Genomic DNA, 54,204 nt, shown 5'->3' with positions numbered 1-54,204 from the left:
ATGACCTTGGTCTTGTGCGCGGCGTCCACCAGCTCCCAGTCCATCTGCATCTGCGTGGCCAGGGGCGTGAAGGCCTCGCGCAGCGTGCCCAGGGCCTGGTCCGACTCGAACTCGATGCGCATGAAGAAGCGCGCGTGGTCCGGGTCGCCGTACTGGGCCGAGCTCAAGATGTTGCTCTGCGTCTGCAGCAGGATGCCGGTGACGGCGTGGACGATGCCGGCGCGGTCGGGGCAGCTGAGCTTGAGGATGTAGCGGTGGTTCATACGGGGTGCAGCGTTCCGTGGTCCAGTCGCCAGCGCTGCTGGCAGCGGGCGGCCAAATCGATGTCGTGGGTGACGAGCACGAAGGCGGTGCCCTGCTCGCGGGCGGCGTCCAGCATCAGCTTGAACACGCCGTCGGCGGTGTCGCGGTCGAGGTTACCGGTCGGCTCATCGGCCAGCACGCAGGCCGGCTTCGTCACCAGCGCACGGGCCATGGCCACGCGCTGGCGCTCGCCGCCGCTGAGCTCGGCCGGACGGTGCTCGACGCGCTCGGCCAGGCCCACGCGGGCCAGCATGGCGCGCGCCTGTTCACGCGCCGGCGCCAAGGCCAGGCGGCGGATGCGCAGCGGCATGGCCACGTTGTCCAGCGCCGAGAACTCGGGCAGCAGGTGGTGGAACTGGTAGACGAAGCCGAGGTGCTGGTTGCGCCAGGCGCCCAGGGCGCTGGCGCTGAACTCGGTCAGTGCACGGCCCATCAGCTGCACGCGGCCACCGCTGGGCTGCTCCAGCCCGCCCAGCAGGTGCAGCAGGGTACTCTTGCCCGAACCGCTGGCGCCGACGATGGCGACCGTCTCGCCCGCCCGCACCGTCAGGTCCAGGCCCTTGAGCACGCTGACGTCGAGCGGGCCTTCGTGGAAGCGCTGGGTCAGGCCCTGCGCGCTCAGAACCACATCACTCATAGCGCAAAGCCTGGGCCGGTTGAACCCGCGCAGCGCGCCAGCTCGGGTAGAGGGTGGCCAGCAGCGCCAGGCCGAGGGAGATAAAGGCGATCGGCAGGATGTCCCCGCGCTGCGGGTCGCTCGGCATCTGGCTGATCAGGTAGATGTTGGCGGGCAGGAACTTGGCGCCCAGCAGGCCCTCGATGGCCGGCACGATGACGTCGACATTGAAGGCAATCAGCAGGCCCAAGGCGACGCCGCTGAGGGTGCCCACCACGCCGGCGAACGCGCCCTGCACGATGAAGATGGCCTGGATGCTGCGCGGGCTGGCGCCCAGGGTGCGCAGGATGGCGATGTCGCTCTGCTTGTCCGTCACCACCATCACCAGGGTGCTGACGAGGTTGAAGGCGGCCACCGCGACGATGAGCGTGAGGATGATGCCCATCATGCGTTTCTCGACCTGCACGGCGGCAAACCAGGTGGGGTTGGCGCGGGTCCAGTCGCGCACGCGCCAGTCCGCACCCAAAGTCGGCTGCAATTGGTCGGCCACCGCGCGGGCGGCATGCAGGTCGTGCAGGCGCAGTTGCAGGCCGCTGGCGCCGCCGGTGCGGAAGAGCTTGGCGGCGTCGTCCAGATGCATCATCACCAGGCCGGCGTCGTACTCGTAATGCCCGGCCTGGAAGACGCCGGCCACCTTGAAGCTGCGCAGGCGCGGCGTCACGCCGGCCGGGGTCACGCTACCGCCGGGCGCCATCACGGTGATCGCATCGCCCACCTGCACGCCGAGCTGGCGCGCCAGCTCCTGGCCGATCAGCATCTTCCACTGGCCGGGTTGCAGCTCGTTCAGCACCGCCGGGGCCAGCTTGCCGGCCATCGGCGTGACCTTGGGCTCGTGCTCGGGTAGCACGCCGCGCACCATCACGCCGCGCATGTCCTCGCCACGCGCCAGCAGGGCCTGGCTGCTCACAAACGGCGCCACGCCAGCCACCTGGGGCAGGCCCTGGGCCTGCTGGGCCAGCGGCTGCCAGTCCTCCACGCCCTGGCCGTCCCAGCGCGTCAGTTCCAGGTGGGCGATGGCGCTGAGCATGGCGTCGCGCACCTCGCGCTGGAAGCCGTTCATCACCGAAAGCACGACGATGAGTGCAGCCACGCCCAGGGCGATGCCGACCATCGAGACACCGGAGATGAAGGAAATGAAGGCGTTGCGCCGGCCGCCCTTGCCGGCGCGCAGGTAGCGCCAGCCGACTTGCAGCTCGTAAGGAAGGTTCATGGATTTGGGCCCGCAGGGGGCGCGATGCTACCGGGCGCCCCCGGCGCGCGGCCCCTGCAAGCTGGGGAGCGCGCCCGGTGTGGCGCGCCGGGCTTCAGTGCCCGTGGCCGCCAGGGCCGCCCTGCCCGCCCAGCGCGCGCACCGGCACCTGCAACTGCAGGGTTTCGGCCGGCTTGCCCGGCCGCTCGATCTGCAGCGTCAGCGGCAGGGTGTCGCCGGCCTTCAGCGGCTGCTTCAGGCCCATCAGCATCAGGTGGTAGCCACCGGGCTTGAGCGTCACCGCCTGCCCAGCCGGCAGCTCCAGCGCCGGGACCTCGCGCATCTTCATCACGCCGTCGTCCATGCGCATCTCATGGATCTCCACCCGCGCCGCCGCCGGGGTGCTGCCCCCCACGAGCTTGGCGCCATCGGGCGAGCGCAACTGCACGAACACGCCGGTGGCCTTCTGGGCCGCCACCGTGCCGCGGGCCCAGGCCTCGCTGGCCGTTGTCTGGGCCTGGGCCAGGCCAGGGAGGAGCAGCGCAAGCGCCAAGGCGCCGGGCTTCCAAAACTTCATCTCGATCTCCAACAAGGGCTTCGGGGGGCGGATTGTTCCGCGCGCCGCGCACCCGCCATCCGGGGGGCCGGGCGCCGCTGCTGCGCCGGATCTGCGCATACTACGGAAACATTTAGATACGCTGGGAGGCCCAGATGTCGATCTGGTTGGACGAGCTCGAACGCGCAGCCCAGGTGCACGCCGAACAGAACCTGCAGGACCGGCGCGCACTGCGCATGGCCATGCATCGGGCCTTGGACGAGGTGCAGGCCGGGCGCGACGCCGATTGCGTGCTGATCATGCTCGACTTCCTGCCGCGCCCCCAGGGTGCCGACGCCACGGCGCGGCCGCCCGACCCCAGCGAAGGCCAGGCCATGCTGCGCGAGGAGTTGCTGCGCCAACCCTACGAAGCCTTTGAACTGCGCCGCGGCCAGGCCTGCGTGCTGGTGCCCGGTGCACCGGACGCCGAAGCGCTGCAGCGCGTGGTGATGCGCCTGAACCGGCGTCTGCAGCAGCTGAGCCAGCGGCGCTACAAGCTGCTGTTCGGTCTCTCGCGTGCCAGCGAGGCGCGCAATGGCGGCGCGGCCTGGCTGGCGCTGGCCGACTTGCGCCTGCAGGTCTGCATGGCGCGCGCCGGCCTGGCACCGCCCCTGCCCACGGGGCCACGACCGGGCGCCTTCGAGCGGCGGCGCACCGGCAAGCGCTGAAGCCCTCAGGCGCTCAGTGCGCCGCCTCCCAGCTGGCGCCAAACCCCACTTCGGCCAGCAGCGGCACCTTGAGCTGGGCCACGCCGGCCATGAGCGCCGGCACTTGGCTGGCCACCCAGTCGCGCTCGCTCTCGGGTAGCTCGAACACCAGTTCGTCGTGCACCTGCATGACGATCAGGGTCTGCTTGCCTTCGCGGTCGATGGCGGCTTGTACGGCCAGCATGGCGAGCTTGATCAGATCCGCCGCCGTGCCCTGCATGGGCGCGTTGATGGCCTGACGCTGCGCGGCGGCCTTACGGGGGCCATTGCCGCCTTTGATCTCGGGCAGCCAAAGGCGCCGGCCGAACACGGTCTCCACATAGCCCTTGGCCTCGGCAGAGGCACGGGTCTCGTCCATGTAGCGGCGCACGCCCTGGAAGCGCGCGAAATAGAGATCGATGTAGTCCTTGGCGGCCTTGGGCTCGATGCCCAGTTGGGCCGCCAGGCCATAGGCGCCCATGCCGTAGATGAGGCCGAAGTTGATCGCCTTGGCGGCGCGGCGCTGCTCGGTGCTGACCGCCTCCAGCGAGGTGCCGAACACTTCCGCGGCCGTGGCCTTGTGGATGTCGGCGCCGCTGGCGAAGGCGGCCAGCATGGCGGGGTCTTCGCTGAGGTGGGCCATGATGCGCAGCTCGATCTGCGAGTAGTCGGCGCTGGCGATCAGGCCGCCCGGCGGGGCCACGAAGGCCTCGCGAATGCGCCGCCCTTCCGCCGTGCGCACGGGGATGTTCTGCAGGTTCGGATCGTTGCTGGCCAGCCGGCCCGTCACCGCCACGGCCTGGGCGTAATGGGTGTGCACGCGGCCGGTGTGGGGGTTCACCATCAGCGGCAGTTTGTCGGTGTAGGTGCTCTTGAGCTTGGCCAGGCCGCGGTGTTCCAGGATCTTGGCCGGCAGCGGGAAGTCGGCGGCCAGCTCGGTCAGCACCTCCTCGTCGGTGCTGGGCGCGCCGGTGGCGGTCTTCTTCTTCACCGGCAGGCCGAGCTTGCCGAACAGGATCTCGCCAATCTGCTTGGGGCTGCCGATGTTGAAGGGCTGGCCGGCCAGCTCGTACAACGATTGCTCCAGCTGCAGCAGGCGCTGGCCCAGCTCATGGCTCTGCGCCTGCAGCATGGCGGCGTCGATCCGCACGCCGTTGCGCTCCACGCGCAGCAGCTGGGCCGAGGTGGGCATCTCGATCTGCTCGTACACATAGCGCAGGCCGGGCTCGGCCAGGATGCGCGGCAGAAGGCGCTGGTGCACGCCCAGGCACATCTCGCTGTCCTCGCAGCTGTATTCGGCGGCGCGCGCCACGTCCACCTGGGCGAAGGGAATCTGCTTGGCGCCCTTGCCGCACAGGTCCTCGTAGCTCAGGCCCTTGCGGCCCAACTCGCGGTCGGCCAGGGCCTCCAGGCTGTGGCTCTTGTGGGCCTCCAGCACATAGCTCTGCAGCATCGTGTCGTGCGCATAGCCTCGGATGGCAATCCCATGGTTGGCGAACACATGGGCGTCGTACTTCACGTGCTGGCCCAGCTTGGCGCGCGTGCCGTCCTCCAGCCAGGGCTGCAGGCGCGCCAGCACCTCGTCCAGCGGCAGCTGCTCGGGGTGATCCAGGCCCGCATGGCGCAGCGGGATGTAGCAGGCTTCCCAGGGCGCGACGCTGAAGCTCAGGCCGACGATGCGGGCGTCCAGATTGCTGAGTGAATCGGTTTCGGTGTCCAGGGCCACCAACTCGGCGGCCTGGAGCTTCTGCAGCCAGGCGTCGAAACGCGCCCAGGTGTTGACGGTTTCGTAGTGCTTGTCCTGCGCCGGCGGCGGGGGCTCGGCCCGCACCGGCTCGGCCTGGGTCTGCGGCGCCACGCCCTGGCCTTCGAGTTCGCGCTTCCAGGTCTTGAAGCCATGCTGGGTGTAAAAGGCCAGCAGCCCTTCACGGTCCACCGGCTTGAAGGCCAAGCCCTCCACCGAGGGCCAGGGCTGCAGGTAGGCGGCGAGATCGCAATCGGTCTTCACCGTCACCAGCTTGCGGCCGGTGGGCAGCCAGTCCAGCGCCTTGCGCAGGTTCTCGCCGGCCACGCCCTTGATGCTGGTGGCCGCGGCCACCACGCCATCGAGCGAGCCATGCTCGGCAATCCACTTGGCGGCGGTCTTGGGGCCGACCTTGTCCACGCCCGGCACGTTGTCCACCGCGTCGCCCATCAGGGTCAGGTAGTCGACGATGCGGTTCGGCGGCACGCCGAACTTGGCCAGCACGCCCGCCTCGTCCAGGCGCTCGTTGCTCATCGTGTTGAGCAGGCTGACGGCGGGCGTCACGAGCTGGGCCAGGTCCTTGTCGCCGGTGCTGATGACCACCTGATGCCCGCTGGCCTCGGCCACGCGCGCCAGGGTGCCGATGGCGTCGTCCGCCTCGATGCCGGGCACGGTCAGCACCGGCCAGCCGAGCAGCTGCACCACCTGGTGGATCAGCGGGATCTGGGCGCGCAGGTCGTCCGGCATGGGTGCGCGTTGGGCCTTGTACTCGGGGTACCAGTCGTCGCGGAAGGTCGGGCCGGAGGCATCGAACACGCAGGCGGCATGGGCGCCGGGGTAGCGGTCACGCAGCTGTTTGAGCATGGCCACCATGCCGTGCACGGCGCCGGTGGCCTGGCCGTCCGGGCCGCGCAGGTCCGGCATGGCGTGGTAGGCGCGGTAGAGGTAGCTGCTGCCGTCGACGAGCAGCACGAGGGGGGTCTCGGCGTTCATGCGCGGCATTGTCAGCGGGCCAAGAAAAAGCGGCCCCGCGGGGCCGCTTTCAAGGGGTGGAGCGAGGCTCAGGCCTTGCGGCGCTGGGCAAAGCCAAGACCCATCAGACCCAGACCGGCGAGAGCCAGCGTGCCGGGCAGGGGCACATCGTTGGTGCCCGAGAAGGAACCCGCCTGGATGAACACGGCCGAGTCATAGATGTTGTCGCCACGATCAAAAATCTTGAACTCGAAGCTGTTGGTACCCGTCAGGCCGGTGCCAGAAGCGGTCAGCACGGTGGTCAGGCCGTCGTACTGGATGTCCAGGTTGAGGCTGGTGCAGCCGGCCGGGCCATTGGCGCGGTTGTTGCGGTAATGGGCGGTGTTGCTCAGGCAGTTGACGTTGTCAATCGACACCTCCTGGCCCGACCCCGGCAGCAGCGCGATGTTCGTGCCGTTCAGCAGCAGCTGGAAGGCATCGTTCACACCGGCATTGACGTATTCGTTGTATTCCTCGGAAGCGAACACATAGCGGAAGAACACATTGCCGGTGCTGGAGCTGAAGTCGAACTTCAGGCTGACCGTGTCATTGCCGGCCGCACCGCCCGGCGCGCCACCGTTCTGGCCGCAGTTGTTGGAGGTGTTGGACTGGCCGGCGCAGTCCACCGTGCCGGTGGTCAGCAGGATGCCCTTGTCAAAGCCCACGGTGCCGGCACCGCTGCTGAACAGGCCGGCGGCGTTGTTCAGGCCCGTGCCGTTGGTGATCAGCTGCGCATTGCTGATGGTGATGCCAGCGCCACCGATGGCATTGGCCAGGGCGTTGGCATCGGTCGAAGCCGTGACCACCGGGACGGCCTGGGCCAGACCGGCGATCGAGAGGGCGATGGCGCCGAGACAGAGTTGCAAGCTTTTCATGGGTTGGATCTGCAGTGGGTGGGTGAAAGACCGCCCGTCGGCGGACGGACGTCCTTTGCAATCCGCGTGCCAATCACATGCGCGCCGCGCCAAGCCCTTGATTCACATGGAGTGCACTTTCCCGGCCACGTAACTTTGTGCATCAGAGTCAAGTTGGGCGACATTTCATTCGCGGCTCCCGCAGGGCGGCTCCGCCTTGCCGCAGATGGCGCTTCTTAGAATCGCCCGACCATGTCCAAAGCCCTGTGCTGTGCGGCTCTGCTGCTGGCCGTGCAGCCCCTGCTGCAGGCCGCCGAGTCCCCTCCCCGCCCCCCTGATCTGAGCCAGGCCGCGGCGCCGCCGACGGCGGCCCCTGCGCCCACTCCGGTGACCGCTGAACCGCAACGGCGCCGTCTGGCGCGCGAGGAGAGCAGCCAGTTGCGCGTGCGCGAGGACGAGCTGACCCGCACCGAAGAGCATCTGGACGCGCGCGGCCGCGTGCTGCGCATCGTGGTGCACCCCAAGAACGGTGCGCCTTCCTACGAGATGGCGCCGCCGCGCCCTCAAGATGAACACGCCCAGATCGGCCCGCGCCGCTGGAAGCTGCTGGATTTCTGATGGCCGTCTACACCCCCGTCCCCGAGCATGAGGTGCAAGCCCTGCTGAGCCGCCTGAACCTGGGCGAGCTGCAGCAGCTCAGCGGCATCAGCGCCGGTATCGAGAACAGCAACTTCTTCGTCGATTGCACCGCCGGCCGCTATGTGCTGACGGTGTTCGAGCGCCTCACGCCCGCCCAGCTGCCCTTCTACCTGGGGCTGATGCAGCATCTGGCGGCCAAGGGCCTGCCGGTGCCCGCGCCGCAGGCCGATGCGCAGGGCCAGATCCTCTTTGAACTTCAGGGCAAGCCGGCCGCGGTGGTGAGCTGCCTGCGCGGCAGCCACCAGCTCTCGCCCAATGTCTTCCATTGCGAGCAGCTCGGCCATTGCCTGGCGCGCCTGCATCTCGCGGTGGCGGATTTCCCGCTCTTCCAGCCCAATCTGCGCGGCCTGCCCTGGTGGCAGCAAGTGGCCCCCACGCTGCTGGACCAGCTGCCGGCCGACACCGCGGCCCTGCTGCGCGGCGAGCTGCACTTCCAGCTGGAGCTGGCCGGCTCCGCCGCCTTCCAGGAGCTGCCGCGCGGCGCCATCCATGCCGATCTGTTCCGCGACAACGCCATGTTCGAAGGTCTGCCCGGGCGCGAGCAGCTGTGCGGCGTGTTCGATTTCTATTTCGCCGGCGTGGACAGCTTCCTGTTCGACCTGGCCGTGTGCCTGAACGACTGGTGCATCGACCTGGCCAGCGGCCGTCTGATTGAGGAACGCGCCACAGCCCTCGTGGCCGCCTACGAAGCCGAGCGGCCGCTTTCCGCCGCCGAGCACCGCCTGCTACCGGCCCTGCTGCGTGCGGCGGCCTTGCGCTTCTGGCTGAGTCGGTTGGACGATTGGTACCGCCCGCGCGACGCACAGCTGCTGAAGCCCCACGACCCCACGCATTTCGAGCGCGTGCTGCGCGAGCGCCGCCTCAACCCCTGGCATGCGATGAAGGACGCCTCTTGAGCCCCGCCAAGCCCCTGGGCCTGCGCCTGACCCTGCACAGCGTGCCCCCGAAGCAGGGCCTGCGCTGGATCGCACTGGGCTGGCAGGTGTTCCGCCGCGCCCCGCTGGCACTCAGCAGCACCCTGGCGATGTTCCTGGTGGCGGCCATGGTGCTCAGCCTGCTGGGCACCGTCGGCGCCCTGCTGGGCCTGGCCGCGCTGCCGCTGCTGTCGCTGGCCTACATGCTGTGTACCCACCAGGTGCTGCAGAAGCGCCCGGTGAGCTGGCAGGTCTTCAGCCAGCCCTTCCGGCTGACCCCCGCACGCAGCCGCGCCCAGTTGGCACTGGCCCTGACGTACGTGGTGGCCACGGTGGCGGTGATCGCGGCCGCCGCTGCCATCGACGGCGGGCGCTTCGAGGAACTACAGCGCCTGATGGCCGAGGCCGGGCAGAGCGAAGAGGCGCGCAAGGCCGCCGAAGAGGCCCTGACGGCTGCGCTGACGGACTCCAGCCTGCTCTGGGCCACCCTGGTGCGCATGGGTGGCTTGCTGCTGGTTTCGATTCCCTTCTGGTACGCCCCCGCCCTGGTGCATTGGGGCGGCCAAGGCGCCCTGCAGGCGCTGTTTTCCAGCACCCTGGGCTTGTGGCGCAACCGCAGCGCCTTCGTGCTGAACGGCCTGGGCTGGCTGGGCATCCTGATGGCCAGCTCGCTGCTGCTGGCCGTGCTCACCACTCTGCTGGGCGGCCCGGGCCTGCTGGCGCTGCTGGTCATGCCGGTGACGCTGCTGATGCTGTCGGTGTTTTATTGCGGGCTGTACTTCATGTTCGTGGACAGCTTCCGCTTCGTGGCCGACGAGGGCAGCAGCGAGCCCACGCCCCCGCAACAGCCGGACTGATGCGCAGCCGCTGCGCGCGCTGCCTGCGTGCGCGCTGCCTGTGCGCGCTGCTGCCCGAGGCGCCACTGGCGCACCAGGTGGAGCTCGTCATCCTGCAGCACCCGCTGGAACAGCACGAGGTCAAGGGCACGGCGCGCCTGCTTGCCCTGGCCCTGGCGCGTTGCGAGCTGCGGGTGGGTGAGCAGTTCAGCCAGCCGCCCAACCCCGAGGGTCGCACCGAGGCCCTGCTGTACCCGGGCGAGCCGGCCGCCGCGCCGCCGGGCACCGCCCCGCAACACCTGCGGCTCTATGTGCTGGACGGCACCTGGCGCAAGAGCCGCCTGCTGCTGCATCGCCACCCCTGGCTGGCCGCCCTGCCGCGCGTGAACTTGGCGGCTGCAGCACCCAGTGCCTACACGGTGCGCAAGGCGCATGCGGCGCACCAGCTCTCCACGCTGGAGGCCTGCGCGGCGGCGCTGCAGCAGCTCGAGGGCCTGGACCCGGCACCGCTCCTGCAGCTGCAGGCCCGCCTGCTCAGCGCGCTGCAGGCCGCCCGGCCTGCGCCCACAGTTCCGCCGCCTGGTGGATCAGGTGGAACACCGGGGTCTTGAGCCAGAGATAGCCCTCCACCTGCTCGGGGAACAGCGCCGCGGCACGGCGCTTGAGCGCCTCGTACTGCGCCGCTGCATCGGGCCGGGCGCGCAGGTAGTCGCGCATCAGCAGGGCAAAGCGGTGGTTGGCCGCGCCGATCTCGCGCACATGCAGGTGCACCCGCCGCTCGCCCTCGGGCTCGCGGAAGTAGAGCTTGCGCAGCGCCAGCGCGGCGGGGCCTTCATCCCAGGCCCAGTCGAGCCCCTGGCGCCAGCCTGCCGCCCAGAGCCGCTGGCGCCAGGGCAGATCGCCCTCCAGGCTGTGCACACCGAGTTGCAGGTCGATCACATCCTTGGCCGCCAGGCCCGGCACGGCGGTGGAGCCGACCGACTCGATCTCGAACCCCGCTTCGGGCAGCAGCGCGCGCAGGCGGGCCTGCCACTGCGCGTGCTCGGCGGGCCAGCCGGGCAGCGGACCGACGATCTCGATACGCCGGCTGCGCGGAAAGTCCGGCGACGCCATGGCTCAGATCGGCGTGAGCTTGGCCACCGAGAGTGCCAGCCACTTGGCGCCATGGCGGCCGAACTGGATGTGGGCGCGGGCATCGGGGCCGGTGCCTTCGAGCGTCAGCACCACGCCCTCGCCGAACTTGTTGTGGAACACCGCCTGGCCCACGCGCAGGCCGGAATCGTGTTCGGCCTTCTTGGGCACCGGCGCGGCCACGGCCTGCTGCCAAGCAGCCGGTTTAGGCGCAGGCCAGCCGCCCCCGCCCGCGCGGGCTTCGCGGTGCCCCGCCCCCACCACGCCGGAAAGCCCCGCGCCGCGCTGCCAGGCATTGGCGTAATCGCGCTCGAAGCCCGAACCAAAACCGCCCTGCTTGGGGCTGAGCCACTTCAGGCTCTCCTCGGGCAGCTCGGCCAGGAAGCGGCTGCGCACGTGGTAGCGGGTCTGACCATGCAGCATGCGGCTTTGCGCCAGGCTCAAGTGCAGGCGCTTGCGCGCGCGGGTGATGGCCACGTACATCAGACGGCGCTCTTCTTCCAGGCCGTCGAAGTCCTGCAGCGCGCGCTCGTTCGGGAACAGGCCTTCTTCCAGGCCGGTGAGGAAGACGGCGTCGAACTCCAGGCCCTTGGCGGCGTGGATGGTCATCAGCTGCAGCGCGTCCTGGCCGGCCTGGGCCTGGTTGTCGCCGGCCTCCAGGCTGGCGTGGGTCAGGAAGGCGGCCAGCGGGCTCATGATCTCGCCGGTGTCGGCGTCGGGCGTCAGGCCCGGCCCCTGGCCGAGCTCGTCAACCGGCAGCGCCACGGCATCCTTGCCGAAGCCCTCCTGCGTGACGAAGCTCTCGGCCGCGGTGATCAGTTCGTCCAGGTTCTCCAGGCGCTCGGCGCCGTCCTTGTCGCTGCGGTAATGCGCCGCCAGGCCCGAGCCCTCGACCACGTGCTCGACGATGGCGCGCAGGGTCTGCCCCTCGGTGGCGCGGCGCAGGCCCTCAATCAGCTCGACGAACTTCTGCAGGCTCGCTCCCGCGCGGCCCTGCAGGGCCGAGACCGACTGCCACAGGCTGCGCCCGGTGGCCTTGGCGGCGTCCTGCAGCTGCTCCACCGTGCGCGCGCCGATGGCCCGGGCCGGGAAGTTGACGACGCGCAGGAAGCTGGTGTCGTCGTTGACGTTCTCCAGCAGGCGCAAATAGGCCAGCGCGTGCTTGATCTCCGCGCGCTCGAAGAAGCGCAGGCCGCCGTACACGCGGTAGGGAATGCCGGCATTGAAGAGCGCCGATTCGATGACGCGGCTTTGCGCGTTGCTGCGGTAGAGCACGGCGATCTCGCTGCGCGCCAGGCCGCCGCGGTGCAGGCTCTGGGCTTCTTCCAGCACCCAGCGCGCCTCGTCGAAATCGCTCGGGGCCTCGAACACGCGCAGGGGCTCGCCCTGGCCCTGGTCGGTGCGCAGGGTCTTGCCCAGGCGACGCTCGTTGTGGCTGATCAGGTGGTTGGCGGCGTCCAGGATGTGGCCGCAGGAGCGGTAGTTCTGCTCCAGCTTGATGAGCTGGTTGATGCGGTACTCGCGCTCGAAGGCATGCATATTGCCCACCTGCGCGCCGCGAAAGGCGTAGATGCTCTGGTCGTCGTCGCCCACCGCGAACACGGCGCCGCCGCCCGGGGGCGCGAACAATTTCAGCCAGGCGTACTGCAGCTTGTTGGTGTCCTGGAACTCATCCACCAGCACATGGCGGAAGCGCTGCTGGTAATGCTGGCGCAGCGCGGGGTCGTCGCGCATCAGCTCGTAAACGCGCAGCATCAGCTCGGCGAAATCGACCACGCCCTCGCGCTGGCATTGCGCCTCGTACTGGGCGTAGACCTCGACGATCTTGCGTTCCTGCTCGTCGCGCGGGATCACGTCCTTGGGCCGGGCCGCCTCTTCCTTCCAGTGGGCGATGGTGTGCGCCACCGCCTTCGGCACAAAGCGCTCTTCGTCCAGGTTCATGGCCTTGATGACGCGTTTGACGGCGGCCACGGTGTCGCTCGCATCCAGGATCTGGAAGCCCTGCGGCAGGCCGGCGGCTTTCCAGTGCGCGCGCAGGAAGCGGTGGCACAGGCCGTGGAAGGTGCCGATCCACATGCCGCGCACGTTGTAGGGCAGCATCGCGGCCAGGCGCGTCTGCATTTCCTTGGCGGCCTTGTTGGTGAAGGTCACGGCCATCACGCCACCCGGGCCGACCTGCCCCTGGCTGAGCAGCCAGGCGATGCGCGTGGTCAGCACCCGCGTCTTGCCGGACCCCGCCCCGGCCAGGATCAGCGCCGGCTCGTCCCCCAGGGTGACGGCGGCCAGTTGCTCGGGGTTCAGGTGCTGCAGCAGGGTCGAATTCATGAGGGGGCGGATTGTCGGTGCGATCCCGACCTAGAATCGCGCCCTTGCCTCCGAGGAGCGTTGCAACCCGTCAATGACGGGCCAGGCTCGGAGGCCAGGGGTGCTGAGATCCCCTGCGGCAACGGCGCTCACCCGCTGAATCGACGTGGGTGAGCCTTGTCCACCCATCCCATTCGGCGGTCCTTCCAGCTTTTCAGGAGCCCCGCCATGCTGTCCCCCACCGATTACAAGATTGCCGACCTGTCGCTCGCCGACTGGGGTCGCAAGGAAATCGCCATTGCCGAAGGCGAAATGCCCGCGCTGATGGCGATCCGCAAGGAACTGGCTGCCACGCAGCCGCTGAAGGGCGCGCGCGTCACCGGCAGCCTGCACATGACGATCCAGACCGCCGTGCTGGTCGAGACCCTGCAGGCTCTTGGCGCGCAAGTGCGCTGGGCCAGCTGCAACATCTTCAGCACACAGGACCACGCCGCCGCGGCGCTGGTGGCCAAGGGCACGCCGGTGTTCGCCTACAAGGGCGAAACGTTGGAGGACTACTGGGACTACACCCACCGCATCTTCGAATTCGGCGCTGCCAACACCGCGGGTGAAGGTCCGAACATGATCCTGGACGACGGCGGCGACGCGACCCTGCTGCTGCATCTGGGCCAGAAGGCCGAGAAGGATCAGTCGGTGCTGGCCAACCCGGGCAGCGAAGAAGAGCGCATCCTCTTCGCCGCCATCAAGGCCAAGCTGGCCGTGGACCCGAGCTGGTACACGCGCAAGTCGGCCGAGATCATCGGCGTGACCGAAGAGACCACCACGGGCGTGCACCGCCTGAACGAGATGAGCGCAAAGGGCACGCTGCTGTTCCGCGCCATCAACGTCAACGACTCCGTCACCAAGAGCAAGTTCGACAACCTGTACGGCTGCCGTGAATCGCTGGTGGACGGCATCAAGCGCGCCACCGACGTGATGGTGGCCGGCAAGATCGCCGTCGTCGCCGGTTATGGCGATGTGGGCAAGGGCTCGGCGCAGGCGCTGCGCGCGCTGTCGGCCCAGGTGTGGGTGACCGAGATCGACCCCATCTGCGCGCTGCAGGCCGCCATGGAAGGCTACCGCGTGGTGACGATGGACTGGGCGGCCGACAAGGCCGACATCTTCGTCACCGCCACCGGCAACAAGGACGTCATCACGCGCGCCCACATGCAGAAGATGAAGAACAACGCCATCGTCTGCAACATCGGCCACTTCGACAACGAGATCGACGTCGCCGGTCTGGAAGGCTGCACCTGGGAAGAGATCAAGCCTCAGGTCGACCATGTGATCTTCCCGGACGGCCACCGCATCATCATGCTGGCCAAGGGCCGCCTGGTGAACCTGGGCTGCGGCACCGGCCACCCCAGCTACGTGATGAGCAGCTCCTTCGCCAACCAGACCCTGGCCCAGGTGGAGCTGTACGCGCACAAGGACCAGTACGCCGTCGGCAAGGTCTATGTGCTGCCCAAGCATCTGGACGAGAAGGTGGCGCGCCTGCAGCTCACCACCTTGAACGCCGAGCTGACGCAGCTGACCGAGGCGCAGGCCGCGTACATCGGCGTCGACAAGGCAGGCCCCTACAAGGCCGACACCTACCGCTACTGATGAAGCTGACCAGCCGCGCCGACCAACTGCTGGTGCAACGCGGCCTGGCGCCGAGCCGCTCGGCCGCGCAGCGGCTGATCGCGGCCGGCGCGGTGCGCTGGCTGGGGCCGCAGGGCTGGCAGGCGCCCAAGAAGGCCGGCGATGAGCTGCCGCTGCGTTGCGAGCTGAAAGTCGAGGACGACGCCGAGACCCGCTGGGTCTCGCGCGGCGGGCTCAAGCTCGAAGGCGCGCTGGACCACGCCGGGCTGAGCGTGGGCGGCACCGCGCTGGACCTGGGCCAGAGCACTGGCGGCTTCAGCGAGGTGCTGCTGGCGCGTGGCGCCGAGCGCGTGGTCGGCATCGAGGTCGGCCATGGCCAACTCCATCCCAAGCTGCAGGGCGACGCCCGCATCGTCACGCTCGAAGGCCTGAATGCGCGCAGCCTGTGCGCCGAAGACCTGGGTGAGCACCTGCCCGCCGAGGGCTTCGACTGGGTGGTGGGCGACCTCAGCTTCATCTCGCTCACGCTCGTGCTGCCCCAGCTGCCGGCGCTGCTGAAGCCCGGCGCGCGGCTGCTGCTGCTGGTCAAGCCGCAGTTCGAGCTGCAGCCGGCCGACATCGGCAAGGGCGGGCTGGTGAAGAGCGAAGCCAGCTACCCCAAGGTCGAGACCAAACTGCGCGAGGCGGCCGCTGCGGCCGGCTTCGTTGTTGATGACTACTTCGCCAGCCCGATTGCGGGCGGCGATGGCAACCGCGAGTTCTTCCTGCTCGCCACCCGCCCATGAAGACCCCCGTCAGTTTCGAGTTCTTCCCGCCCAACACCCCGGTGGGCCACGACAAGCTGCTGAACCAGGTGGTGCCGGCGCTGGCCGCGCTCCAGCCAGAGTACTTCAGCGTCACCTATGGCGCCGGCGGCGCCACGCGCGACAAGACCCTGGCCACGGTGAAGGCGATCGCCGCCGCCGGCCACCAGGCCGCGCCGCACCTGAGCTGCATCGGCGCCACGCGCGAGTCGCTGCGCGAGATCCTGGCCGAGTACCGCAGCCAGGGCATCCGCCGCGTCGTCGCGCTGCGCGGTGATTTGCCCAGCGGCACCGCCGGTCTGGGCGAGTTCCGCTATGCCGAAGAGCTGGTGCGCTTCATCCGCGAGACCGAGGGGCCGGACTGGCAGATCGAAGTGGCCGCCTACCCCGAGACGCACCCGCAGTGCCGCTACGCCGCCAAGGACCTGCAGCACTTCGCGACCAAGATGAAGGCCGGCGCCAACGCCGCCATCACGCAGTTCTTCTTCAACCCCGAGGCCTACTTCCACTTCGTGGACGAGGCACGCAAGCTCGGTGTGGAGCAGCCCATCGTGCCGGGCATCATGCCCTTCCACAACTACCACCGCATCGCGCAATTCGCGCAGCGCGACGGCATCGACATCCCGCGTTGGGTGGCGCTGAAGATGGAAGGTTTCATGGACGACGCCGCCTCGATCCGCGCCTTTGGGCTGGACGTGGTGACGCGCCTGTGCGAGCGCCTGATCGAGGGCGGCGCACCCGGCATTCACTTCTACTGCCTGAACCAGAGCGAGCTGGTGCTGGAGATCGGCCGCCGCCTGGGCCTGGCGCCGCGCTGAGCGCGTGGTGACGGCGTAAAGAAGCGCAAATCCGAGCCCCTGCCGTCGCCAGGGTTCCAGGCGCCCGGGGACACTGCGCCGCCATGCGCCTCACGCCCTTCCTCCTGTTCGGCCTGGCCCTGTGCGCCCAGGCCCAGACCAACACCCAGACACCCCCACCGCCGGCCGCGCCGGCTTCCGCCCCCGCCGCGCGGCTGGACAAGGTGGAGGTCAGCGGCCAGGCCAGCGACGAGGCCAAGCGCCGCGCCAGCACGGCCAGCAAGATCGTCATCAGCCGCGAAGACCTGCTGCGCTTTGGCGACGGCAATCTCGTCGACCTGATGCGCCGCCTGCCCGGCGTCACCCCCGGCGGGCGGCCGGGGCGCGGCGGCGAGATCCGCATGCGCGGCATGGGTGGCGGCTTCACGCAGATCCTGGTGGACGGCGAGCGCATGCCGCCCGGCTTCACGCTCGACCAGGTGCCGCCCGAGCAGGTCGAGCGCATCGAGATCCAGCGCGCCCCCACGGCCGAGACCGGCGCGCGCGCGGTGGCCGGCACCATCAACGTGATCCTGCGCGAGCCGCTGGCGCGCAAGCTCAACGAGGCCCGCCTGAGCCTGGGCTTCGACCACGGCGAGCTGCAGCCCAATGTGGCGCTGACGCACAACGACAGCACGGCCGGCGGCCTGAACTACTCGGTCACCTCGGTGCTGAACCGCCAGCGCCGCGCCGACGACATCAACAGCCGCACCCGCATCGAGCCCGACGCCGGCCTGGTGCAGGAACGCAGCCAGCGCGGCCGCAGCCTGGACCAGCGCGACAGCCTGAACCTGAACGGCCGCCTGCAGTGGCGCCTGGGCGAGGGCGAGACCCTGCAGCTGATGCCCTTTGCGGTGCTGGCGCAAGGCGAGAACCACAGCCAGTTCGCCCAGGGCGGCGAGCCGCGCTACACCCAGGTGGCGACGCAGAGCGAGGGGCGGTTCCGCATGCTGCGCGCCGGTGCGAACTACCAGAAGCGCCTGAGCGAGGACCTGCGCCTGGACCTGCGCGCCAACGGCGGCGGCGCCAACCTGCGCAACGACAACCAGCGCCTGGAAAGCGGCGGCACGCTGGACCGGCGTCAGGACGACCACAACGACAACCGCGACCGCAACCTCAACCTCACCGGCAAGCTCAGCCTTCAGACGGCTGCCGAGCACGCCTGGGTCAGCGGTACCGAGCTGGAATGGGGCCGGCGCAACAACACCCGCACCAGCCTGCAGAACGGCCAGCCCCTGCTCGGCCTGGGCGATTTCGGCGACGAACTCAGCGCCCGCACCCTGCGCAGCGCGCTCTACACGCAGGACGAATGGCAGGCCAGCCCGCAATGGAATCTGCACGCCGGCCTGCGCTTCGAGCAGATCGACAGCCGCGGCCAGGCCGGGGCGGCACTGGGCGAGGTGCGCAACCGCTCGCAGGTCTGGTCGCCCCTGCTGCACGCGCTGTGGAAGCCCGACCCGAGGAGCCGCGAGCAGCTGCGCATGAGCCTGACGCGCAGCTACCGCGCCGCCAGCCTGAACGACCTGATCGCCCGCCCGGTGTTCAACAGCCAGTTCCCCAGCGGCCCCAACACCGAGTACGCGGCCGACAGCGCCGGCAACCCGAACCTGAAGCCCGAGCTGGCCACCGGCCTGGAGTTCGCCTACGAGCGCTACCTCAGCAAGGGCGGCCTGCTCTCGGCCAATCTGTTCGCGCGCAGCATCCAGGGCCTGATCCGCCGCACGCTGGCGCTGGAAGACAGCGTGCTGAATGGCGTGCCCACCCCGCGTTGGGTCAGCCGGCCGCGCAATCTGGGGGATGCGCGCGTGTACGGCCTGGAGCTGGAAGCCAAGGCGCGGCTGGACGAGATCTGGGCCGAGGCGCCGCCCGCCTGGGTGCCGCTGCAGCTGCGCGCCAACCTCAGCCTGTTCCGCTCCGCCGTCGAGGGCATTCCCGGCCCGCACAACCGCATCGATGCCCAGCCCCGCTTCACCAGCAACCTCGGCCTCGATTACCGCACGCCCGGCAGCCCGGTAAGCCTGGGCGTCAACTGGAGCTACACGCCCGAGGTGCTGATCCAGCAGACCGAGATCCTCAGCAGCCGCACCTCCAAGCGCGTGGTGTTCGACGCCTACGGCCAGTGGGCGATCAGCCGCGACACCAGCCTGCGCCTGGCGCTCTCCAACCTCGACCCGCTCGATGCGCTCAGCCAGACCGTGGTGGACAGCGGCAGCAACCTCGTGACGACCGAAAGCCGCCAGCGCACCTTCCGCACCGCCACCCTGCGCCTGGAGACCCGCTTCTGATGACCCGCGTGCTCTTCATCTGCATGGGCAATATCTGCCGCAGCCCGACGGCCGAGGGCGTGTTCCGCGCCCAGGTGCAGGCCGCCGGCCTGGCGCAGCACATCGAGATCGACTCGGCCGGCACGCACGACTACCACGTCGGTGCGCCGCCGGATGCGCGCAGCCAGGAGCACGCGCGCCAGCGCGGCTACGAGCTGGGGGGCTTGCGCGCCCGCCAGCTGGTGGCTGCGGACTTCGAACGCTTCGACCTGCTGTTGGCCATGGACGAGGACAACCTGGCGCGCGCCGCGCGCCTGGCCACGCCGGCGCAGCGGGCGCGCCTGCAGCTCTTCATGCGCTACGCGCCGGGCCTGGGCACGGCCGTGCCCGACCCCTACTACGGCGGGCCGGAAGGCTTCGAGCAGGTGCTGGATCTGGTGGAAGCGGCGGGCGCCGGCTTGTTGAAGGCGCTGCGGCAAAAGCCCTGATCAGGCGGCCGCGGGCAGCCTGAATGCGCCCACCACGCTGAGCAGTTCGTCGCTCTGCTGGCGCAGGCTCTCGGCCGCAGCGGCACTCTCTTCCACCAGGGCGGCGTTCTGCTGGGTGCTGTGGTCCATGTCGGTGACGGCCTGGCTGGCCTGCAGCACGCCGTCGCGCTGTTCCTGGCTGGCACGGCTGATGGCGGACACCAGGTCGCCCAGGCGCTGGATGGAGGCCACCACCTCGTTGACGGCATCGCCCGCGCTGCGCGCCTGGCTGCTGGTGCCGGCCACCTGGTCGGTCATGCCACCGATGAGCTGCTTCACTTCGGCTGCGGCCCCGGCCACGCGGCCGGCCAGCTCGCGCACCTCGCTGGCCACCACCGCAAAGCCGCGCCCGGCCTCGCCGGCCCGGGCCGCTTCCACCGCCGCGTTCAGGGCCAGCAGATTGGTCTGGAAGGCGATGCTGTCGATGACACCAATGATGCTGCCGATGCGCTGCGAGCTCTGGTTCACGGCCTGGATCTGCCCCACCACCTGGGTGACCACGCGCAGGCCCACCTCGGCCTGCTGCACCGTCTGGCTGGCGATGCCGCGCGCCTGATCGGCGTGCTCGGCATTGCTGCGCACGGCGCCGCCCAGCTGCTCCATCGAGGCCGCCGTCTGCTGCACGGCGCTGGCCTGGCGTTCGGTGCGGGTGGAGAGATCGATATTTCCCACCGCAATCTGCTGGCTGGCCACGGCCACCTGCTCGGCGCCCTGGCGCACGGCCTGGCAGACGTTCACCAGCTTGGCGCGCATGTCCTCCAGCGCCTGCAGCAGCAGGCCCATGTCGTTGCGGCCGCGCAGCGGCACCTTGGCCTGCAGATTGCCGCCGGCAATCGCGTGGGCGGCCTCGATGGCCAGCGCCACCGGCGCGGTGATGGAGCGCACCAGGCGCGCTGCCAGCAGCAGGCTGAACAGGGCCAGCAGCAAGCCGCCACCGGCAAGACCGAGCAGCGCCAGGCGGGCATCAGCCTCGCGCTCGCCCAGCAGGGCACGCAGGGCCTGCTGGGCACGCAGGGATTGCTCCAGCAGCCGGTTGATGGGCTGGCTCATGGCCTCGAAGGCGGCCGCCACCTGGCGGGGCTCGGCGCCGCCCTCTGCTCCCACGGCCTGCTGGCTGAGCTGGCGCAGCAGCGCCACCTCGCGCGCCAGGTTCTCACCCGGCAGTGCGGGCAGCAGCTCGGCATTGGCCTGGGCGGCCAGCTCGTAATGCAGCTGCACGCGGCTGAGGCGGTCGTTCACCTCGCCGTGCAGGAGCAGGATCTGCTGGCGCTGGGCCTCGGTGGCGCCGTTGAGCAGGCTGAGCGCGCTGAGGGCACGCAGCCGGCCCAGGCTGTCGATCAGGTCGGGCACGGCGTCGAAGCTGGCAATGATGAGGTGGTAGCCGTCGACGCTGGGGTCGTAGGACAGCAGGGTGTCGTGCATCACCCGGCCGGTCAGCTCCACCAGGGCGCGCAGCTGGGCCTGGTGGCGCTGCAGGCTTTGCAGCGGCGTCGGGCCGCGGCTGACGATGGCGGCCCCCAGCTCCTCCAGCTCACGGCGCTGGCGCTCCAGCGCGGCCCGGGTGCTGCCCTGGATGTCCGGGTGCTGCAGGCTGCGCTGGGCTTCGTCCAGGGCCTGCATCAAGTCCAGCTGGGCGGCCTGGAAGGGCGGCAGCGGACTGTCGCTGCGACTCAGCAGCAGCGCCGCCTGCCCGCGCTGGCGCATCAGGGCCAGCTGGGCGCGCACCAGGGTGGCGGCAATGGGCGTGCCCTGGTTTTCCTGCCGCGCCACCTGCCAGGTCTGCCACTCCAGCTGCACCAGGCGCTGGCCCAGCCAGGCGCAGGGCAAGGCCAGCAGCAGGGCCACGAGCGCGAACTTCGCGCCGGTATTCAGACGGTCCATCCACGCTCGCATGGCTTCCTCCCGCTGTGTGCCGGGCGATGCTCATGCAAGCGGGGCCGCCTGCCTACCTCATGAAGAAGGAGCGCCGAGGTTCAGGCTTGCAGCACCTGGAAGGCCTCGCGCGTCAGGTTCTCGGGCGCCTGGCCGGGGCCGTTGCACACCACATCGTCTTCGATGCGGATGCCGCCGAAGGGCCGCAGCGCCTCCACGCGCGCCCAGTCCACATGGCCGGCCAGCGGGCCCTGGCGCAGCGCCGTCAGCAGCAGGGGCACGAAGTACAGGCCGGGCTCGATGGTGACGGCCATGCCCTCGCTGAGCACGCGCGTCAGGCGCAGGTAGGGGTGGCCAGCGGGTCGCTCGCGACGTGTGCCGGTGGCGTCGACCTGCAGGCCGGCGACATCGTGCACCTGCAGGCCCAGCAGATGGCCGACGCCATGCGGGAAGAAGTGCGCGCTCAGGCCCTGGGCCACGGCGGCCTCGGCGCTCAGGCCGGAGAGCAGGCGCTGGTCCAGCAGCAGCTGGGCGATGCGGCGATGGGCGCTGAGGTGGATGGCCACATAGTCCGTGCCCTCGCGCACCTCGTCCACCAGGGCGAGCTGCAAGGCCTCCATGCCAGTCAGCAGGGCTGCGAAGTCGTCGCGCGCAGCGCCGGCAGCCGCCTCGGGGTGCAGCCAGCTGCGCGTGATGTCGGCCGCGTAGCCACCACAGGCCGCGCCGGCGTCGATCAGCAGGCTGGTGGCTTGCGCCGGGGGCTGGCTGTCCTGATGCTGCCAATGCAGCACCGCGCCATGGGCGCCGAGGCCCACGATGTTGCCGTAGGGCAGCTCGCGTTCGGCCTGGCCGCTGGCGGTCAGATAGGCGCTGTGGATGTCTGCTTCCGATCCACCGCCCTCGAAGGCGGCACGTGCACCCAGATGGCCCAGGGCGGCACGCCGGCTGGCGCCGCGCATCAGCACGCGCTCGTAAGCGGTCTTGCAGCCGCGCGCGAAGTGCAGCGCGTCCAGCAGGGGCTGCGGGTTCAGGCTCAGCTCGGGCAGTGCAGCGTCGGTCTCGGCGATCTGCGCGCTGCGCGCCGGCGCCAGTTCGCGCAGGCGGGCCAGCAAGGCCTCGGGCTGGCGGAAGGTCTCGATCTCCCAGGCGCTGACCCAGTAGCCGGCCGGGGCAGCGGGCGGGGCATGCCAATAGTCCTCGGGCTGCAGGAACAGCAGGCGCGGGCGCTGGCCCGGCAGCAACACCAGCCAGCTGCCGGGCGCGGCGTGCGTGCCGGTGAGCGGCAGCCAGTGCACGAAATGCGGGTTGGGCTGGAAGTTGTAGGGGCGGTCGTCCAGGAAGGCGAACTTCTCCTGGCCGGCGGCCACCAGCAGGGCATCCAGGCCCTGCGCGCCCAGCGCCTGGGCCAGGCGCTGCTGCAGGGTGGCGAGGTGGGCGGCGTAAAGGGCCGCGAGGTCCGGAGTCGGGGTCATGCCAGCATTTTGGAGGTCTCGGCGAGCAGCCATTCGCGGAACTGGCGGGCCGCGGGCGTCCATTCGCGGCCCAGGCTGCGCGTCAACCAGTAACGCCCCACATCCACCGTGGTGGCAAAGGGCTGCACCAAACGCCCCTGCGCCAGCTCGCGGTGGAACATGCAGGACGGTGCCAGCGCCACGCCGCTGCCCAGCAGGGCCGCCTGCACCATCAGCACCGAGGAATCGAACTGCGGCCCGCGCGCCACCAGCTCGCGCACCCCCGCGGCGCGCGCCCAGGCCGGCCAGTCCTCGCCGCGGTAGGAGCGCAGCAGGGTGCAGCGGCGCAGGTCCTCGGGGCGGCGCAGCTCGGCGGCCTGGGCGGGGCTGCACAGCGGGGCCAGCGGCGCGGCGCACAGGGGCTCGGCCTCGACGCTGCGCCAGGCGCCATCGCCAAAGCGGATGGCGAAATCGAGCGTCTCGATGGCCAGGTCGAGCTTGTTGTTGTGGGTCTGCAGGCGCAGTTCGATGCGCGGGTGGGCGGCGTGGAAACCGGCCAGGCGCTCCAGCAGAAAGCCCTGCGCAAACGTGCCCACCACGGCCACGCCGAGGCGCTCGGCCGGGCCGTCGTCCTGCAGCAGGGCCAGCGCGGCGTCGATCTGCGCGAAGGCCTGCTGCAGCGGTGCGGCCAGCAGCGCGCCCTCGTCGCTGAGCTGCAGGCCGCGAGCGGTGCGCAGGAACAGCGCCTTGCCTACCTGGGCTTCGAGCAGCTTGACCTGCTGGCTGACCGCCGCCTGCGTGACGCACAGCTCCTCGGCCGCGCGGGTCAGGTTCAGGTGGCGCGCGGCGGCCGCAAAGGCATGCAGGGTATTGAGCGAGTAGCGGGGCAGAGACATCAGAAAAACTTGGGGCAGACGCAAGCAGGCATTGTTTGGCAAGAGCAGCCGCACTGGGAAACATGCCGCCCTCTCCGACCTCACGCCAAGACCTTCTATGCCAAACCTCTCCCGCCGCCACCTGCTGGCCCTGGCCGCCGCCCTGCCCCTGCCAGCCCTTGCGCTGAGCAGCCCGGAGCTGAGCCAGGCCCTGGCCGCCCTGGAAGCCCGCGCCGGCGGCCGCCTGGGCGTGGCCGTGCTGGACAGCGGCAGCGGCGCCCAGGCCGGCCACCGCGCTAACGAGCGCTTCGGCCTGTGCTCCACCTTCAAGCTGCTGCTGGCCGGCGCGGTGCTGCAGAGAATCGACGCCGGCCGCTGGCCGGCCGAGCGCGCCATCCGCTTCGGCAAGGCAGATCTGGTCTCGCATGCGCCGGTGGTGCGCGCCCATCTGGCCCAGGGCCGGCTCAGCGCCGTGGAACTGGCCGAGGCCACCCAGACCACCAGCGACAACGCCGCCGCCAACCTGCTGCTGCGCGAACTGTTCGGAGGCCCGAGCGGCCTGACCGACTGGCTGCGCGAGCGCGGCGACACGGTGACGCGCCTGGACCGCTGGGAGCCCGAGATGAGCCGCCTGCCGCCGGGCGAGCTGCGCGACACCAGCACGCCCGCCGCCATCGCGGCCAGCGCCGCCCGGCTGCTGACAGGCGATTGGCTGCAAGCCGCGAGCCGCACGCGCCTGATCGCCTGGATGGAAGCCACGCAGACCGGCACGTACCGCCTGCGCGCGGGTCTGCCCAAGGGCTGGCGCGCAGGCGACAAGACCGGCACCGGCCTGCACCCCAGCATGCAGGACCTCACCAACGATGTGGCCATCGTCTGGCCCGGCCCGGACCGCGCGCCCTGGCTGATCGCCGCCTACTACGAAGGCCCCCGCCGCAGCCGCGACATCCAGGCCGCCGATGAGGCCGTGCTGGCGGAGGTGGGACGGCTGGTCGGCCGGTGGCAGCCCGGCTGAGCGCCCAGCCCGGCGCGCTGGCCAGCGGGGTTCACCCTAGCAGGCAGAAGGCAGGCCGCTGGGCTAGGCTGGCTCGCCCCTGCTGCTCATTGGCCTCTCCCCCTCAGGAGGACGCGATGCATCCGCTAGCCCGCCGGTCTCTCGTGCTTGGAAGCCTGCTCTTGGGTGGGGCACCTCCGCTGCTGGCGGCAGAACTGACGGATTGGCTGAAGTTCGATGCCTTCGGCACCCTGGCCGCCTACCAGGGTGACGACCCGGTGGCCGGCGCCCGCGCCGACCAGCGCACCGCGCGCTACACGAGCAACAAGGACTGGCGCTTCGACGGCGACAGCCAGCTCACCACGCAGTTCACCGTCAACGCACCGGGGCCGGTGCGCGGCGTGCTGCAGCTGCTCAGCAAGGACGACGTGATCGACCGCTTCCGCCCGCGCGTGGAGTGGCTCTACCTCGGCTGGGACGCCAGCCCCGACCTCAGCCTGAAGCTGGGCCGGGTGGTGGCGCCGGTGTTCCTGCTGTCCGACACCCGCAACATCGGCTTCGCGCAGATCGCCGTCCGCCCGAACCAGACGGTCTACCAGGTCAACCCCATCACCAGCATCGATGGCGCCAACCTGAACTGGTCGAAATCCCTGGGCGGCGGCAACCTGGCGATTGAAGCCGCGGCGGGCAAGACGGACCTGAGCCTGACCAACGGCAGCATCCAGGTCAATCGCACGGCCTCGCTGGCCGCGCGCTGGCAGCAAGGGGCGCTGACCTTGCGTGGCGGCCTCACCACTTTCGCGTTGGACGGCAACCTGCCCGCCACCCAGGCGGCGCTCAACACCCTGTCCTCCGGCGCCACAGGCTGCACCAACTGCGCGGCCGTGTTCGCCCAGCGCTTCCGCTTCAAGGACATCAAGGGCGACATCGCCACGCTGGCCATGGCCGCGGAGCTGGGCAGCGCCACGCTGCAGGCGGAATGGGCGCGGCGCAACTCCAACAGCACGCTGATCCCGGATGTGCAGGGCTGGTACCTGCAGGGCAGCTACCGCATCGGCAGCTGGACACCCTATGCCGCCGCCGGCGCGCTGCGCTTCAAGGAGCCGGCGCTGGGCCTGCTCACGGCCGCCGCAGCCCCACCGGCCGCGGCTGCCGCGAACGCCGCCTTCGACCACTACCTGATCAACCCGAACGACCGCAAGACCCAGCAGTTCGGTCTGCGCTGGGACTTCCACGAGAGCGCTGCGCTGAAAGTGCAGATCGAGCGCATCAAGCAAAACCGCCCGCCCTTCCTCGGCATCAATGGGGTGGTCTACAGCCCCAACCTGCCCCCCATCAACCCGGCCTACCGTGGCCCCAGCTGGGACGGCCGGATGAATGTGCTGTCGGTCAATCTGGACTTCGTGTTCTAGCGCGGGAGGCCCCATGAACACGCGTGCATTGCTGTTGCTGCTGGGCATGGCCTCGGCGCAGGCCGAGGTGGTGGTGGTCGTCTCGGCCAAGAGCCCGGTGGCCAAACTGGAAAAGGCCCAGGTGGTGGACCTGTACCTGGGCGTGAGCAAGGAGCTGCCCGGTGCCGGCCAGGCCCAGTTGCTGGCCGCCGCACCGCCGCTGCGCGACGAGTTTTACGGCAAGGTGCTGGGCAAGGAGCCCTCGCAGGTCAAGGCGATCTGGTCGCGCCTGATCTTCAGCGGCAAGGGTGTGGCGCCCAAGGAGCTGGGCAGCGCGGCGGACATCAAGTCGGCCCTGGCCGGCAATCCCAACGCCGTGGCCTATCTGGACAAGGCCGATGTCGACGCCAGCGTGAAGGTGGTCTTCTCGCCTTGAGCGCAGCCGCGCGCCGCTGGCTGCTCTGGGCCGCGCTCAGCCTGGCCGCGCTGGCCGCAGTGGTATGGGCCAGCCGCGCACTCACTCAGGCCGCGCGCGAGCGCTGGCTGATCGAAATGCAGGCCGCCAGCCAGCGGCCGCAGCAATTCGTGCTGAATTGGTTGGAACTGCGCCGCCAGCTGCTGCGCGCGCTGGTACTGCAATCGCGCGGCCAAGGCTGGACGGACGGCCAGACCTTCCAGATCGACCTCGCCGCCGTCAGCCAGGACAGCGACGGCGAAATCGCCCTGGCCGCCGCCGCCGCCCGGGTGGATGCCCAGGGCCAGTTGCAGCCGCTGGCCGGCATGGGCCTGCAGATGCAGGATTGGCACGAGCTGGAGCGCCGCGGCGTGCCCGCCCAACCCCGCGAACAGCTGGGCGCGCCGATGCCGGACGGACGCATTCCTTTGGCACGTCCGCTGGCCGGCGATCAGTGGGTTTGGCTGCTGCTGGATGTGCCAGGGCTGATCCAGCAATTGCAGGGTCTGGACTGGCCCGCCGGGCTGCATCTGCGCCTGCAGCTGGTTGACCTGAATGGACGCCTGCATCCGGTCACCGAGACCGGCCCACCGCCCGCGCTGGCGCAGCAGTTCCGCCGCGAGGAGGCCAGCGTGCCCGGCGGCTGGCGCTTCGACTGGAGCGTGGACCTGAGGCACAGCCCGGTCACGCCCTGGCAGGCTAATCTGCTGACGTTGGCCGCGCTGGCGGTGGTGCTCGGCCTCAGCGGCCTGGCAGCCCTGCTGCTGCGCCAGACGCAACGCCTGCAAATCCTCAATCAGGCCCTGCAGCGCCGCCATGCAGACCTGGAGGCCGCGCTGCAGGAACGGCGCGCCGCGCTGCTGCAGCTGGCCGAGCAGCAGCGCCAGCAGCTGGAGCGCAGCTATGCCCTGCTGGCCCTGCCGGCGGATGCCCAGGCCGAAACCCCGCAGGGTTTTGCCCTGGGCGCGCTGCTGCAAGAGCTGCTGCAGGAGCTGGGGCCGCAGGCGCGCGCGCTCGAATGCCTGCTGAGCTATGAGCCCGGCGCAGAACTCAAGCTCCAGGGGCCGCGCCAGGCCCTTCACAGCGCCCTGCGCCTGCTGCTGCAGCAGGCCCTGAGCGAGCGCCTGGCGCACCGCCTGGGCGCCGAACTGCATCTGGGCTTTCGCCTGCAGGGCAGCGAGACGGTGCTGCTGTGGATCGAGGACAACGCCCCACCCCTGGATGCCCAGGCCCGCCAGCGCCTGTTCGAGCCCTGGCTTGCGGCCGATGCGCCCGATGGCCATGCCCAGGCCCATCTGGCGGTGCGCCTGCTCAGCGGCCTGTGGGCCGCCCAGCTTCGCTACGTGAACCGGCCGAACGGCAACCGGCTGGAGCTGCTGCTGCCTCTCCAGCCCGGACCAGGCTGAATCTCAGGGCCAGACCGGCCCGAGATCGGTCAGGATGGCATCCAGCGGCCGGTCTTCAGGGCGCGCCTGCAGGCCGGGCACGTAGCTGACGCCATAGGCCAGCCCGCAGGTCACGGGGTGCGGCTCGCGCTGGCGCAGGGTGCGGTCCACGAAGCCGCCGCCATAGCCCACGCGCATGCCGCCGGCGCCGTAGCCCAGGCAGGGCACCAGGATCAGCTCGGGCTCGAAGGCCTCGGTGTCCTTGGGCTTGAGGATGCCGAAGGCGTCCTCTTCCATCGGGCAGCCGGGGTACCAGACGTGGTAGCTGAGCAAGCCGGTGTCGCGGTGCTTCACCGGCAGGCCGATGCGGCGCTCGGGGTGGTCCTCGCTCCAGCGGTAAAGCGATGGCAGCGGGTCGAACTCGCCCTTGATCGGCCAGTAGGCGCCGATGCGCTGCTCGCGCCGCTGCAGCAGCCAGACGCGCAGCACCTCCTGCAGGGCCTGGGAACGCGGGTGGCGGTCCGGCAGCTCCTGGCGCAGTTCAATCAACACATCGCGCAGCGCGCGGCGCGGATCCTCGGCAACAGAATCGGGCTTCATGCCCCCATTGTGCTGAGCCCCATGAGCAAACTGCGCCCCGCCGACGACGAACCCTTCGTGGCCCATTGCCGCGAGCTGCTGGCGCCGCTGGGCCCGGTGCGCAGCCGGCGCATGTTCGGCGCCGTCGGCCTGTATGTGGACGGGCTCTTCATCGCCCTGATCGAGGACGAAGTGCTGTACCTAAAGGGGCATGCGAGCCACCAGCCCGCCTTCGAGGCTGCCGGCTGCCGCCGCTTCGAGTACCCGATGAAGGACGGCCGCCGGGCCCACCTGAACTACTGGAGCACGCCCGAGACCGCGATGGAATCGCCCGCCGAGATGCGGCCCTGGGCGCTGCGCGCCATCGATGCCGCGCTGAAGAAAAACTCTAAATAGAGCCCTCGTTCTCGATCACCAGCACATGGGCCGCACCGATCGGGTGGGCCACATGCTCGCAGCCCTCGCGCACATGGAAGAGATCACCGGCGCGCAGCAGATGGCGTTGCTCCACGCCCTGCTCGCGCACCCGCATCTCCACCTCGCCCTGCAGCACGGCAAAGACCTCTTCGCCCTCGTTGACGTGCCAGCGGTAGGGCTGGTCCGTCCAGTGCAGGCGCACGCTCACGCCGTTCATGGCCGCGATGTCCTGCGCCGCCCAGGCGCGCGTGCCGCGGAATTCGCCCGATCGGATCACCGTCATGCTGCCAACTCCTCGTTGAGCTCGAAGCGGGCATCGGCAAAGGCCTCCACCACCACCTCCTGGCCCTGCGGCAGGCGCAGGCGGTCGCCGGCCTGCAGCACCCAGTCCTGCGAAGGTGCGTCCAGCTCGCCATTGGTCGTCAACCAGAGACGGCCGCTGCAGACCTGCAGGGTCTCGGCGCGGCGCAGCGGGTGGCGCAGCACCTGGCCGGTGCGCAGCTGCCAAACATTGGGATAGGCATTCGCTTGATTCATCATTTGGCACTCCTTGTGTTGGCCATGGATGCAATTCTTCCCAGGCAGGCCGCGCCGGTCCAATCACATCGAAGCGCCGGATTGATAAGCTTTGAGCATGAATAACAGCATCCGGCCCCGCATCCCCACCCGCCCGCTGGCGGTCGGCCATCTGCGCGCCTTCGAAGCCGTGGCGCGCCTGCTGAACTTCAGCGCCGCGGCCCAGGAGCTGGCGCTGACGCAACCGGCCATCAGCCGGCAGATCAAGGCGCTCGAAGAGGAACTGGGCCTGCCACTGTTCCAGCGCGGCACGCGCCGCGTGGAGCTGACTCACGCCGGCGCCCAGCTGCTGACGGTGGTGGCGCCCCAGCTGGTGGAGCTGGACCGGCGCGTGCGCCAGTTGCGTGCCGATGCCGGCCGTCAGGTCATCAACCTGACCACCTTCGCCTCCTTCGCCAGCCTGTGGCTGCTGCCCCGCCTGGAATCCTTCCAGCAGGCGCACCCGGCGGTGGACATCCGCATCTCCGCCAGCGACGGCGTGCAGGACCTGGACGCCAGCGGCTTCGACGTGGCGCTGAGCTACCACCTCAGCCCGCCGCCCGGCGAAGGCGTGGAGCGCCTGTTCGGCGAGGTGCTGGCCCCCGTGCACGGCCCGGCGCGGCAGGCCCGCATCGATGCCGGCGAGCTGCCCCCCTTGCACCGCCCGGCCGACCTGGCCGAGCACACCCTGGCGGAAGAAGACGACAACCGCCCCACCAGCCAGCTCACCCACTGGCGCCCCTGGTTCGAGGCGCAGGGCCTGGGCGACCTGCAACCGCGCCGCTGGCTGCTGCTGAACTACACCCACCAGCAGGTGCAGGCCACGCTGGCCGGCAATGCGCTCACGCTGGCACGCCTGCCGCTGGTTTACGACCAGCTGGAGCGTGGCGAGCTGATCGAAACCTTCGGCCCCGCGCGCCGCCACCGCACGCCCAGCAGCTACTGGATGCGCCTGGCACGCAGCGCCACCCAGCGCCCCGAGGTGCTGCAGTTCTGCGAGTGGCTGCGCGAACAGGCGGCGCAGACCCGCGCCGCGCTCAGCGTGTGATTCAGGGCGCCAGGTGCCTGGAGAAGAAGGCCTCCAGCCGGTTCGCAAAGTCCAGCTGGGTGTCCTTGCGGCCCCAGCCATGCGCCTCGTCTTTGTAGACCACCCACTCGGGCTCCTGGCCAGCGGCACGCAGGGCCTCCCGCAGGCGCTCGCCATGCGCCAGCGGCACGCGCCGGTCCTGCTCGCCATAGGCCAGCAGCAGGGGCTGCTTCAGGCGCCCAGCCTGCAGCACTGGAGACGTGGCCTGGAGCTGCGCGGCGTGCTTCTCCGGGTCGCCGACCCGGCGCGTGAGCAATTGCTCGCGCACCAGCGGACTGGTGTCGGCAGACACCCAGAAGGAGCCCTTCAGTAGCAGGTCCAGGTCGCTGAGCGCCGCCCAGGCGACGCCACAGCGGTACAGCTCGGGGTGGCGGATCAGGCCCATCAAGGCGCTGTAGCCCCCGTAGCTGCCACCGGCAATGCAAGCCTGCGCACCAGCAAGCTTCTGGCCCTGGGCCCAGCGCAAGGCATCGGCCACATCGTTCTGCATCGCCAGCCCCCATTGGCGAAAGCCCGCGCGGAAATGCGCATCGCCAAAGCCGGTGCTGCCGCGGAACTCGGGCTCGATCACCAGCCAGCCGCGCGAGGCCAGGAACTGGCTCAGGGGCTCCCATTCCCATTGGCGCCCGCGCACCCAGGGGCCGCCGTGTACGAGCACGACTGCCGGGTGCGGGCCCGTGCCGGCCGGGTGCGTCAGCCACACCGGCACGCTGAATCCATCGCGCGCCGGCACCCGGTGCAGGCTGACGCGCGCCATCTGGCCCGGCTCGATGCCGGGTTGGCGCCGCGCCAAGCCTTGCCAGCGGTCCTCGGCCGGGTGGTAGAGCCAGAACTGGCCGGCATCGCGGTCCGAGGCCGTGCGCACCAGCACCACGGCGTCCTGGGCCTCGCAGCGTCGGCAGTCGATGCGATTGATCTGCCCCGGGAAGCGCTGGTCGGCCTTGTCCTGCCAAGCCTGACGACGCGCATCCAGCCAAAGGCTGCGCTCGGCATCCGCGACAAAGCGCAGACCGACCAGCCGCCCGCCCTCCAGCACCGGGTTGGCTGCCACGTCAAACCCTTCAACCCGCAGAAGCGGTGGGCTCTGCACCTGCTTGCGCTCGAAGTCGTAGCGGCTCAGCACGGCTTCGAGCCCCAGCCCTTCCGGATGGTGGACATAGAGCTGGCCCTGGTCGTCAACAAAGCGCGGTGTCAGCGGCACTTCGCCTACTGCACCTTCGCTCAGCTGACGCCACTCGCTCTCACCCGGGGCACGCGCGAACACGCGCTGATGCAACCCGTCCTGCGTGACCAGCGCGCGCGCCTGGCCTCGGCTGTCGAACAGCCACTGGGCGGCCGGACCTGGCGCATCGACCTCGTAATGGCGGGTGCTGCCTGTGCGCACGTTCAGCCACAGCGGCTGCAGGCCCTTGGCGTCCCAACGGCCAATCACGACCTCATCGCCACCCCCCTCCGGCACCTTCAGCAGCTCATGCCGGAAATCGAGCGCGCTCTGCCGGTTCATGCTGCGCGACTCCACCGGCCGCCATGAACGGCGCTGGATCAGCTCACGCGGCTTGGCGCCCTCCAGACCCACCGAGAAGAGCCCCGGGGCCTCGCGCTGCGCCCAGTAGCTGCCGGCATCCATGTCCCAGACGGAGAACACCAGGCGCTCGTCGTTCACCCACTGGAAGCGCTGAACGTCGACCTCCTTGAACTGCGCCAATGCCTGCGCGCTGCCGCCCGCGCGCAGATCGAGCACATACAAACCTTGCCGCTCCTGCCGCCGGCCAGCCAGGAAGGCCAGGTAGCGCCCCGAGGGGGAGAGTGCCGCGTCCTGCATGGCCGGGCGCTCGAAGAAGCGCTCCGCCGGCACGGCCGCCTGGGCCTGCGTCTGCTCCTGTGCGACCAGCTGGCCGGAAAGGCCCATGAAGGCGCACCACAGCGCCAGCAATCGAAATCCGTTCATGGCGCCAGCAACTCCCGTTCCGTCAAGATCACCGCGAGCGGCAGGTCATGCGCCGCGGGCGCGAATTCGCATTCCCCCACGCTCCAGGCCAAACCCACGGCCGTCACGCCCGGATTGGCGGCCAGCCAGCGGTCGAAGTAGCCGCCGCCATAGCCCAACCGGTAGCCAGTCCGGGTGAAACCCAGGCAGGGCACCAGCACCACGTCGGGCTCCACCGGCGCGCCGCTGCTGCAGGGGATGCCCATCTCGTCCTGTGCGCTGGGCGTGCGGCCATCCCAGCGACGGTAGTGCATCTTTCGGCCTTCACGCAGGGCATAGGGCAAGGCCAACTGCACCCCGGGCAGGGCCTGGTGGGCCCAGAAGGCCGGGGCGTCGAACTCGCCGTCGAGCGGCCAGTACAGGCCCAGGCAAAAGGGTTCCAGCTGCTGCAGCAGCTGGCGCAACGGCTCGTTCAGGGCCTGGGCCGCGGCGGCGCCGGCGGGGCTGGCCAGCCAACTGCTGCGGCGCGCCTTCAGTTCGCGGCGCAGCGCCTGGCGCTCGGGGGCGGGGTTCTGGTGTTCAATGGCGTCCATGCGATTTTGGAAGTACTTGACTCTGTTGCCATTCTTCCTCGCCAGCGCGCAAGCGCAGCCGGCCGAGGACCTATTGATGAACCAGGCGCGCGAAGCCTGGCGCAAGCGCGATGTGGCCGCCCTGAACCGCCTGGCCGAACAGGCCCAGCAGCAGCAGCACCTGCTGGCCCCCTGGGTGGACTATTGGCGCCAGTTCGCCCGCCTGCCCGCTGCCCAGGTGCCGGAGCTGGAGGCCTTCTACCAGCGCTGGCCCGGCAGCTATGTAGAAGACCGGCTGCGCAACGACTGGCTGCTGGAGCTGGGCCGGCGCCAGGACTGGCCGGCCTTCGCCGCCGATTACCCGCGATTTCGCATGGACGACGACCGCGACGTCCACTGCCACGCGCTGCGCGCCGAGCGTGCGCTGGGCCGGCCGCTGAAGGAAGGCGCCGACGCCAAGCCCTTCAAGGAGCGCGCGCTGGCCGCCTGGCTGGCCCAGCGCGAGGCCGATGAGGCCTGCCACGCGCTCGCCAAGGATCTGCTCGAAGCCAAGGTCTTTGGCGCGGACGAGTTGCGCCGCAAGCTCAACGCCAGCGCCGAGACCGGGCGCGGCAAGGCCTTCACGCAGACCCTGGAGCTGCTGCGCAAGCCCGAGGCCAAGATGCTGCAGGGCGCCTACGACGACCCGGCGCGGCATCTGCGCTTGAAGCCGGTGGTGAGCGGGCGCTGGCAGCAGGAGGCCGCCGCCGTGGCCCTGGTGCGCCTGGCCGCCAGCAACCCGGAAGGCGCGCGCGACCACCTGGAAGGCCGCTGGGCCAAGGCCCTGGCGCCCGCGTTGGCGCAATGGGCCTGGGCCCAGGGCGGTCGCCAGGCCGCGCTGCGCCAGCAGGAGGACGCGGCCGACTGGTTCCGCCGCGCCCTGGCGCTGAAAGCGTCGGCCAGTGAGTGGAGCGAGGAGACCCTGGCCTGGGCCGCACGCGCGGCCCTGCGCGCCAAGGGCGGCGCAGGCGACTGGGAGCTGCTGCGCCAGGTGGTGCAGGCCATGCCCGAAGCCCAGCGCCAAGACCCCGCCTGGGCCTACTGGCATGCCCAGGCCCGCTACCGCGCCGCACCCGAGGGCGAGGCTGGCGAACCCGCACGCCGCGAAGCCCGCGCCACCCTGGTCAAGCTGGCCGCGCCGCTGCACTTCTACGGCCAGCTCGCGGCCGAGGAAATGGGCCTGCGCCTGGCGCTGCCGGCGGCGCCAGCCGCGCTGAGCCCGGCCGAGCGCCAAGCCGCCGCCCAGCACCCCGGCCTGACGCGCGCGCTGCGCCTGATCGAGCTGGGAATGCGCGGCGAGGGCGTGCGTGAATGGAACTTCAGCCTGCGCGGCATGGCCGAGCGTGAGCTGCTGGCCGCCGCGCAGCGCGCCTGCGAAGCCCAGGTCTGGGACCGCTGCATCAACACGAGCGAAAAGACCACGCAGCAGATCGACCTGGCGCAGCGCTACCCCATGCCCTTTCGCGAGCAGCTGGTGGAACGCGCACGCGCCGCCGGGCTGCACCCGGCCGACCCCTACGGCCTGATCCGCCAGGAGTCGCGCTTCATCCAGGATGCGCGCAGCGGCGTGGGCGCCAGCGGCCTGATGCAGCTGATGCCCGCCACCGCCAAGTGGACGGCGCGCAAGCTCGGCCTGGCCTACAACCCGCAGCGCATCAACGACATGGACATGAACCTGCGCTTAGGCATGGGCTACTTGCGCATGGTGCTGGACGACTTCGGCGGCGCCCTGCCCTTGGCGGCGGCGGCCTATAACGCCGGCCCCGGCCGGCCGCGCCGCTGGCGTGAGGGCGGCGAGCTCGATGCCGCCGCCTGGGCCGAATCGATCCCCTTCAGCGAGACGCGCGACTATGTGAAGAAGGTGCTGGCCAATGCCACCGTCTACGCCCGGCTGATGGGCGAGCCGCAGGCCAGCCTGCGCGAACGTCTGGGCCAGCGCATCGGGCCGCGGCCCACTACCGCCCCAACTTCCAATCAGGATCTGCCATGAAAGTCTTGGTCCTCGGTGGCAGCGGCTTCATCGGCCGCGCCCTCTGCGAAGAGCTGCAACGTGCGGGCCACAGCGCCACCGTGCCCACGCGGCGCGACCGCCAATGGCGCGGCCTGGCCCCCTTGCCGGCCGTCACCGTCATCAAGGGAGATGTGCTGGGCGAAGCCGGCTTGCTGGAGCGCCTGCTGCCCGGGCACGATGCCGTCGTCAACCTGATCGCCATCCTGCAGGGCAGCGCGGCCGATTTCGAGCGTGTGCAGGTGCAATGGCCGCACCGCCTGGGCAAGGCCTGTCTGAGCGGCGGCGTGCCACGCCTGCTCCACGTCAGCGCCCTGGGCGTGGAGGGCGATGAGCGCAGCGGCTCGCTCTACCTGCACGCCAAGGCGCGCGGCGAAGCCACCTTGCGCGCCATGGAAGGCCTCAAGCTCACCGTGTTGCGGCCCTCGGTGGTGTTCGGCGCGCACGACAGCTTTCTCAACTTGTTCGCCAGCCTGCAACGCGTGCTGCCCTTGATGCTGCTGGGCGGCGCGGATGCCAAGCTGCAGCCCGTCTGGGTGGGCGACGTGGCCGCCGCGCTGCGCCGTTGCCTGGAGTGGGACGAGACCATCGGCCACAGCTACGAGCTGGCCGGGCCCGAGGTCAAGACCCTGCGCGAACTGGTGCGCTACGCCGGCCAGCTGGCCGGCTGCGCCCGCCCCATCCTGCCCCTGCCCGGCCCGCTGGCGATGCTGCAGGCGGCCTTGTTCGAGCTGCTGCCCGGCGGCCTGCTGAGCCGCGACAACCTGCGCTCGCTGCAGGTGCCGAACGTGGCCAGCGGCCACCTGCCGGGCTTGCGCGAGCTGGGCCTGCAGGCGCACAGCCTGGGCGCCATCGTGCCCGGCTACCTGGCGCCCGGCCAGGCCGAGGCCCGGCTGGACGACTTGCGCGCACGGAGGTAGGGCCACCCCCGAAGCGGCTCCGCCGCCTCCCCCTCAAGGGGGCGCCACCAGCGGCCCGGCGGAGCCGGATCCGCGGTGGCACTTGATCCGAGCCGCGCCGCGCCGCGCCGCGCCGGAGCAAAGACTGAACCCAAATCGACGGAACACTTCCATGCAACTCGTCATCGGCAACAAGAACTACTCCTCCTGGTCCATGCGTCCCTGGGTACTGCTGACGCATTTCGGCATCCCCTTCCAGGAGCAGATGCTGTACTTCGACCACTTCCAGCCCGGCTCGCAATTCAGCGCCAGCGCCGCCCAGCACAGCCCCACCGCGCGCGTGCCGGTGCTGGTGGAGGACGACGGCTTCAGCACCTGGGACAGCCTGGCGATCGCCGAGCGCGTGGCCGACCTGTTCCCGCAGCACCCGGTGTGGCCACGCGAAGCCAGGGCTCGCGCCCGCGCCCGCACCCTGGCCGCCACCATGCACAGCGGCTTCGGTGATCTGCGCCGCCTGTGCCCGATGAACATCGAGGCCGACCTGCGCGCCGTGGGCGAGCGCCTGCTGACCGAGCACCCCACCCTGCGCGCCGACCTGCAGCGCCTGCAGGCCCTGTGGGAACCCGAGCTTCAGGCCCGCGGCGGGCCCTGGCTGATGGGCGCCGAGTTCGGCGCCGTGGACGCCTACTTCGCCCCGGTGGCGATGCGCGTCACCCGCTACGGCCTGCCGCTGGGCGAGCGCTGCATGGCCTATGTGCGGGCGCTGGAAGCCCACGCGGCCGTGCAGGCCTGGGTGGCCGGCGCGCTGGCTGAGCAGCGCTTTGTGCCGGACGACGAGCCCTACCGCAGCGCGCCGGGCGAGGCGCCGCGCTGATGCAGATCTACGAAGTGGGCGGCGCCGTGCGCGACGCCTTGCTGGGCCGGCCGGTGAGCGACCACGACTGGGTGGTGGTGGGCGCCACGCCCGAGCAGATGGTGGCGGCCGGCTTCGAGCCGGTGGGCAAGGACTTTCCGGTCTTCCTGCACCCGCGCACGCACGAGGAGCACGCGCTGGCGCGCACCGAGCGCAAGAGCGGGCGCGGCTACAAGGGCTTCGAGGTCTACGCCGCGCCCGAGGTCACGCTGGAAGAAGACCTGGCGCGCCGCGACCTGACCATCAACGCCATCGCCCGCGCGCCCGACGGCCGCCTGATCGACCCCTACGGCGGCCAGCGCGACATCGAGCAGCGCGTGCTGCGCCATGTCAGCCCGGCCTTTGCCGAGGACCCGGTGCGCATCCTGCGCCTGGCGCGCTTTGCCGCCCGCTTCGGCGATTTCACCGTGGCGCCGGAAACCCTGGACCTGTGCCGCCAGATGGTGGCCGAGGGCGAGGCCGACCACCTGGTGCCCGAACGCGTGTGGCAGGAGATCGCCCGTGGCCTGATGGAGGCCCACCCGGTGCGCCTGCTGCAGGTGCTGCGCGACTGTGGCGCGCTGGCGCGCATCGCCCCCGAGCTGGAGGCGCTGTGGGGCGTGCCGCAGCCGGCCGCCCACCACCCCGAGGTGGACACCGGCGCCCACATCGAGCTGGTGCTGAACCAGTGCGTGGCGATGCAGGCGCCGCTGCCCGTGCGCTTCGCGGCGCTCACCCACGACCTGGGCAAGGCCCTCACCCCCGCTGAGGAGCTGCCGCGCCACCGCGGTCACGACCATGGCGGGCTGGCCCCGCTGGCGGCGCTGTGCGCGCGCTGGAAGGTGCCGAATGACGCCCGCGAGCTGGCCGGGCTGGCCTGCGCTCAGCACATCCATGTGCACCAGAGCGGCGGCTTCGAGGCCGCGGCCGTGCAACGCCTGCTGCAGCGCTGCGACGCCCTACGCCGGCCCGAGCGCTTTGCGCAGCTGATGCAGGTCTGCGAGGTCGATGCGCGCGGCCGCCTCGGCCTGGAAGGCCGTGCCTACCCGCAGGCCGAACGCCTGCTGGCCGCGCTGGCCGCGGCGCAGGCGGTGGACAGCGCGGCCATTTCCGCCCCGCTGCTGGCAGCGGGCAAGCGCGGCGAGCTGATCGGCCAGGCCATCGAACAGGCCCGCCGTGCGGCCATCGCCGCTACCCTTGCACCTTCTCCGGGAGACTGAACCACCATGCGCGCCAACACCATCCTCGACACCATCGGCAACACCCCCCATGTGCGCATCCAGCGCCTGTTCGGCCAGCACGCCGAGGTCTGGATCAAATGCGAGCGCGCCAACCCGGGTGGCTCCATCAAGGACCGCATCGCGCTCGCCATGGTCGAGGCGGCCGAGCGCAGCGGCGCGCTGCGGCCGGGCGGCACCATCATCGAACCCACCTCGGGCAACACCGGCGTCGGCCTGGCCATGGTGGCGGCCGTGAAGGGCTACCAGTTGGTGCTGGTGATGCCCGACAGCATGAGCATCGAGCGCCGCCGCCTGATGTTGGCCTACGGCGCCCGCTTTGAGCTCACCCCGCGCGAGAAGGGCATGAAGGGGGCCATCGCCCGCGCCCAGGAGCTGATTGCCGAGACCCCGGGCAGCTGGATGCCGCAGCAGTTCGAGAACCCGGCCAATGTGGACATCCACGTCCACACCACCGCCGAGGAAATTGCCGCCGACTTCCCCGACGGCCTGGACGCGCTGATCACCGGCGTGGGCACCGGCGGCCACCTGAGCGGCTGCGCACGGGTGCTGAAAAAGCGCTGGCCGCAGCTGCAGGTCTTTGCGGTGGAGCCCGCAGCCAGCCCCGTCATCAGCGGCGGCCAGCCTGCGCCCCACCCCATCCAGGGCATCGGCGCCGGCTTCATTCCGCTGAACCTGGACACCCGGCTGCTGGATGGCGTGATCGCCGTGGACGCCGAGGCCGCGCGCGAGATGGCGCGCCGCTGCGCGCGCGAAGAGGGCATGCTGGTGGGCATCAGCAGCGGCGCCACCCTGCGCGCCATCGAACAGCAACTGCCCAAGCTCAAGCCCGGCGCCCGCGTGCTGGGCTTCAACTACGACACCGGGGAGCGCTATCTGTCGGTCGAAGGTTTCTTGCCCACCTGATCGCAGGCCGCTCACCCCATGAGCTTCGCGAACCCCTTCATCAACGCGCTGCTGGCATCGGTACTCGGCCTCTTTGTGTTTCTGTTCTGGACTTGGGACTCGGACCCCCTGGGCCGAAGAGGCTGGCTGATATTTGTGGTGGTCTCCTGTGCGCTGCTGGGCTTCTACTTCGGAGAGCCCTTCGTGCGCCTGCTGATGCAGATTGCCTGAGGTCTCTGAATGAAACCCATCGACGCCCCCGCCGGCGGCCGCGGCGCCGTCCAGGCGAGCCTGGATGCCTTCAGCCAGCAAGGCATCCCGCTCAAGGTGGTGCGCAGCTTCCTGAAGGCCAACAAGCCCGAGGGCTTCGACTGCCCCGGCTGTGCCTTCCCGGACCGCCCCGGCAGCTTCGGCCCCGACTCCTGCGAGCAGGGCCAGAAGGCCATCGCCTGGGAGATGACGCCGCTGAAGGCCGACGCCGCCTTCTTCGGTCGCCACACCCTGGCCGAGCTGCGCCAGTGGAAGGAACGCGACATCGAGGCCGCCGGTCGCCTGACCGAGCCGCTGCTCTACAACCCGGTGACGGACCGCTACGAGCCCATCGCCTGGGCCGATGCCTTGCAGCTGGCGGCCCAAACCCTGCGCGGCCTGGAGCCCACGCGCGTGAGCTTCTACACCTCGGGGCGCGCCAGCAACGAGGCCGCCTTCCTGTGGCAACTGCTGGCGCGCGCCTATGGCTCGGCCAATCTGCCCGATTCCAGCAACCTCTGCCACGAGCCCTCGGGCCTGGCGCTCAAAGCGCAGATCGGCGTGGGCAAGGGCACGGCGCAGCTGAGCGACTTCGAACAGGCCGACTGCATCCTCGTCATCGGCCAGAACCCCGCCACCAACCACCCGCGCCTCATGGGCACCCTGCACGCCGCCAGCAAGCGGGGCGCCACGGTGCTGGCGTTGAACCCGCTGGTGGAGCGCGGCTTCGTCAATTTCGCCGACCCCAAGGACGTGGGCGAGATGCTGACGAACCGCGGCCATCGCGTCGCCAAGACGGTCTACACCGTCAAGCCGGGGGGCGACCTGGCCGCGCTCAAGGGCGTGATGAAGCGCTGGGTGGAGCTGGAGGCGCAGGGCCGCAGCATCTTCGAGCTGCCCTTCATCCAGCAGCATTGCGAAGGCTTCGAGGCCCTGCTGGCCGATCTGCGCGGCGAGGACTGGGGCCGCATCGAACGCGAAAGCGGCCTGCCGCGCGAGGCCCTGCACGAGCTGGCCGAGGAGCTGGCGCAGAGCCGCGCCACCCTGGTGACCTGGTGCATGGGCCTGACGCACCACGAGCACGCCATCGCCACCATCCAGATGGTGGCCAACTTGCAGCTGCTGCGCGGCATGCTGGGCCGGCCCGGTGCGGGCCTGGTGCCCGTGCGCGGCCACAGCAATGTGCAGGGCGACCGCACCATGGGCTGCACCTTTGCCGTGCCGCCGCGCTGGCTGGCCAACCAGGAGGCCGAGTTCCCCGGCCTGCAGCTGAACCACGACAGCGGCCTGGACGCGCTGGGCACCGCCGAGGCCCTGCTGCGCGGCGAGCTGCAAGGCCTGCTGAGCCTGGGCGGCAACTTTGCGGTGGCCGGCGCCGACGCCCCGCAGGTGCTAGCCGCGCTCTCCAAGACCCCCTTCACCCTGCACATCGCCACCAAGCCCAACCGCACGCACCTGCACCCCGGGCGCGTGGGCCTGCTGCTGCCCTGCCTGAGCCGCACCGACGCCGACCACACCGGCGGGCTCGAGCAGCGCGTGTCGGTGGAGGATTCGATGAGCATGGTGCACGCCTCACGCGGCATCCAGGCGCCGCTGTCCGATCAGATGCGCAGCGAGCCCGCCATCGTGGCCCAGCTTGGCCACGCGCTGCTGCACGACGGCTCGGTGCCCTGGCTGGAGCTGATCGAGGACTACGACCGCATCCGCGAACACATCGAACACTGCCAACGCGGCGTGTTCGATGGCTTCGAGGAGTTCAACCACAAACTGCTCCAACCCGGCGGCTTCTGGCTGCCCAACCCCGCCGCGCGGCGCGAATGGCGCACCGCCAGCGGCAAGGCGCAGCTGGTGGCCCACGCCATCCCCGAAGACGGCCCGCTGGCGCGCGCCCGCGCCCGGTTGCCCGCCGCCGAGCAGGACCAGGTGCTGGGCCTGATGACGGTGCGCAGCCACGACCAGTTCAACACCACCGTCTACGGCCAGGACGACCGCTACCGTAATGTCTTCGGCACGCGCGAAGTGGTGTTCCTCAGCCCCGCCGAGCTGCGGCGCCTGGGCCTGCGCGAAGGTGAGCGGGTGGACGTGGAAGGCCTGCCCATCGACGACGGCCAGACGCGCTGGTTGCGCGGCTTTGGAGTGCGCGCGCTCGAAATGGCGAACGGCTGCTGCGCCGCCTACTTCCCCGAGGCCACGCCGCTGGTGCCGACCGGGCTGGTGGCCAAGGGGGCACGCACGCCGGCAGCCAAGGCCTTGGCGGTGCGCCTGCACCGCTGCGCTTGAGTCAGGGAAGGCGGGCGCTCAGCGCTCGATCACCGCAAACGCTGAGTGCGCGTGGATGGACTCGAAGTTCTCCACCTCGACGCGGTAGCGGCCGATGCGTGCGTCGGCGTTGAGCCGCAGAGCCACCTCGCGCACCAGGTCTTCCACGAAGCGCGGATTTTCGTAGGCGCGCTCGGTCACCCACTTCTCATCGGCGCGCTTGAGCAGCGGCCAGAGCTCGGAGCTGGCACTCTCTTCAGCAAAGCGCACCTGCTCGGCGAAAGGTAGGGGCTGCAGCAGCTCGGCACGGATGGTGACCAGCGAGCGCTGGTTGTGGGCACCGTAGTCGCTGATTTCCTTCGAGCAGGGGCAGAGCGACTTCACCGGCACGGTCACTTCCTGCCAGGTGCTGGTGTGGCCACTGGCGTCGGTCTCGACCACCCAGCGCGCCTGGTGGTCCAGCCGGCTCTCGATGCCCGAGACCGGTGCGCGCTTCTTGATGAAGAGGGTGAAAGCGACCTCGATGCGCCCGGCCTGCGCGCCCAGCAGCTGCAGCATCTGCAGATGGCGCTCGCGCAGCGCGGCGGCGTCCAGCGCCTGCTCGGCGCCGGCCTCCAGCCAGGCGACGAAGCGCGACATGTGCGTGCCCTTCTTCTCGGCCGGCAGGGCCACGTCCAAGCTCCACTCGCCCACGCTGCCCTGCAGCTGCGCACCGAGCTTGAGCGTCAGCGGAAAGCGCACGCGCTTGACCCCGACCTGCTGGATCGCCAGATGGCGCTCGTCGCGCTCGCTCTGGGTGTCGGGGATGTGCGTGGTGTGGGCGGTCGGACTCATCGGGACTTCGTTCGGGTCAAGGCGCGCAGCTTCGCACGCCTTGAAATCCCGCAGCGTCAGAAAGCTTGAGCGCTGCGTTCAATCAATCATTCAGGCATTCAGGCGCCGTTGACCGCGCGCAGCGTGGGCTGGCCCAGGCGGGCACGGATGCTGCGCTCGATGCCCGCGGCGTCCAGCCCGCATTGCGCCATCAGCAAGGCCGGATCGCCATGCTCGATGAAGGTGTCGGGCAGGCCGAGCTGCAGCACCGGCACGCTCAGGCCGATGGCGTTCAGGTGTTCGAGCACGGCCGAGCCGGCACCGCCCATCACGCAGGCGTCTTCCAGGGTGACGAGCAGCCGATGGCTGCGTGCCAGACGCTCCACCAGCGCGCCATCCAGCGGCTTGACGAAGCGCATGTTCGCCACCGTGGCATCCAGGCCCTCGGCGGCCTGCAGCGCCGGGTAGAGCAAGGTACCGAAGGCGAGGATGGCGACGCCGCCCTGGCCTTCGCGGCGCAGCTCGCCCGTTCCCCAGGGCAGCACGGAGAGATCCTTGCCCGGGTCGGCACCGCAACCGGCGCCGCGCGGGTAGCGCACCGTGGCCGGGCCAGGGTGCTGGTAGGCGGTGCTGAGCAGCTGGCGGCACTCGCGCTCATCGGCCGGCGTCAGCACCGCCATGTTCGGGATGCAGCGCGTGAAGGCGATGTCGTAGTTGCCGGCATGGGTGGCGCCGTCGGCCCCCACCAGACCGGCGCGGTCCAGCGCGAAGGTCACGTCCAGGTTCTGCAACGCCACGTCGTGGATCAGCTGGTCGTAGGCGCGCTGCAGGAAGGTGGAGTAGATCGCCAGCACCGGCTTCAGGCCCTCGCAAGCCAGACCGGCGGCAAAGGTGGCGGCGTGCTGCTCGGCGATGCCGACGTCGTAGTAGCGCGTCGGGAAGCGCTTGTGGAACTCCACCATGCCCGAGCCCTCGCGCATCGCGGGGGTGATGCCGACCAGCTTCTGGTCGGCCTCGGCCTGGTCGCACAGCCACTCGCCGAACACCTGGGTGAAGCTCTTCTTGGCCGGCTTGGTGGAGGGCTGGATGCCCTGCAGCGGGTCGAAGGGCGTGGGGCCGTGGTACTTCACCGGGTCGGCCTCGGCCAGCTTGTAGCCCTGGCCCTTCTTGGTGATGACGTGCAGGAACTGCGGGCCGCGCTTGTGCTTGAGGTTCTCCAGCGTGGGGATCAGCGCGTCCAGGTCGTGCCCATCGATCGGGCCGACGTAGTTGAAGCCGAACTCCTCGAAGATGGTGCCGGGCACGAACATGCCCTTGGTGTGCTCCTCGAAGCGACGCGCGAACTCGTACAGCGGCGTGTTCTTCAGCACCGACTTGGCGCCCTCGCGCACCTCGCCGTACAGGCTGCCGCTCATCAGGCGCGTCAGGTACTTGTTCAGCGCGCCCACCGGCGGGCTGATCGACATGTCGTTGTCGTTGAGGATGACGAGCAGATCGCCCATCAGCCCACCATGCGCCACGCCGGCGTTGTTCAGGGCCTCGAAGGCCATGCCGGCGGTCATCGCACCGTCGCCGATCACGGCAATTGCGCGGCGCTCCTCGCCCTTGAGTTTGGCGGCCATGGCCATGCCGTGCGCGGCCGAAATGCTGGTTGACGAATGCGCGGTGCCGAAGGTGTCGTACTCGCTCTCGTCGCGGCGCGGGAAGCCCGAGAGGCCACCGAACTGGCGCAGCGTGTGCATGCGGTCGCGCCGGCCGGTGAGGATCTTGTGCGGGTAGGTCTGGTGGCCGACATCCCAGACGATGCGGTCGCGCGGGGTGTCGAACACCGTGTGCAGCGCGATCGTCAGCTCCACCGTGCCCAGATTGCTGGAGAAGTGGCCGCCGGTCTTGGAGACCGAGTCGACGACGTACTGGCGCAGTTCACCGGCCAGGCGGTGCAGTTCCGCGCGGCTGAGCTTCTTCAGGTCGGCTGGGCTGTTGATCTGGTTCAGCAGGCTATCGCTCATCTCAACACTCTCTTGCAACGACCTGGAAGGCCAGTTCGCGCAGGCGCTGGCTGCGCAGGCGCGGGGCGGATTCGAGGGCAGCCAGCGCCTCGTCGCGCAGGTGCGTGGCGTAGCGGCGCGAGGCCTCCAGGCCCAGCACGCTCACATAGGTCGGCTTGTTCGCTTCCTGATCCTTGCCGGCGGTTTTGCCCAGCGTGGCGGAGTCCTGGGTCACGTCCAGGATGTCGTCCACCACCTGGAAAGCCAGGCCGATGTCGGCGCCGTAGGTCAGCAGGGCCTGGTGCTCGGCCGCGCTGGGGTTGCCACAGGCCGCGCCCATCATCACGCTGGCCTGCAGCAGCAGGCCGGTCTTGCGGCGGTGCATGTCGCGCAGCTGGGACTCGTTCAACGGCTGGCCGATGGCGGCCAGATCGATCGCCTGGCCGCCGGCCATGCCGGCGTGACCGGAGGCGCGCGCCAGCAATGCGCACAAACGGGCCTGCAGCGCGAGATCCAGGCCGCTGTCGGGGGTCAGCACCTCGAAGGCCAGGGCCTGCATGGCGTCGCCGGCCAGCATCGCCTGGGCCTCGCCGAAGGCCACGTGCACGGTGGGTTTGCCTCGGCGCAGCACGTCGTTGTCCATGCAGGGCATGTCGTCGTGCACCAGGGAGTAGGCGTGGATCAATTCCACTGCGATGGCGGCGCGCTCGGCGGCGGCGGTTTCGCCCTGCACGGCCTCGCAGGCGGCCAGGGCCAGCAGCGGGCGCAGGCGCTTGCCGCCTTCCAGCACCGCGTAGCGCATGGCCTCGCCCAGGCCCGCCGGCGCTTCCAGCGGCACCCAGGCGTCCAGCAGGGTCTCGCAGCGTTGGCGCTGGGCCGCGGCCCAGGCGTCGAATTGCAGATCGCTCATGCGGAGCCGTCCTCCCAGGCCTTCAGCGTGCCTTCGTCCAGCAGCTTTACTTGTTGTTCCACGCTCTGCAGGCGCTCACGGCAGAAACCCAGCAGCTCGGCCCCGCGCTGGTAGCCGCTGAGCAGCTGCTCCAGCGGCAAGGCGCCGCCTTCCATGGCGCCGACCAATTGCTCCAGCTCGGCCAGCGCGGCATCAAAGCTTGCGGGAACAGGGGGTTTCGCGCTTTTGGGCATGGCCGGCGACAGAAAAAGGGGCGCGATTGTAGGCGGCCACCCCCCAGGAGAACCCCAGATCCCCCGCTTAGGGAGGGTCATCAAAGCCCGCCCACGGCGGGTGGGTTTTCACGGAGGATGGCTAGAATCCGACCCCCCTCGCGCGCCGTGCGCCAGGGTTCGCAAGCCCGGTGTCGCCGGGCTTTTGTACGTCGAAGGACCGCCACCCATTCAAGGCGGCCCGAACGACGGGTGTCTTGGAGACCCTTGGATCATGTCGGATCTGAGCTTGGCCATCGGGGCGCTGAAAAGCGGTCACACCACGCAGCTCCCCGTTTCTGCTTATTTCGATCAGGCGCTCTACGAGCGCGAGCAGGAGCGCATCATCCGACCTGGCCCCCGCTACATCGGGCACCAGCTCGCGGTGCCCGAGGTGGGCGATTACCTGGCCCTGGCCCAGGAAGGCGAAGGCCGCGCGCTGGTGCGCGGGCATGAGGGCGTGCAGCTCATTTCCAACATCTGCCGCCACCGCCAGGCGGTGATGCTGAAGGGCCGCGGCAACAGCGGCAGCAACATCGTCTGCCCCCTGCACCGCTGGACCTACGGCCTGCAGGGCGAGCTGATCGGCGCGCCGCATTTCCCCGAAGACCCCTGCCTGCACCTGAACCGCTGGAACCTGCGCGAGTGGAACGGCCTGCTGTTCGAGGACAACGGCCGCGACATCACCGTCGACCTGGCCGGCCTGCAGGTGGCCCAGGATCTGGACTTCAGCGGCTATGTGCTCGACAAGGTGCAGGTGCACGAGTGCAACTACAACTGGAAGACCTTCATCGAGGTCTATCTGGAGGACTACCACGTCGGCCCCTTCCACCCCGGCCTGGGGCAGTTCGTCACCTGTGACGACCTGGCCTGGCAATGGGGCAAGGAGTTCTCGGTGCAGACGGTGGGCGTCAAGGGCGCGCTCGACAAGCCCGGCTCCAAGGTCTACCGCCGCTGGCACGACGCCCTGATGAAGTTCCGCGAGGGCCAGCCGCCCAAGCAGGGCGCCATCTGGCTGACCTACTACCCGACCCTGATGGTCGAGTGGTATCCGCATGTGCTGGTGGTTTCCAACCTCTATCCGCAGGGGCCGAACAAGACGCTCAACGTCGTCGAGTTCTTCTACCCGGAAGAGATCGCCGCCTTCGAGCGCGAGTTCGTCGAAGCCCAGCAGGCCGCCTACATGGAAACCTGCATCGAGGACGACGAGATCGGCGAGCGCATGGATGCCGGGCGCCGCGCGCTGATGGAGCGCGGCGACAACGAGGTCGGCCCTTACCAGAGCCCGATGGAAGACGGCATGAAGCACTTCCACCAGTGGTACCGCCAGAAAATGGCGCTTTGAAAGCAACGCCCGGTCCGCCGGGCGTTTTTCATTCCCCATGCCCGCACCCTTCCTGATGCTCGGCGCCGCCCTGCTGTTCAGCCTGATGGGCCTGTGCGTCAAGCTCGCCAGCAGCCAGTACAGCCCGAGCGAGATCCTGCTGGTTCGCAGCCTGGTGGGCGTAGCCCTGCTGCTGGGGCTGGCACGCTGGCGCGGCGTGGCGCTGGGCACGCGCCTGCCCTGGATGCATGTCTGGCGCGGCGTCATCGGCGTGGCGGCGCTGCTGCTGTGGTTCTGGGCCATCGCCGGCCTGCCGCTGGCCACGGCGATGACGCTGAACCAGATGAGCGCGATCTGGATGGCCTTGTTCCTGCTGGGCGGCGCCATCCTGCTCGGCGGCAAAAGCCTGGACCCGCGCCTCATCGTGGCCGTGCTGGTGGGCTTCATCGGCGTGGCCCTGGTGCTGCAGCCCACCTTCGCGCGCGACCAGCTGCCCTGGGGCCTGGCCGGCCTGGCCTCGGGGATGCTCGCGGCCATGGCTTATCTGCAGGTCACCGCCCTGGGGCGCGCGGGCGAACCGGAGATCCGCGTGGTCTTCTACTTCTCGCTCGCCGGCGTCGTCGCTGCCGGCCTGCTCTCGCTCTTCACGCCGGCACCGCCGCGGCCGCAGGGTCACAGCCTGGTCGGCATGGGCTTGCTGCTGGCCGTGGGGGTCAGCGCCACCCTGGCCCAGGTGCTGATGACGGCCGCCTATGCGCGCGGCAAGGTGCTGGCCAATGCCAGCCTGAACTACAGCGGCATCGTGTTCTCAGCCCTGCTGGGCTGGCTGGTGTTCGACGAGGCGCCGGGCTGGCTGGCGCTGCTGGGCATGCTGCTCATCGTCGGCGCCGGCCTCACGGCCACCCTGCTGCGCAGCCACCAGGCCAAGGATCTCCCATCGGACGCCCACAATGAATGACATGCTGATCTCCGCCCCCGACCTGCAGCGTGACCTGCAGGGCCCCAATCCGCCGCTGCTGTTCGACTGCCGCTTCGAGCTCGGCAACCCGCAGGCCGGCCGTGCCGCCTACGCGCAGGGCCATCTGCCCGGCGCGCATTACCTGCATCTGGACGAAGACCTGAGCGCCCCGCTGCACGACGCCGCCGGGCGCTTCCGTGGCCGCCACCCGCTGCCCACGCGCGAGGAGTTCGCCGCCCGGTTGGCGGCGCGCGGCTGGCAGCAGGGCCGCGCGGTGGTCGCGTATGACGGCAGCGGGGGCATGTTTGCCGTGCGCCTGTGGTGGATGCTGCGCTGGCTGGGCGAGACCTCCGTGCGCCTGCTGGATGGCGGCTTCGGCGCCTGGCCGGCCGCGGGCCTGGCGCTACAGACCGACACCCCGGCCTGCAGCGCGCTGCGCCCGCCGGCCCAGTTGCCGGCGCCCGGCATGACCACCATCGACGCCGCCGGCCTGCTGGCCCAACTGGGCCGCCAGCTCCTGGTGGATGCTCGCGCCCCCGAGCGCTACCGCGGCGAAGTCGAACCCCTGGACCGCCAGGCCGGCCACATTCCCGGCGCCCTGAACCGCCCCTTTGCCCTCAACCTGCAGCCCGATGGCCGCTTCAAGCCGGCGGCGCAGCTGCGCGCCGAATGGCAGGCCCTGCTGGGCGAAGCACCGGGCGAGGTGCTGCACCAGTGCGGCTCGGGCGTCACCGCCTGCCACAACCTCTTCAGCCAGGCCCTGGCCGGCCTGGGCGAGGGCCGGCTCTACCCGGGCTCCTGGAGCGAATGGTGCGCCGACCCCGCGCGCCCGCTGGCACGCTATTGAGTCAACGACGGGCCGCTCCCGAGTTGACTCACCCCCCCTCGGGGGGGCGGCGACGGGCGCCAGCCGGTCGCCTGGGGGCATCCTTGACGAAGCGCAAGGCCCGCCCCCGGGCCGGCCGGCAGACTGCCGGGGTCTTCAACGGGAGCCTCGCATGTACGCCCGCATCCTCGTCACCACCGATGGGTCCGACATCACCGCCACCGCCGTGGCCCAGGCGGTCGAACTGGCCCAGAAGCTCGGCAGCCAGCTGTACGCGCTGACCGTCACCGAGCCCTACCCCTACAGCCCGCTGGCCGAGACCCAGCCCATCAGCCCCCAGGAACACCTGGACGCCGAGTTGCGCGTGGCCAACGCCCGCCTGCTGGCGGTGCAGAACGCCGCCAGCGCCGCCGGCGTGCGCTGCGAGGCCAGCAGCGTGGAAGGTACGCAGCCCTGGCGTGCCATCGTCGACCACGCCGAGCGCATCAAGGCCGATCTGCTCGTCATGGCCAGCCACGGCCGCCGCGGCGTCTCGGCCCTGCTGCTGGGCAGCGAGACCCAGAAGGTGCTGACGCACAGCAAGATCCCCGTGCTGGTGGTGCGTTGAAACCCTGGCTTGCACAGCGAAGGCTGGCCCTTCGCGCAGGGCTGCACTAGAGTCCGCTCACCCCCGTCCCAGCGGGGGCGGGAGGATGAATGCGCAGAGTTCGCATGCTGGGCTGGGGCCTGCTGGCCCTGGCACCGTTGGCCCAGGCCAGCGACGGGGTCGAAGAGCCGCGCCCCTGGCAGATTGAAGGCTATGGCACGCTGGCCGCGCATGTGGCCGATGACCCGGTGGTGGGGGTGCGCGGCGATGGCCGCAACCGCAACACCAGCCTGAATGGCCGCGTGCGCTTCGACGGCGACAGCCTGCTCGCGGTGCAAACCCGCTACGAGTTCGCGCCGGGCGTGCAGGCCGTCTGGCAGCTGCTGGCCCGCGACGACGTGCGCTACGGCCAGCGCCCGCGCAATGAGTGGATCTACCTCGGTTGGGACGCCCAGCCCAATCTGAACCTCAAGCTCGGCCGCACCGCGCTGCCGGTGTTCCTGCATTCCGAGACGCGCCACCTGGGCTATGCCCAGACCACGGTGCGGCCGGTCAACACGGTCTACCAGCTCAACCCCTTCACCCATGTGGACGGGCTGGCGCTGCGCCATGCGCGCAGCCTGGCGCAGGGCGAGCTGCGCACCGAGTTCAGCGCCGGCCGCGCCGAGTTGGCCCTGCCCTCCGGCACCATCGATGCCGACCGCATGGTCAGTCTGGCGCTGCGCTACGACGAGGGGCCCTGGAGCCTGCGCGTGGCCGGCTCCGACTACCGCTTCGACATGCACCTGGCCAATGTGCAGCGGCTCTACAGCCAGCTCATTGCCGGCGCCACCGCCTGCACCAACTGTGCCGCCGTGCTGGCTGCGCGTGCACCGCTGGAGGGCGTGCACGCGCAGGTGCAGACCGTGGCCCTGCAGCACGAGAGCGGCAGCTGGTCGCTGACCGCCGAGATCGCTCGGCGCAGCAGCAACAACTCCATCGTGGCGGACTCCCTCGCCTGGTACGTGCTGGCGGCGCATCGGCTGGGCGATTGGTCGCCCTATGTGGTGCTGGGGGAAATCCGCTTCAAGGAGCCGCCGCTGGGCCTGCAGACGCACCCGGCAGCACCGGCCGCGGCGCGCCAGGCCAACCAGCTGATCGACCTCTACCTGCAGACGCCGAACGACCGCCGCATCACCCAGCTGGGCCTGCGCTGGGACTTCCATGCCCGCGCCGCGCTCAAGCTGCAATGGGAGCGCTACCGCGCCACGCGCGAGGGCCGCATCACCGGGCAGAGCCATTACCTGGAGGTGCCGGCGCCGCCGCCCATCGGCCCCTACCAGGGGCCGGCCTGGGACGGCCGCGTCAACCAGTGGTCGCTGAACCTGGACTTCGTGTTCTAGATGCGCCGCGCCCTCGCCTCCCTCAGCCTCGGCCTGCTCACCACGGTGGCGCTGGCCGCCGAGGACACGCCGCTGCTGCGGGTGGGCTTGTCCACGGCCTGGGCCGCTCCCTTCCTGAGCCAGCGCGAGGGCCAGGCCCCCGAGGGCTTGAATGCCGAGCTGGCCCATCTGCTGGCCCAGCAGCTCAAGCGCAAGGCCACCTTCGTGATGCTGCCGCGCGCCCGGCTGGACCAGGCCGCCGAGGCCGGCGAGATCGACCTGCGCTGCCACGCCAACCCCGATTGGGTGCGCCAGCCCGGCATGTACGAATGGAGCCAACCGCTCTGGGCCCTGCCCGAGGTGCTGGTGGGTTCGACAAACAGCGCGCCGCTGCAGCGCCTGGCGGACATGCGCCTGGACCAGACCGTGGGCGCGGTCTTGCACTACAGCTACCCGATGCTGGACGCGCAATTCGGCGCCGGCACCTGGAAGCGCGACGACGCGCCGGCCCCGGACAAGGCCCTGCGCAAGCTCGCCCTGGGCCGCACGCAGTACGCGGTGACGACGCAGTTCGAGCTGAGCCACTACCTGCGCGAGCAGCCCGACCCGCCCCTGGGGCGCTGGCGCCTGCCGCTGGGCCACGCCAATGCGCATTGCGCCGTGCCACGCGCCAGCAAGGTGCGGGCGGCCGACGTGTTCGCCGCGCTGCAGGCGCTGCGCGAGCAGGGCCTGCTGGACGCCCTGCTGCGCCGCCACGGCATCCCCACCGTGGCAGTGGTGGCGGCGGCACAAAGCGAGCTGCCGGCGCTGGGCCGCGACGAGGTCGAGGCACTGTTCCTGCGCCGCCTCAAGACCCTGGAGGACGGCCGCGTGCCGCAGCTGCTGGTGCCGGGCGATGCCTGGCTGGCGCCCTTTGCCGAACAGGTGCTGCGCCGCAGTGCCGCGCAGCTACGCGCCGAATGGTCACGCGCCACCTTCAGCGGCGGCAGCCGCAAGCCGCTGCAGCTGGACACCCCCAGCCAGCTACGCGCCCAGCTGCGCCGTCAGCCCCTGGCCATCGGCGTGCTGCCGCTGCACGAGCTGGACGCCAGCCTGAAGATCCTCTACTTGCCCTGATCAGTGCGCGTGGCCGCGGGCGAGTAGCAAAGTGAAACCCAGGCCCAGTGCCAGCCACAGCAGCTGCAGGGCGGTGGCGCGCCAGGGCAGGCGGCGCTGCAGCTGCGGGATCAGATCGGCCACCGCCACGTAGATGAAGCTGGAGGCCGCCACCACCATCAGGTAGGGCAGCAGGCTCTCGAAGGGCTGGATCAGGAAGTAGCCGGCGACGCCGCCGACCACGCCGGCCAGGCCCGAGAGCGCGTTGTAGAACAGTGCGCGCCCGCGGCTGAAGCCGGCGTTCAGCAGCACCAGGTAGTCGCCCACCTCCTGCGGAATCTCGTGCGCAATGATGGCGCCGGCGGTCAGCCAGCCGAGCTTGGCGTCGGTCAGGAAGGCGGCGGCGATCAGCACGCCGTCGCAGAAGTTGTGGATGCCGTCGCCCACCAGCACCGAGAGCCCGCCCCGGCCGGCCTGCTCCTGGTCGAAATGGTGGTGGTGCTCATGCCCGTCGCCCTCGTGGTGGTGGCTGTGGCGGTACAGCTCCACCTTTTCCAGCAGGAAGAAGAACAGCAGTCCGCCGAGCAGGGTCAGGAACAGCTCCTGGATGCCGGCCTGGCTCTCGAAGGCCTCGGGCAGCACATGCAGCAGCGCGGTACCCAGCAGCACGCCGGCCGACAGGCTGACCAGGTGCTTGACCAGGCGCGAGAGCAGGCCCACGGTCAGCCAGGCCGCGATCAGCACCGACAGCAAACCGCCCACCAGGGTGACCAGGACGATGGCGGCAAGGGTCATGGGGGCGTAAGGGCGTAGCGCAAAGGGCGCGGATTGTCGCAGGCGGGTCGGCACGCACCGGCAGGCCCTGTCATGAAACCGGCACAGAATCCCGCCCCATGCTGACCCCCTCGCCGAAGAACAGCCGCTGGGCGGCCGACACCTACGCCGCCATCGACCTGGGCTCGAACAGCTTCCGCCTGGAAGTGGCGCGCCTGCGCGCCGGCGACTACAAGACCCTGGCCTACTGGAAGGAACCCGTGCGCCTGGGCGCCGGGCTGGACGCCGAAGGCCGCCTCACCGAGGCGGCGATGACACGCGCGCTCGACTGCCTGCGCCGCTTCGGCCGCGAGTTGCAGGGTTTCCCGGCCGAGCGCCTGCGCGCCGTCGCCACCCAGACCCTGCGCGAGGCCGCCAACCGCGACGCCTTCCTTTTGCGCGCGCAGGAAGCGCTCGGACACCCGGTGGAGGTCATCGCCGGCCGCGAGGAGGCGCGCCTGATCTACAGCGGCGTCTCGCACCTGCAGCCGGCGGCGCACACGCGCCTGGTCATCGACATCGGCGGCCGCAGCACCGAACTGATCCTGGGCCAAGGCGACCAGCCGCTGGCGGTGGAATCGTTCCGCATCGGCAGCGTCGGCCTGTCGGTGCGCTACTTCGCCGAGGGGCGGCTGACGGCCGAGGCCTTCCGCGCCGCTCAGATTGCCGCCGCGGCCGAGCTGGAAGAGGCGCTGGCCCTGTTCGGCCGCCGGCATTGCCAACCCGCTTGGGTGGAGGTGCTGGGCAGCTCGGGCACGGCCGGCGCGGTCTCGCAGATCCTGGAGGACTCGGGGCACAGCGACGGCCGCATCACGCCGGACGGATTGCGCTGGTGCATCGAGGCCTGCATCCAGGCCGGCAGCGTGCAGGCGCTGCGTCTGCCTGGCCTGAAGGACGACCGCCGCGGCGTGGTGGCCGGGGGGCTGTGCATCCTCTACACGCTGATGAGCCTCTTCGAGATCGACGAGATCCTGCCCGCCAAGGGCGCGCTGCGCCAGGGCCTGGTGGTGGAGCTGGACGAACGCCTGCGCGCCCGCCGCCCGGCCGACGACCCGCGCGAACCCACCGTGCTGGAGCTGCAGCAGCGCTTCGCCGTGGACCGCGAGCAGGCCCAGCGCGTGCGCGCACTCGGCCAGCGCCTGCACCGCCAGCTCGATGCCGAGGCCGCGCCCGAGCGTCAGCTGGAGATGGGCTGGGCCGCGGCGCTGCACGAGATCGGCATGCTGGTCTCGCACCACGACCACCACCGCCACGCGCAATACCTGCTGGCGCATCTGGACGCGCCGGGCTTCTCGCAGAACCAGCTGCGCCGCCTCAGCCAGATCGCGCTGGGCCAGCGCGGCGGCCTGCGCAAACTTGAGGCCGAGCTGCGCGACGACAGCCTGATCTGGCAGGTGCTGGCGCTGCGCCTGGCCGTCATCAAGTGCCACGCGCGTGGCCCGATCCAGGAGCAGGACATCCAGCTGCGCCGCCAGGGCCGCCAGGTGCGCGTGCAGATGGCGCGCGGCTGGGGCGCCCAGCACCCGCAGGCGCTCTACCTGCTGAACGAGGAGGCGCAGGCCTGGGCCAAGACGGGCCTGTTGGAGCTGGACATCCGAGCCTGAGCGGCTAGAGCAGCTCCGGCCCCATCACACCGTGCAGCACGGTCTGCAACTGGCCGGCGCGGCGGCGCGAGCGCAGCCACCACACGCCGGCCTTTTTGACACTCCAGTCCTGCTCGGTACCCGTCAGCAGGCGCGCGGCCACCTGGCCTAGCGTGGGCTGATGGCCCACCACCAGCACGGGGGCCGCGGCATCCGGCCATTGCACCGCCGCCAACAGCGCGGCCACGCCCTGCTCGGGGCCGAGCGCGGCCACGGTGCGCGGCGTGCGCCCCTCCAGCGCACGCACGGTGGCCTGGCAGCGCTGGGCTGGGCTCACCAGCAGCAGGGTACTGGCCGGCAGGCGCTGTTCCAGCCACACCGCCATGCGGCGCGCCTGGCGCTCGCCCTGGGCGGTGAGACGACGCTCCAGATCGGACTGCCCCTCGCGCAGCGGGTGCGCTTCGGCATGGCGCCAGAGGATCAGGTCCACGACGCCATCACTCCGCGCGGTAGCGCTCGACCAGGGCCTGCTGGGCGCTCTGCCCTTCCGGGTCCACCCGGGCATAGTGACCGCGGGCGTCCTGCCGCCAGGCGTCCTTGCCATCGTGCAGATAGGGCTGGATGGCCTCGTCGATGACGCGCTGGCGCAGCTTCGGCTCGGTGATGGGCCAGG

At 70.4% G+C, this 54,204-nt stretch carries 53 protein-coding genes and 1 riboswitch (2 of these 54 cut by a window edge); of the genes, 30 read left to right on the top strand and 23 right to left on the bottom strand.

The window, feature by feature from the left end:
* The 4 genes from purU to I7X39_RS15265 form a co-directional block, all read right to left on the bottom strand.
* Window positions 1-263: the beginning of a formyltetrahydrofolate deformylase gene (gene purU, locus I7X39_RS15280; RefSeq protein WP_198112019.1), read on the bottom strand. The gene continues 592 nt to the left of window position 1, outside the view; 263 of the gene's 855 nt are visible here — the first part of the coding sequence; it begins with the start codon at window positions 261-263; the stop codon falls past the left edge of the window.
* Window positions 260-940: an ABC transporter ATP-binding protein gene (locus tag I7X39_RS15275; protein WP_198112018.1), complete on the bottom strand. Its 681-nt coding sequence runs from the start codon at window positions 938-940 to the stop codon at window positions 260-262. The genes purU and I7X39_RS15275 overlap by 4 nt, the downstream gene beginning before the upstream one ends.
* Window positions 933-2,189, bottom strand: coding sequence for a lipoprotein-releasing ABC transporter permease subunit (locus I7X39_RS15270; protein WP_198112017.1), 1,257 nt, complete (start codon window positions 2,187-2,189; stop codon window positions 933-935). The genes I7X39_RS15275 and I7X39_RS15270 overlap by 8 nt, the downstream gene beginning before the upstream one ends.
* A 94-nt stretch (window positions 2,190-2,283) precedes the next feature.
* Entirely contained in the window at window positions 2,284-2,745 is a 462-nt protein-coding gene (locus I7X39_RS15265) for a copper chaperone PCu(A)C (protein ID WP_198112016.1), read from the bottom strand.
* A 134-nt stretch (window positions 2,746-2,879) separates the two neighbouring features.
* On the opposite strand from I7X39_RS15265, the gene I7X39_RS15260 reads away from it, so the two are divergent.
* Window positions 2,880-3,431: a hypothetical protein gene (locus I7X39_RS15260; protein WP_198112015.1), complete on the top strand. Its 552-nt coding sequence runs from the start codon at window positions 2,880-2,882 to the stop codon at window positions 3,429-3,431.
* Between the two features lie 13 nt (window positions 3,432-3,444).
* Here I7X39_RS15260 and polA read toward each other — a convergent pair whose 3' ends face one another.
* Both polA and I7X39_RS15250 read right to left on the bottom strand, forming a co-directional pair.
* Window positions 3,445-6,186: a DNA polymerase I gene (gene polA, locus I7X39_RS15255; protein ID WP_198112014.1), complete on the bottom strand. Its 2,742-nt coding sequence runs from the start codon at window positions 6,184-6,186 to the stop codon at window positions 3,445-3,447.
* Window positions 6,187-6,254: 68 nt separating this feature from the next.
* Window positions 6,255-7,079, bottom strand: coding sequence for a choice-of-anchor L domain-containing protein (locus I7X39_RS15250; protein ID WP_198112041.1), 825 nt, complete (start codon window positions 7,077-7,079; stop codon window positions 6,255-6,257).
* A gap of 231 nt (window positions 7,080-7,310) precedes the next feature.
* Here I7X39_RS15250 and I7X39_RS15245 point away from each other — a divergent pair, with 231 nt between their 5' ends.
* The 4 genes from I7X39_RS15245 to I7X39_RS15230 are packed head-to-tail and all read left to right on the top strand — an operon-like array spanning window position 7,311 to window position 10,118.
* Window positions 7,311-7,676 (top strand): hypothetical protein, encoded by a 366-nt coding sequence (locus I7X39_RS15245; RefSeq protein WP_198112013.1) that lies wholly within the window; start codon window positions 7,311-7,313, stop codon window positions 7,674-7,676.
* On the top strand, window positions 7,676-8,653 hold the full coding sequence (locus I7X39_RS15240; protein ID WP_198112012.1) for a homoserine kinase: 978 nt from the start codon (window positions 7,676-7,678) through the stop codon (window positions 8,651-8,653). The genes I7X39_RS15245 and I7X39_RS15240 overlap by 1 nt, the downstream gene beginning before the upstream one ends.
* A complete protein-coding gene (locus I7X39_RS15235) occupies window positions 8,650-9,528 on the top strand; it encodes a BPSS1780 family membrane protein (protein ID WP_198112011.1) in 879 nt (292 codons plus the stop codon). The genes I7X39_RS15240 and I7X39_RS15235 overlap by 4 nt, the downstream gene beginning before the upstream one ends.
* A complete protein-coding gene (locus tag I7X39_RS15230) occupies window positions 9,528-10,118 on the top strand; it encodes a tRNA-uridine aminocarboxypropyltransferase (protein ID WP_198112010.1) in 591 nt (196 codons plus the stop codon). The genes I7X39_RS15235 and I7X39_RS15230 overlap by 1 nt, the downstream gene beginning before the upstream one ends.
* Here the strand turns inward: I7X39_RS15230 and I7X39_RS15225 are convergent.
* A complete protein-coding gene (locus tag I7X39_RS15225; RefSeq protein ID WP_198112009.1) occupies window positions 10,042-10,620 on the bottom strand; it encodes a GrpB family protein in 579 nt (192 codons plus the stop codon). The two genes, I7X39_RS15230 and I7X39_RS15225, sit on opposite strands and share 77 nt — an antisense overlap.
* Before the next feature lie 3 nt (window positions 10,621-10,623).
* The gene (locus tag I7X39_RS15220) at window positions 10,624-12,963 is read right to left on the bottom strand and encodes a UvrD-helicase domain-containing protein (RefSeq protein ID WP_198112008.1); all 2,340 of its coding nucleotides are present in this window, start codon (window positions 12,961-12,963) and stop codon (window positions 10,624-10,626) included.
* A gap of 46 nt (window positions 12,964-13,009) precedes the next feature.
* Window positions 13,010-13,100: riboswitch (S-adenosyl-L-homocysteine riboswitch) on the top strand.
* 70 nt (window positions 13,101-13,170) lie between these two features.
* Here I7X39_RS15220 and ahcY point away from each other — a divergent pair.
* From ahcY to I7X39_RS15195, 5 genes are all read left to right on the top strand, one after another.
* Window positions 13,171-14,586, top strand: coding sequence for an adenosylhomocysteinase (ahcY, locus tag I7X39_RS15215; RefSeq protein ID WP_198112007.1), 1,416 nt, complete (start codon window positions 13,171-13,173; stop codon window positions 14,584-14,586).
* Entirely contained in the window at window positions 14,586-15,350 is a 765-nt protein-coding gene (locus I7X39_RS15210) for a TlyA family RNA methyltransferase (protein ID WP_198112006.1), read from the top strand. Before ahcY ends, I7X39_RS15210 begins: the two co-directional genes overlap by 1 nt.
* Window positions 15,347-16,186, top strand: coding sequence for a methylenetetrahydrofolate reductase [NAD(P)H] (gene metF, locus I7X39_RS15205; protein WP_198112005.1), 840 nt, complete (start codon window positions 15,347-15,349; stop codon window positions 16,184-16,186). The genes I7X39_RS15210 and metF overlap by 4 nt, the downstream gene beginning before the upstream one ends.
* Before the next feature lie 83 nt (window positions 16,187-16,269).
* Window positions 16,270-18,489 (top strand): TonB-dependent receptor plug domain-containing protein, encoded by a 2,220-nt coding sequence (locus tag I7X39_RS15200; RefSeq protein ID WP_198112004.1) that lies wholly within the window; start codon window positions 16,270-16,272, stop codon window positions 18,487-18,489.
* Window positions 18,489-18,956 (top strand): low molecular weight protein-tyrosine-phosphatase, encoded by a 468-nt coding sequence (locus tag I7X39_RS15195; RefSeq protein ID WP_198112003.1) that lies wholly within the window; start codon window positions 18,489-18,491, stop codon window positions 18,954-18,956. Before I7X39_RS15200 ends, I7X39_RS15195 begins: the two co-directional genes overlap by 1 nt.
* Here I7X39_RS15195 and I7X39_RS15190 read toward each other — a convergent pair whose 3' ends face one another.
* From I7X39_RS15190 to I7X39_RS15180, 3 genes are all read right to left on the bottom strand, one after another.
* Window positions 18,957-20,888, bottom strand: a complete 1,932-nt coding sequence (locus I7X39_RS15190) for a methyl-accepting chemotaxis protein (RefSeq protein WP_198112002.1) — start codon at window positions 20,886-20,888, stop codon at window positions 18,957-18,959. It lies immediately after the preceding gene.
* A gap of 80 nt (window positions 20,889-20,968) precedes the next feature.
* Entirely contained in the window at window positions 20,969-22,339 is a 1,371-nt protein-coding gene (gene pepQ / locus I7X39_RS15185) for a Xaa-Pro dipeptidase (protein WP_198112001.1), read from the bottom strand.
* A complete protein-coding gene (locus I7X39_RS15180; protein ID WP_198112000.1) occupies window positions 22,336-23,214 on the bottom strand; it encodes a LysR family transcriptional regulator in 879 nt (292 codons plus the stop codon). The genes pepQ and I7X39_RS15180 overlap by 4 nt, the downstream gene beginning before the upstream one ends.
* Window positions 23,215-23,311: 97 nt before the next feature.
* On the opposite strand from I7X39_RS15180, the gene bla reads away from it, so the two are divergent.
* The 4 genes from bla to I7X39_RS15160 all read left to right on the top strand — a co-directional run bounded on the left by bla (window position 23,312) and on the right by I7X39_RS15160 (window position 27,438).
* Entirely contained in the window at window positions 23,312-24,208 is an 897-nt protein-coding gene (gene bla / locus I7X39_RS15175; RefSeq protein ID WP_198111999.1) for a class A beta-lactamase, read from the top strand.
* Window positions 24,209-24,369: 161 nt separating this feature from the next.
* Window positions 24,370-25,599, top strand: coding sequence for a hypothetical protein (locus I7X39_RS15170; protein ID WP_198111998.1), 1,230 nt, complete (start codon window positions 24,370-24,372; stop codon window positions 25,597-25,599).
* A gap of 13 nt (window positions 25,600-25,612) precedes the next feature.
* Window positions 25,613-26,014: a phosphate ABC transporter substrate-binding protein gene (locus I7X39_RS15165; protein WP_198111997.1), complete on the top strand. Its 402-nt coding sequence runs from the start codon at window positions 25,613-25,615 to the stop codon at window positions 26,012-26,014.
* Entirely contained in the window at window positions 26,011-27,438 is a 1,428-nt protein-coding gene (locus tag I7X39_RS15160) for a hypothetical protein (protein ID WP_198111996.1), read from the top strand. Before I7X39_RS15165 ends, I7X39_RS15160 begins: the two co-directional genes overlap by 4 nt.
* Window positions 27,439-27,441: 3 nt before the next feature.
* Here the strand turns inward: I7X39_RS15160 and I7X39_RS15155 are convergent, their stop codons facing one another.
* Window positions 27,442-28,017: a 5-formyltetrahydrofolate cyclo-ligase gene (locus tag I7X39_RS15155; protein ID WP_198111995.1), complete on the bottom strand. Its 576-nt coding sequence runs from the start codon at window positions 28,015-28,017 to the stop codon at window positions 27,442-27,444.
* 21 nt (window positions 28,018-28,038) lie between these two features.
* On the opposite strand from I7X39_RS15155, the gene I7X39_RS15150 reads away from it, so the two are divergent.
* The gene (locus tag I7X39_RS15150; protein ID WP_198111994.1) at window positions 28,039-28,392 is read left to right on the top strand and encodes a TfoX/Sxy family protein; all 354 of its coding nucleotides are present in this window, start codon (window positions 28,039-28,041) and stop codon (window positions 28,390-28,392) included.
* On the opposite strand, the gene I7X39_RS15145 is transcribed toward I7X39_RS15150, so the two are convergent.
* Both I7X39_RS15145 and I7X39_RS15140 read right to left on the bottom strand, forming a co-directional pair.
* Complete coding sequence (locus tag I7X39_RS15145; protein WP_198111993.1) at window positions 28,385-28,696, bottom strand: cupin domain-containing protein; 312 nt, start codon at window positions 28,694-28,696, stop codon at window positions 28,385-28,387. The genes I7X39_RS15150 and I7X39_RS15145 overlap by 8 nt on opposite strands.
* Window positions 28,693-28,953, bottom strand: coding sequence for a DUF2917 domain-containing protein (locus I7X39_RS15140; RefSeq protein WP_198111992.1), 261 nt, complete (start codon window positions 28,951-28,953; stop codon window positions 28,693-28,695). Before I7X39_RS15140 ends, I7X39_RS15145 begins: the two co-directional genes overlap by 4 nt.
* A gap of 94 nt (window positions 28,954-29,047) precedes the next feature.
* Between I7X39_RS15140 and I7X39_RS15135 the strand changes: the two genes are divergently transcribed.
* Complete coding sequence (locus tag I7X39_RS15135; protein ID WP_198111991.1) at window positions 29,048-30,016, top strand: LysR family transcriptional regulator; 969 nt, start codon at window positions 29,048-29,050, stop codon at window positions 30,014-30,016.
* A gap of 1 nt (window position 30,017) precedes the next feature.
* Here I7X39_RS15135 and I7X39_RS15130 read toward each other — a convergent pair whose 3' ends face one another.
* Window positions 30,018-32,003 (bottom strand): alpha/beta hydrolase family protein, encoded by a 1,986-nt coding sequence (locus I7X39_RS15130; RefSeq protein ID WP_198111990.1) that lies wholly within the window; start codon window positions 32,001-32,003, stop codon window positions 30,018-30,020.
* Window positions 32,000-32,575 (bottom strand): 5-formyltetrahydrofolate cyclo-ligase, encoded by a 576-nt coding sequence (locus tag I7X39_RS15125; protein WP_198111989.1) that lies wholly within the window; start codon window positions 32,573-32,575, stop codon window positions 32,000-32,002. The genes I7X39_RS15130 and I7X39_RS15125 overlap by 4 nt, the downstream gene beginning before the upstream one ends.
* Here I7X39_RS15125 and I7X39_RS15120 point away from each other — a divergent pair.
* The 7 genes from I7X39_RS15120 to I7X39_RS15090 all read left to right on the top strand — a co-directional run bounded on the left by I7X39_RS15120 (window position 32,574) and on the right by I7X39_RS15090 (window position 41,044).
* Window positions 32,574-34,583: a lytic transglycosylase domain-containing protein gene (locus I7X39_RS15120; protein ID WP_198111988.1), complete on the top strand. Its 2,010-nt coding sequence runs from the start codon at window positions 32,574-32,576 to the stop codon at window positions 34,581-34,583. The two genes, I7X39_RS15125 and I7X39_RS15120, sit on opposite strands and share 2 nt — an antisense overlap.
* On the top strand, window positions 34,580-35,521 hold the full coding sequence (locus I7X39_RS15115) for a complex I NDUFA9 subunit family protein (protein ID WP_198111987.1): 942 nt from the start codon (window positions 34,580-34,582) through the stop codon (window positions 35,519-35,521). The genes I7X39_RS15120 and I7X39_RS15115 overlap by 4 nt, the downstream gene beginning before the upstream one ends.
* A gap of 151 nt (window positions 35,522-35,672) precedes the next feature.
* A complete protein-coding gene (locus I7X39_RS15110) occupies window positions 35,673-36,374 on the top strand; it encodes a glutathione S-transferase family protein (protein WP_198111986.1) in 702 nt (233 codons plus the stop codon).
* A complete protein-coding gene (locus tag I7X39_RS15105) occupies window positions 36,374-37,612 on the top strand; it encodes a multifunctional CCA addition/repair protein (RefSeq protein WP_198111985.1) in 1,239 nt (412 codons plus the stop codon). The genes I7X39_RS15110 and I7X39_RS15105 overlap by 1 nt, the downstream gene beginning before the upstream one ends.
* Before the next feature lie 6 nt (window positions 37,613-37,618).
* Window positions 37,619-38,536 carry a cysteine synthase A gene (cysK, locus tag I7X39_RS15100; protein ID WP_198111984.1) on the top strand — a complete coding sequence of 306 codons (918 nt, stop codon included), beginning with the start codon at window positions 37,619-37,621 and terminating at the stop codon, window positions 38,534-38,536.
* Window positions 38,537-38,554: 18 nt separating this feature from the next.
* Window positions 38,555-38,746, top strand: coding sequence for a hypothetical protein (locus I7X39_RS15095; RefSeq protein WP_198111983.1), 192 nt, complete (start codon window positions 38,555-38,557; stop codon window positions 38,744-38,746).
* A gap of 9 nt (window positions 38,747-38,755) precedes the next feature.
* Window positions 38,756-41,044 (top strand): FdhF/YdeP family oxidoreductase, encoded by a 2,289-nt coding sequence (locus I7X39_RS15090; RefSeq protein WP_198111982.1) that lies wholly within the window; start codon window positions 38,756-38,758, stop codon window positions 41,042-41,044.
* A gap of 18 nt (window positions 41,045-41,062) precedes the next feature.
* On the opposite strand, the gene folE2 is transcribed toward I7X39_RS15090, so the two are convergent.
* The 4 genes from folE2 to I7X39_RS15070 form a co-directional block, all read right to left on the bottom strand.
* The gene (folE2, locus tag I7X39_RS15085) at window positions 41,063-41,857 is read right to left on the bottom strand and encodes a GTP cyclohydrolase FolE2 (RefSeq protein ID WP_198111981.1); all 795 of its coding nucleotides are present in this window, start codon (window positions 41,855-41,857) and stop codon (window positions 41,063-41,065) included.
* A 98-nt stretch (window positions 41,858-41,955) separates the two neighbouring features.
* Window positions 41,956-43,845, bottom strand: a complete 1,890-nt coding sequence (gene dxs / locus I7X39_RS15080) for a 1-deoxy-D-xylulose-5-phosphate synthase (RefSeq protein WP_198111980.1) — start codon at window positions 43,843-43,845, stop codon at window positions 41,956-41,958.
* 1 nt (window position 43,846) lies between these two features.
* Window positions 43,847-44,734 (bottom strand): polyprenyl synthetase family protein, encoded by an 888-nt coding sequence (locus I7X39_RS15075; RefSeq protein WP_198111979.1) that lies wholly within the window; start codon window positions 44,732-44,734, stop codon window positions 43,847-43,849.
* Window positions 44,731-44,967 carry an exodeoxyribonuclease VII small subunit gene (locus I7X39_RS15070; RefSeq protein WP_198111978.1) on the bottom strand — a complete coding sequence of 79 codons (237 nt, stop codon included), beginning with the start codon at window positions 44,965-44,967 and terminating at the stop codon, window positions 44,731-44,733. The genes I7X39_RS15075 and I7X39_RS15070 overlap by 4 nt, the downstream gene beginning before the upstream one ends.
* Before the next feature lie 253 nt (window positions 44,968-45,220).
* On the opposite strand from I7X39_RS15070, the gene I7X39_RS15065 reads away from it, so the two are divergent.
* The 6 genes from I7X39_RS15065 to I7X39_RS15040 all read left to right on the top strand — a co-directional run bounded on the left by I7X39_RS15065 (window position 45,221) and on the right by I7X39_RS15040 (window position 51,156).
* Window positions 45,221-46,330 (top strand): aromatic ring-hydroxylating oxygenase subunit alpha, encoded by a 1,110-nt coding sequence (locus tag I7X39_RS15065; RefSeq protein WP_198111977.1) that lies wholly within the window; start codon window positions 45,221-45,223, stop codon window positions 46,328-46,330.
* 37 nt (window positions 46,331-46,367) lie between these two features.
* Window positions 46,368-47,267 (top strand): DMT family transporter, encoded by a 900-nt coding sequence (locus I7X39_RS15060; RefSeq protein WP_198111976.1) that lies wholly within the window; start codon window positions 46,368-46,370, stop codon window positions 47,265-47,267.
* A 1-nt stretch (window position 47,268) separates the two neighbouring features.
* The gene (locus I7X39_RS15055) at window positions 47,269-48,114 is read left to right on the top strand and encodes a sulfurtransferase (protein ID WP_232351977.1); all 846 of its coding nucleotides are present in this window, start codon (window positions 47,269-47,271) and stop codon (window positions 48,112-48,114) included.
* Window positions 48,115-48,265: 151 nt separating this feature from the next.
* Window positions 48,266-48,700: a universal stress protein gene (locus I7X39_RS15050; RefSeq protein ID WP_198111974.1), complete on the top strand. Its 435-nt coding sequence runs from the start codon at window positions 48,266-48,268 to the stop codon at window positions 48,698-48,700.
* A gap of 89 nt (window positions 48,701-48,789) precedes the next feature.
* On the top strand, window positions 48,790-50,061 hold the full coding sequence (locus I7X39_RS15045; RefSeq protein ID WP_198111973.1) for a hypothetical protein: 1,272 nt from the start codon (window positions 48,790-48,792) through the stop codon (window positions 50,059-50,061).
* Window positions 50,062-51,156 (top strand): substrate-binding periplasmic protein, encoded by a 1,095-nt coding sequence (locus I7X39_RS15040; protein ID WP_198111972.1) that lies wholly within the window; start codon window positions 50,062-50,064, stop codon window positions 51,154-51,156.
* Here I7X39_RS15040 and I7X39_RS15035 read toward each other — a convergent pair whose 3' ends face one another.
* Entirely contained in the window at window positions 51,157-51,930 is a 774-nt protein-coding gene (locus I7X39_RS15035; protein ID WP_198111971.1) for a ZIP family metal transporter, read from the bottom strand. It lies immediately after the preceding gene.
* A 98-nt stretch (window positions 51,931-52,028) separates the two neighbouring features.
* Between I7X39_RS15035 and I7X39_RS15030 the strand changes: the two genes are divergently transcribed.
* The gene (locus tag I7X39_RS15030; protein ID WP_198111970.1) at window positions 52,029-53,552 is read left to right on the top strand and encodes a Ppx/GppA phosphatase family protein; all 1,524 of its coding nucleotides are present in this window, start codon (window positions 52,029-52,031) and stop codon (window positions 53,550-53,552) included.
* A gap of 4 nt (window positions 53,553-53,556) precedes the next feature.
* On the opposite strand, the gene I7X39_RS15025 is transcribed toward I7X39_RS15030, so the two are convergent.
* On the bottom strand, window positions 53,557-54,021 hold the full coding sequence (locus I7X39_RS15025; protein WP_198111969.1) for a SixA phosphatase family protein: 465 nt from the start codon (window positions 54,019-54,021) through the stop codon (window positions 53,557-53,559).
* A gap of 7 nt (window positions 54,022-54,028) precedes the next feature.
* Window positions 54,029-54,204: the 3' portion of a polyphosphate kinase 1 gene (gene ppk1, locus I7X39_RS15020; RefSeq protein WP_198111968.1), read on the bottom strand. 1,882 nt of this gene lie beyond the right edge of the window; only the last 176 of its 2,058 coding nucleotides appear in the window; the start codon falls outside the window, past its right edge — the gene reads right to left on this strand; its stop codon occupies window positions 54,029-54,031.

It is taken from the genome of Inhella proteolytica, assembly GCF_016093275.1.
GTDB classification, from domain to species: Bacteria; Pseudomonadota; Gammaproteobacteria; order Burkholderiales; family Burkholderiaceae_C; genus Inhella; species Inhella proteolytica.
The sequence above is the reverse complement of the archived record's forward strand: the minus strand, read 5'-3'. Positions and strand labels throughout refer to the sequence as shown.

What these genes read in the sequence shown, in the direction of transcription:
- I7X39_RS15275 (WP_198112018.1), bottom strand. Translation starts at nt 940, where the DNA reads ATGAGTGATGTGGTTCTGAGCGCGCAGGGCCTGACCCAGCGCTTCCAC.
- I7X39_RS15270 (WP_198112017.1), bottom strand. Translation starts at nt 2,189, where the DNA reads ATGAACCTTCCTTACGAGCTGCAAGTCGGCTGGCGCTACCTGCGCGCC.
- I7X39_RS15265 (WP_198112016.1), bottom strand. Translation starts at nt 2,745, where the DNA reads ATGAAGTTTTGGAAGCCCGGCGCCTTGGCGCTTGCGCTGCTCCTCCCT.
- I7X39_RS15260 (WP_198112015.1), top strand. Translation starts at nt 2,880, where the DNA reads ATGTCGATCTGGTTGGACGAGCTCGAACGCGCAGCCCAGGTGCACGCC.
- polA (WP_198112014.1), bottom strand. Translation starts at nt 6,186, where the DNA reads ATGAACGCCGAGACCCCCCTCGTGCTGCTCGTCGACGGCAGCAGCTAC.
- I7X39_RS15250 (WP_198112041.1), bottom strand. Translation starts at nt 7,079, where the DNA reads ATGAAAAGCTTGCAACTCTGTCTCGGCGCCATCGCCCTCTCGATCGCC.
- I7X39_RS15245 (WP_198112013.1), top strand. Translation starts at nt 7,311, where the DNA reads ATGTCCAAAGCCCTGTGCTGTGCGGCTCTGCTGCTGGCCGTGCAGCCC.
- I7X39_RS15240 (WP_198112012.1), top strand. Translation starts at nt 7,676, where the DNA reads ATGGCCGTCTACACCCCCGTCCCCGAGCATGAGGTGCAAGCCCTGCTG.
- I7X39_RS15230 (WP_198112010.1), top strand. Translation starts at nt 9,528, where the DNA reads ATGCGCAGCCGCTGCGCGCGCTGCCTGCGTGCGCGCTGCCTGTGCGCG.
- I7X39_RS15225 (WP_198112009.1), bottom strand. Translation starts at nt 10,620, where the DNA reads ATGGCGTCGCCGGACTTTCCGCGCAGCCGGCGTATCGAGATCGTCGGT.
- I7X39_RS15220 (WP_198112008.1), bottom strand. Translation starts at nt 12,963, where the DNA reads ATGAATTCGACCCTGCTGCAGCACCTGAACCCCGAGCAACTGGCCGCC.
- ahcY (WP_198112007.1), top strand. Translation starts at nt 13,171, where the DNA reads ATGCTGTCCCCCACCGATTACAAGATTGCCGACCTGTCGCTCGCCGAC.
- I7X39_RS15210 (WP_198112006.1), top strand. Translation starts at nt 14,586, where the DNA reads ATGAAGCTGACCAGCCGCGCCGACCAACTGCTGGTGCAACGCGGCCTG.
- metF (WP_198112005.1), top strand. Translation starts at nt 15,347, where the DNA reads ATGAAGACCCCCGTCAGTTTCGAGTTCTTCCCGCCCAACACCCCGGTG.
- I7X39_RS15200 (WP_198112004.1), top strand. Translation starts at nt 16,270, where the DNA reads ATGCGCCTCACGCCCTTCCTCCTGTTCGGCCTGGCCCTGTGCGCCCAG.
- I7X39_RS15195 (WP_198112003.1), top strand. Translation starts at nt 18,489, where the DNA reads ATGACCCGCGTGCTCTTCATCTGCATGGGCAATATCTGCCGCAGCCCG.
- I7X39_RS15190 (WP_198112002.1), bottom strand. Translation starts at nt 20,888, where the DNA reads ATGCGAGCGTGGATGGACCGTCTGAATACCGGCGCGAAGTTCGCGCTC.
- pepQ (WP_198112001.1), bottom strand. Translation starts at nt 22,339, where the DNA reads ATGACCCCGACTCCGGACCTCGCGGCCCTTTACGCCGCCCACCTCGCC.
- I7X39_RS15180 (WP_198112000.1), bottom strand. Translation starts at nt 23,214, where the DNA reads ATGTCTCTGCCCCGCTACTCGCTCAATACCCTGCATGCCTTTGCGGCC.
- bla (WP_198111999.1), top strand. Translation starts at nt 23,312, where the DNA reads ATGCCAAACCTCTCCCGCCGCCACCTGCTGGCCCTGGCCGCCGCCCTG.
- I7X39_RS15165 (WP_198111997.1), top strand. Translation starts at nt 25,613, where the DNA reads ATGAACACGCGTGCATTGCTGTTGCTGCTGGGCATGGCCTCGGCGCAG.
- I7X39_RS15155 (WP_198111995.1), bottom strand. Translation starts at nt 28,017, where the DNA reads ATGAAGCCCGATTCTGTTGCCGAGGATCCGCGCCGCGCGCTGCGCGAT.
- I7X39_RS15150 (WP_198111994.1), top strand. Translation starts at nt 28,039, where the DNA reads ATGAGCAAACTGCGCCCCGCCGACGACGAACCCTTCGTGGCCCATTGC.
- I7X39_RS15145 (WP_198111993.1), bottom strand. Translation starts at nt 28,696, where the DNA reads ATGACGGTGATCCGATCGGGCGAATTCCGCGGCACGCGCGCCTGGGCG.
- I7X39_RS15140 (WP_198111992.1), bottom strand. Translation starts at nt 28,953, where the DNA reads ATGATGAATCAAGCGAATGCCTATCCCAATGTTTGGCAGCTGCGCACC.
- I7X39_RS15135 (WP_198111991.1), top strand. Translation starts at nt 29,048, where the DNA reads ATGAATAACAGCATCCGGCCCCGCATCCCCACCCGCCCGCTGGCGGTC.
- I7X39_RS15130 (WP_198111990.1), bottom strand. Translation starts at nt 32,003, where the DNA reads ATGAACGGATTTCGATTGCTGGCGCTGTGGTGCGCCTTCATGGGCCTT.
- I7X39_RS15120 (WP_198111988.1), top strand. Translation starts at nt 32,574, where the DNA reads ATGCGATTTTGGAAGTACTTGACTCTGTTGCCATTCTTCCTCGCCAGC.
- I7X39_RS15125 (WP_198111989.1), bottom strand. Translation starts at nt 32,575, where the DNA reads ATGGACGCCATTGAACACCAGAACCCCGCCCCCGAGCGCCAGGCGCTG.
- I7X39_RS15115 (WP_198111987.1), top strand. Translation starts at nt 34,580, where the DNA reads ATGAAAGTCTTGGTCCTCGGTGGCAGCGGCTTCATCGGCCGCGCCCTC.
- I7X39_RS15110 (WP_198111986.1), top strand. Translation starts at nt 35,673, where the DNA reads ATGCAACTCGTCATCGGCAACAAGAACTACTCCTCCTGGTCCATGCGT.
- I7X39_RS15105 (WP_198111985.1), top strand. Translation starts at nt 36,374, where the DNA reads ATGCAGATCTACGAAGTGGGCGGCGCCGTGCGCGACGCCTTGCTGGGC.
- cysK (WP_198111984.1), top strand. Translation starts at nt 37,619, where the DNA reads ATGCGCGCCAACACCATCCTCGACACCATCGGCAACACCCCCCATGTG.
- I7X39_RS15095 (WP_198111983.1), top strand. Translation starts at nt 38,555, where the DNA reads ATGAGCTTCGCGAACCCCTTCATCAACGCGCTGCTGGCATCGGTACTC.
- I7X39_RS15090 (WP_198111982.1), top strand. Translation starts at nt 38,756, where the DNA reads ATGAAACCCATCGACGCCCCCGCCGGCGGCCGCGGCGCCGTCCAGGCG.
- folE2 (WP_198111981.1), bottom strand. Translation starts at nt 41,857, where the DNA reads ATGAGTCCGACCGCCCACACCACGCACATCCCCGACACCCAGAGCGAG.
- dxs (WP_198111980.1), bottom strand. Translation starts at nt 43,845, where the DNA reads ATGAGCGATAGCCTGCTGAACCAGATCAACAGCCCAGCCGACCTGAAG.
- I7X39_RS15075 (WP_198111979.1), bottom strand. Translation starts at nt 44,734, where the DNA reads ATGAGCGATCTGCAATTCGACGCCTGGGCCGCGGCCCAGCGCCAACGC.
- I7X39_RS15070 (WP_198111978.1), bottom strand. Translation starts at nt 44,967, where the DNA reads ATGCCCAAAAGCGCGAAACCCCCTGTTCCCGCAAGCTTTGATGCCGCG.
- I7X39_RS15065 (WP_198111977.1), top strand. Translation starts at nt 45,221, where the DNA reads ATGTCGGATCTGAGCTTGGCCATCGGGGCGCTGAAAAGCGGTCACACC.
- I7X39_RS15060 (WP_198111976.1), top strand. Translation starts at nt 46,368, where the DNA reads ATGCCCGCACCCTTCCTGATGCTCGGCGCCGCCCTGCTGTTCAGCCTG.
- I7X39_RS15055 (WP_232351977.1), top strand. Translation starts at nt 47,269, where the DNA reads ATGCTGATCTCCGCCCCCGACCTGCAGCGTGACCTGCAGGGCCCCAAT.
- I7X39_RS15050 (WP_198111974.1), top strand. Translation starts at nt 48,266, where the DNA reads ATGTACGCCCGCATCCTCGTCACCACCGATGGGTCCGACATCACCGCC.
- I7X39_RS15045 (WP_198111973.1), top strand. Translation starts at nt 48,790, where the DNA reads ATGCGCAGAGTTCGCATGCTGGGCTGGGGCCTGCTGGCCCTGGCACCG.
- I7X39_RS15040 (WP_198111972.1), top strand. Translation starts at nt 50,062, where the DNA reads ATGCGCCGCGCCCTCGCCTCCCTCAGCCTCGGCCTGCTCACCACGGTG.
- I7X39_RS15035 (WP_198111971.1), bottom strand. Translation starts at nt 51,930, where the DNA reads ATGACCCTTGCCGCCATCGTCCTGGTCACCCTGGTGGGCGGTTTGCTG.
- I7X39_RS15030 (WP_198111970.1), top strand. Translation starts at nt 52,029, where the DNA reads ATGCTGACCCCCTCGCCGAAGAACAGCCGCTGGGCGGCCGACACCTAC.